Here is a 57,671-nt window from a genome sequence, read left to right as displayed (position 1 = left end):
CGCATCAGCGTGTACCAAATGTTATATCTGGACCGTATTCCGGAACACGCGGTGGTGAGTGAAGCCGTTAATTTGGCTAAGAAATTGGGTCATCAGGGCATCTCCGGTATGGTGAATGGCGTTCTGCGAAACATGATTCGTAATCGTGATGAACTGCACATTCCCGAACATTTGCCTGCAGCTGAACGTATCTCACTGGAGCATTCACACCCGCTGTGGATGGTCGAACGCTGGATCAGCCAATATGGCGAAGAGACAACGGAAGCGATCTGTCGTGCAAATAATGAACCGCCTGCGGTTAGTGTTCGTGTGAACACGACAATGACTACACGTGAGAAACTGATGCAAGAGATGGAGAGCACGGGGGCGATCGTGGAACCTTCCCGGCTTAGTCCGGACGGTATTCTCGTTCGCAGTGGTGGCAACATGGCACTTACGTCCTGGTATCGGGATGGCCTGCTGTCCGTTCAAGATGAAAGTTCCATGCTTGTAGCCGAGGCAGTTCGGCCTGAAGAAGGTCAGACTGTACTGGACTGCTGTGCAGCTCCCGGCGGAAAGACAGCCCATATGGCGGAGAAAATGCAGGACCGTGGACGGATTGTGGCCAATGATGTACATGCTCACAAACGTCAGTTGATCATGGATCAGGCAGATCGTCTGGGACTCAGCTGCATTGATGCTGTGACAGGTGATGCGCTTGATCTGGATGAGCGTTATCCAGAGGCATCATTTGACCGCATTCTGCTGGATGCGCCATGTTCCGGTCTAGGTGTTATTCGCCGCAAGCCGGATGTCAAATGGACCAAAACTGCGGAAGATATCCACGATATCTCCAATCTGCAACGTGAACTGCTGGATCGGGTTGCACCGTTATTAAAGCCGGGTGGTATTCTGGTGTATAGTACGTGTACAATCGAGCCGGCGGAGAACGAGCATAGGGTCGCTGACTTCTTGGATCGGCATCCCGAATACAAGGCGGCTGAAGACTCTGCCTGGTCTGGTATGGAAACAGCCGATTGGAAGGTTGTGAACGGTGGTGTGCAGATCTTGCCACAGTACGCTCACAGTGATGGCTTTTTCATTGCCAGGTTGACAAGGATAGCCGATTAACAGTTTAATAGAGCACTGAAGGATAGCCGCCGAGGGGAACTTCGGCGGATTTCTTTGTGATTAGCCTCGAGGTCAAACATCAGTAAAAAGTGATGATAGGATGCGATGCAGGCACTGAGGTGTTATAATGCATGAAGTACAGGCATCAAGGGTATACATGGATGTAAAGTGGTCTTTGTGATAGAATAGGAAGAATGAAAAGAAAAGAAGGAATAGGTGTTGACAACAAAATGAAACCTTTTATATATGATTATTCCCTGGAGGAGCTGCAACAGTGGGCTGTTGAGAACGGGGAGCCGGCTTTTCGCGGTGGTCAGATCTTCGACTGGATTTATGTGAAACGTGTGAATGATTTCAGTGAAATGACGAACCTGTCCAAAGCGCTGCGTGAAAAGCTGACTGAACAATTTGAATTCGTTACACTTACTGAAATTACGAAGTTTGAATCCAAGGATGGAACGGTGAAATTTCTGTTTGGTCTGCATGATGATCATGCGATCGAAACAGTTATCATGAAGCACAACTATGGTAACAGCATCTGTGTAACAACACAGGTTGGATGCCGGATTGGTTGCACGTTCTGTGCATCCACGCTTGGTGGACTCAAACGTAACCTTACAGCTGGCGAAATTGTCGCTCAGGTTGTGCAAGCCCAGAAAATTTTGGACGAACGCGGTGAGCGGGTCAGCAGCATCGTAATCATGGGTTCAGGTGAGCCTTTTGAGAACTATGAAGCAACAATGACGTTCCTGCGTATTATGATTCACGAAAAAGGGCTGAATATCGGTCAGCGCCATATCACGGTGTCCACAAGTGGAATCGTACCGAACATCTACAAGTTTGCTGATGAAGATACGCAGATTAACCTGGCGATCTCCATCCATGCGCCAAATGATGCATTGCGTTCCAAATTGATGCCGGTAAACCGCCGTTTTCCTTTTGAGGATGTAATGGAGTCGTTGCGTTATTATTTGGCTAAAACGGGTCGCAGAATTACGTTTGAGTACGCACTTATCGGTGGTGTGAATGATCAGCCGGAACATGCGGCAGAACTGGCAGGCGTGCTTAAGAACATGCTGTGCCACGTGAACTTGATTCCGGTCAACCATGTACCTGAGCGCAAGTACGTAAGAACATCCAGAAGCGACATTTTTAATTTTCAGAAGATTCTCTCGGAGCAGGGTGTTAATGTAACCATTCGTCGTGAACAGGGACATGATATTGCTGCCGCTTGCGGTCAGCTTCGTGCAAAGCATATGGAGTTGAGGTGAGAACGTTTTGATCAAAACAGTTCATGTGAGCCATATCGGACGGGTGCGTTCGGTGAATGAAGATTCAGCCTGGATTCGAAATCTCGATACAGGTTATATTCTGGGTATTGTTGCCGATGGTATGGGCGGACATCTTGCAGGAGATACAGCGAGCCGCCTGGCGGTAGAGACGTTGGTGCAGGATCTGGGAACGCTTGAGCCGGGTCTTTCACATGCGTCTTTGTCAGCCGCATTGAGCGATGCTATTTTGCATGCCAACGAAGTGATCTTCCGTACTGCCTCCTCGGATGATAATTATCACAACATGGGGACCACCGTGGTTGCGGCATTATTGAATGATACGGAAGGCGTTATTGGTCACATCGGTGACAGCAGAGCATACAAAATTGCAAACAAACATGTCATCCAGTTGACCGAGGACCATACATTGGTCAATGAATTGTTCAAAAATGGTCAGATCAGCAAAGAAGATGTTTCTCATCATCCGCGTCGCAATGTGCTGACACGTGCACTTGGGACAGACGCTGAAGTGAAGGTCGATCTGGATACCGTCAAGTTGGAAGAAGGCGAAGTTCTTCTCCTGTGCAGTGATGGGCTTAGTAATCTGGTCAGCAATGAGCAGATCATTCAGGTCGCAGGTAATCTGGAACTGGCATTGGAAGATCGGGCTGATCGCTTGCTTCAGCTGGCTTTGCTTGCTGGAGGAGATGACAATATCACGGTGGCATTATTCGAACTGCAAAAGGAAGGTTCCGTGATAACGGAAACGGGGTGTGAGTCATGATTGGGCACCAGCTAGGCGGACGCTATGAAGTGATCGAGCGTGTCGGCGGTGGCGGCATGGCTCTTGTGTATAAGGCCCAGGATCTGTTGCTCAACCGGAACGTTGCCATCAAAGTGTTACGGCAGCAATTTGTGCATGACGAAGAGTTTATTCGCCGTTTCCGCAGAGAAGCACAATCAGCAGCTTCGCTGTCACATCCTAACGTAGTTAGTGTTTATGATGTAGGACAGGAAGATGAAGTTCATTATATTGTCATGGAGTATGTTGAAGGCAAAAACCTGAATGAAATTATTAAAGAACGGGCGCCTCTGCAGGTGGACGAGGCCGTTCGAATCGCCTCCCAGATTGCAGATGCTCTCGATCATGCACATCATAATCAGATCATTCATCGGGATATCAAACCCCATAATATATTGATTGGTCGTAATGGCCGTGTGAAAGTAACGGATTTCGGGATTGCCCGTGCGGTTACGTCCACAACGATTACACAGACCGGCTCGGTGGTCGGTTCCGTACATTACTTCTCCCCTGAGCATGCCAAAGGCATCGTGACTGGCGAGAAGTCGGACTTATATTCTCTTGGTATTGTACTCTATCAAATGCTGACTGGGCAGCTTCCGTTCCTGGGAGAGAGTCCAATTAGCGTTGCTTTGAAGCATTTGCAGGAAGAGTTTGATGAACCGCGCAAATTCAATCCGCTTATCCCGCAAAGCGTGGAGAACGTTATTCTGAAATCCATGCGCAAAAACCCACAGGAGCGTTACCAATCCGCTAAAGAAATGCAGACGGATCTGGAAACCTGCCTGATGCCGGAAAGACGTAATGAATCGAAGATTGATTTTCCGGATGAGGATGATATCGATCAGACCCGTGTTATGCCGGCGATTAAGCCGGAGCCACGTGGAGTTACATCCACAGGTGCTATACCCGTGATGGAGTCTGACGAAGATAACAACAATGGCAAACCAAAAACAAAGAACTGGAAGAAGCCAGCGCTGCTGATCTCGTTGACAGTGCTTATTCTTATCGCCATGGTTGGAGTTGTGTGGTACGTGAAAGGCATGCTTGTTGTGCCTGATGTGAAGGTGCCCAATGTTGTGAGTCAGACCGAAGAAAAGGCACGTCAAATGTTGCAGGACAACGGGCTTGTTGTCAGTGATAATGTCATCCGGGAGTACAAGGAAGGCGTTGATCCGGGTATTGTGTTCGATCAGAGCAGGAATGAAGGCGATATCGTCAAAGAAGGCTCTGAGGTCCAGCTGAGTGTTGGGGCGGAAAAAGCACTGTCGAAGATGACTGATCTCAAAGACCTTTCATATGATGAGGCGGTCAAAAAACTCACGGCTCTGGGCATTAAAGAGGATCAGATTCAGCGTAAGGAAGAGTTCTCGAATGATAAGTCATCGGGTACTGTTCTATCCCAAACTCCTGGGGTAAATGAAGAATACGATCCGACAGAGGTTCAGATTATTTTAATCGTTAGCAAAGGCTCCGAAACGGTAAAAATGCCGGACTTGAAAAACCATACTCGAAGTGAGGCTGAGAGTATGCTCAAATCCGCCGGGCTAATCCTTGCTCAGGTTCAGGAAGAGTCGAGTTACACCGTAGATAAAGGCAAAGTGACACAGCAATGGCCTGTGGAAGCCGGTACAGACGTGAATCCGGGTGATAAAATTACCATTTTCATTAGTACAGGATATCCGCCAGAGGCATTGAACTACGCCTATAACATTAACGTTTCGCCAAAAGAAGAAGGAAAGAGCAGCAAAATTCGAATTACTTTCGAGGATGCTCGTGGCAAAAGTCAGGAATGGGGAACCCGGACAATCAAGTCTGCCCAAATGCTGACGATTCCGCTTATTCTGGCTCCAAACGTCGATGGTGTTGTCTCTGTTTACCGGGATGGACAATTCCTGGATACGTATCTGGTGTCCTACAGTGATGCCAAAAATGGAACGGTAGTTGTGCCTACCATTGAGCCCGAGAAGGGTGCAGAGCCGCCTCCAACAACGGAGGAGCCTGAACAAGGCGGTGGTGGTGATGAAGGCACCGTGGATACACAACAGGAAGGTGAACCGGATACACCTGTTGAGGGTGAAGGGGAAAATGGCGAGGCAGATACTTCTGCGATGAAGAACGGAAATGGTCTCGCCAAGGGAAAAGATAAGAAAAAGGAAGTCGTTAACGCATCAAGCCGTCCATAAGGGCGGCTTATTGCCGACGTTCAAGGTAAATGTACTGTAAATTAAAGGAGGGCGACGGAGCTATGCCAGAAGGTATCATCGTTAAAGCGCTAAGCGGTTACTATTATGTCATGCCACTGGAAGACAGCGGGGTGCCTTCGGTTGAAGGCTCCGCCGTTCAATGCCGGGCCAGAGGCATCTTCAGAAAACGGGGTACCTCACCGCTTGTGGGTGACCGAGTCGGCTATATGCTGACAGAGAACGGGGAAGGAACAGTAGATGAGATTCGAAAACGTGAGACGGAGTTAATTCGTCCACCTGTTGCCAATGTAAGTCTGGCTGTTCTGTTATTTTCCGTTAAGGAACCGGACATGAATCTCAATCTGTTAGACAAATTCCTGGTACATATCGAACAAGCCGGACTGGATGCACTGATTGTGCTCACGAAGCAGGACCTGGCTGATCCAGAAAACGATGCCCGGGATACAGTGGCTGAAGTAAAGGCTTTGTACGAGCAAATTGGATATGAAGTTATCTCTACCAGTTCACGAACTGGTGAAGGTAATGAACTGCTCAAGGAGCGTCTTGCCGGCAAGATTAGCGTATTCTCCGGGCAATCCGGTGTAGGTAAATCTTCGATGCTGAATGCCTTGATGCCAGGTCTGACCCTGGAGACCAGTGCAATCAGCATGCGCCTTGGCCGAGGGAAACACACCACCAGGCACGTGGAGCTCATACCGCTGGATAATGGTGGCTTTGTCGCCGATACGCCGGGATTCAGCCAACTGGACTTTCTGGAGATTGGTGTGGAGGAACTATCCACTTGTTTCCGGGAGTTCGCTCAATATGCGGATCAGTGTAAGTTCCGAGGCTGTACCCATACGCACGAACCAGGTTGCCGGGTGCTTGCAGCCAAGGCGGAGGGAATGATCTCCGAAAGCCGTTATAAGCATTACGAACAATTCCTTACAGAAATGAAAGACAAAAAGCGGAGGTATTAATATGATTAAAATTGCCCCATCTATTTTATCTGCGGATTTTGCCCGTCTCGGCGCGGAAGTGGCGGAAGCCCAAGCTGCTGGCGGAGACTGGATTCATGTTGATGTCATGGACGGTCATTTCGTCCCTAATATTACGCTTGGACCTGCGATTGTAAAAGCGATCGCTCCACATACAAGCTTGCCGCTTGATGTGCATTTGATGATTGAGAACCCAGAACGTTATGTGGAGGAATTTGCGAAAGCTGGCGCGGCTGTTATTACGGTTCATGCCGAAGCTTGTGTACATCTGCACCGGGTTATTCATCTGATCAAGGAACAGGGAGTTAAGGCAGGGGTTGCTCTTAATCCGGGAACTCCCGCGAGTGCTATTCAGGAAGTGCTGGACGATGTGGATATGGTGCTTGTCATGACCGTAAATCCCGGTTTTGGTGGACAGGCTTTCATCTCTGGCACGATGAACAAAATCAAGCAAATTCGTAGCTGGTTGAACGAAAAAGGACGTCATGACGTGCATATTGAAGTGGATGGCGGTATTGCTGCCGACACGGCTCCGCTTGTGGTTGAAGCTGGAGCGGATGTGCTCGTTGCGGGAAGTGCTGTATTTGGACGTGAAGATCGCGCTGCCGCGATTGCCGAAATTCGCAGTAGTTACGGAGGCTGAGCATGAGCCTCAAGGAAACGCTGTGGACAATGGCTGCGAGTCTCGTTACGGGACTGGTGCTTGCTTTGTTTGCGGTTATTCAATCCCCATACAATGCGATTACGTCATTGATCGGGGTTGGTGTTGTCATTATGTACTTCCGCAAATTTGACCGTACAGGACTTCGGGTTACTTTTGTGATATTCAGCATACTGTATTACTTATTGAGTGTATTCATGATCGCTGTCTATCAATATATTCCTGCCCAAACCTAAATGACCTGATAACCAGGCTCGTCATTGTGGAATAGGGACAAAGGGTTCCGCATAAATATGGTTACATGAGCAGGTTTCTCATGTAGCCTTTTTTGTCGTGTTTAAGGCAAGGAAGGCCTGGAGCATAGGATACGGCGGATGCATGAGCATGATGGGGAGGGTGAAGTATGAAATTTTACACATTCAAACTGCCGAAGTTTTTGGGAGGGTTTGTAAAGGCGATTCTTAATACGTTTCAAAAGAACTGACATGATTAAAAGGTTCCATTGGCGAATACCGCCGCTTTGGCTACAGGATCATCTGCAATTCGGACCTGCGAAGCGCCATGCGGCGGCCATTCACATGCTGATGTGTGTATTCATGATTTTTTCTGAATACCAAAAAAGCACCTGCAAGGAACAAGGTGCTTTTTGCTTACCCGATTTATAGTAGCTTTGCGTGATTATACGCGAGTCACTTTACCGGCTTTCAGTGCACGGGTGCTTACGTATACACGTTTTGGTTTACCGTTCACGAGAATGCGGACCTTCTGAACGTTTACGCCCCAAGAACGACGGTTACGGTTGTTAGCGTGGGATACGTGGTTACCGGTGCCCGGTTTCTTACCTGTCACATAACATTTGCGAGACATAGATTACACCTCCTATCCTAAAATAACCAGTTGCCCTAAGGAGACACGAATGTCATTCCAGACGGGCTAAATTGTTCTTCCTGACCGCTGTGGTCAGGTTCCAGTAGCTAATGGCGTTGTTCAAGCCGGCATAGCCGGATTATTTCCATTACTAAACCTGCATAAAACAATACTTGAATATAATATCATATTGAAAAAAGCTTCGTCAACTGATCCAAAAACTTTATTTATTTCTCCTGTCTAATATAGTACAATGTTGAATAGTCCATAATACAGTGGTGAACAGGCTGTTGCCGCGGGGAAGCCGGAGAAAAAACCGGCCTTAAAGGTCGGTGGTCTGCTTTTTTGGCAACGCTGTGAGCTGCGGCATTCCATCATTGGCACCAGTCTCCATGCGGCATTCATGCCGGCTCTTGATACCGGTGCATATCCGTATGCCCCGAATTAGGGGTTACAGAGCAATTGCAGGATATCGGTTGCCCGGCCGCCCAGACCGTTAATCCGGCTGACATTATGTATTATATGCCTGTGCCGGACAAGGTATGGACGAAGAATAACGCGATAAGCGTTTGCGCATGAACAGACCAGATAACATCTTGGTGCAAGATGTTCGTGTATCAAGCTAGGAAGGGGAATTCTCACTTGAGTATACGTTCTTTAAATGGAACAGATTTCACCGCAATGGTACTTGCCGGAGCGGAACAACTTGGACAGCATGCAGAGCACGTCAATTCCCTGAATGTTTTCCCTGTGCCGGATGGCGACACGGGAACGAACATGAATTTGACAATGAGTGCAGGAGTCGCAGAGATTAAACGCAAGAGTTCTGCCTCCATCGGAGAAGCTGCCGGTATTTTATCAAAAGGCCTGCTTATGGGCGCACGGGGGAATTCCGGAGTAATATTATCGCAATTGTTCCGCGGATTCAGTCGTTCAGCTGCTCCTTATGAGGAACTGAATACACTCCAGTTCGCCGCAGCCCTGCAGAACGGTGTGGACGCAGCTTATAAAGCCGTAGTGAAACCCGTTGAAGGGACCATTCTTACCGTAGCCAAGGAAGCGGCGAAACATGCCAGCTACTACGCAAGACGGACGAATGATATAACTGAATTAATGAATGAAGTATTGTTAAAAGCAAAAGAAGCACTGGCAATGACTCCGGAATTGCTGCCTGTATTGAAACAGGTCGGTGTTGTGGATTCAGGCGGTCAGGGGCTTGTATATATTTACGAAGGCTTTATGGACGTTCTGTTGCAAACGGACGGGGCAAGTCGTACATCCTTCCAGAGAGACGTACAACCAACCGTAGCGGCATCTGCATTGAAACCGGCTGCACCGTCAGAAGTGGTTTCTGCGAAGCCTGCACAGCAGGTAATCGTGCCGGAGATGCCAATGTCTGCCCAAGCGCGATTGGAAACGGAAGATATTGAGTTTCTATATGACATGGAGTTCTTTATTAACCGCGAGCTTGGAGAGAACGCAGGTGTTGCATTTGATGATGAAGCATTCCGGAAAGCGTTGTCAGTTAACGGGGACTCCATCATTATAATTGCTGATGATGAAGTAATTAAGGTTCACGTGCATTCCAAGACACCTGGGGATGTATTAAACCTGGCTCTCCGTTATGGAGAAATTACACAAATTCACATTCTGAATATGCGTGAGCAGCATCGTGATCTGCTGACTGCAGGCATGGACATTGCACCTTCGCCTGAGCTGTTCGCAGAGATTCCGCCTGAAGCGGTGCGTAGCGTGGAAAAAGCTGTGCTCCCAGCAGATGAGATGGCACCATATGGTTTTATCGCGGTATCTTCCGGTGACGGAATTGCGGAGATTTTCCAGAGTCTCGGCGTGGATGTTGTTCTGTCTGGTGGACAGACGATGAATCCGAGCACTGAAGATTTTGTGAAAGCGGTGCGTTCGATCGCGGCAGAACAGGTATTTATTTTGCCGAACAACTCCAATATTGTACTTGCTGCGCAGCAGGCTCGGGAGCTGCTTGAAGATGAGCGTCGAATTATTGTGATTCCGAGCAAGACGATCCCTCAGGGCATGGCAGCGGCTTTTGCTTTCCAGGAGGATGAGTCTGCGGAAACCAATCGTGACCATATGCTTGAAGCGATTAGTCGGGTACAGTCCGGTCAAGTGACTCATGCGGTCAGAGATACACAATATGATGAGCTTGATATCAAAGCGGGACACTACATCGGTATCCACAACTCCAAGATCGTAGCAACGGACGAAAGCATGCTGCACGCATGTGAAGGCCTGCTGCAACAGATGATGGTGAGCGGAGATGAAGTGGTGACCATCCTTGAAGGGGACGAGGCTACCCCTGAGATTACCGCTGCGCTTGTAGCATGGCTTGAAGAACAATATCCTGATGCTGAGGTAGAGGTGCATCTTGGAGGACAGCCGGTTTATTATTATTTGTTCTCTGTAGAGTCCTGAAGCACTTAAGCAAAGAGGAGGGGATCTCATGAGCCACAAGGTTGCGATTGTAACCGATAGCACGGCAGATATACCGGAAGAACTGATTCGTAAATACGGGATTCATGTTGTTCCACTACGTGTTTTGTTCGGGGAAGAAGCTTATGCAGACGGCGTTGATCTGACTTCGGAACAGTTCTATGCAAAATTGGAGAAGGTATCTGTGCTGCCTACAACCTCACAGCCTTCTCCTACCGATTTTATGAGTATCTATAACAAACTGTTGGATGAGGACCCGGAACGGCCCATTGTATCGATTCATTTGTCTTCCGGCATGAGTGGTACCTATCAATCGGCACTGCTCGGCAAATCGTTGCTGGAACGCGAGGGTGATATAACGGTACTGGATTCGAAGTCTGCATCCTATGGATATGGTTTATTGGTCGTACAGGCTGCCGAGCTTGCCGAACAAGGAAAATCCGCTGCGGAGATCGCTGTGGCTGTAGCAGCCATGCAGCAGAGCCGCAAGCTGTTCTTTCTCGTAGATACATTGGAGTATTTGCAGAAAGGCGGTCGGATTGGCAAGGCTGCGGCCATTTTGGGGACACTGCTGAATATCAAACCGATCTTGTCCATTGATGAGGAAGGTGTTATTTACGCAGTGGAGAAAGTCAGAGGTCACAAAAAAGCCATGGCACGCATTATTGAGCTGTTTCAGCAGGATCTGGCGGGTCAACGTGTTAATCTCGCGGTAGGTCATACCGCAGACCCCGGATCAGCGATCGCTTGTGCAGAGCAATTACGCGGGCATTTTACACTGAATGAAGTGGTATATACCAATATTGGGGCCGTCGTTGGCAGCCATGTTGGGCCTGGCGTAATTGCCATCTTTATGTGGCCTGTTCCGGAATGAGGGATTAGACATGAAATGGGAAGAAATATCGGTTAAACAAATTAGCGGCGTGAGTGCTCTCAAAGAGGGAGAGCTTCACGCCTTTGGCATCTCTACTGTAAAAGACCTGCTTGAATACTATCCGTTCCGTTACGAGGATTATCGCCTGCGTTCGCTTAGCGAAGTGAAGGATGGGGATAAAATCACTGTACAGGGTAAAGTGATGGGTATCCCGGTTTTGCAGCGTTATGGCAAAAAGTCACGCCTCACCTGTAAGGTGATGACGGAAGAATGGATGATTTCAGCTACCTGGTTCAATCGGCATTTTCTGAAGGAGCAGCTTACGCCCAACCGGGAGATTGTCATTACGGGGAAATGGGAACAGAAACGTATGCAGATGACCGTAACGGATTCGGAATTCCCGGATAAAGGGGAAGGACGATCGGGCACGCTGCAGCCTGTGTATTCGGTAACCGGTAAGCTTACGCAGTCCTGGATGCGCAAAACGATTAATCAGGGGTTAGTCCAATTCGGGGAAATGATCCCCGAAATTCTGCCTCAGTCACTAATGAAGAAATATGGATTCATGCCTCGCAAACAGGCGATTGCCGGGATTCATCGTCCGCAGGATAACCGGGAAGGCCAGCAGGCCAGACAGCGGATGGTGTATGAGGAACTATTTTTGTTTCAACTCAAGATGCAGGCTTATCGAGCATTGAATCGGGATCGCATGGATGGTGTAGTGCACACAACGGATAATACGACGATTCGGGAGTTTGTTCGCAGTTTGCCATTTGAACTGACGGATGCACAGAAGAAAGTAGAGCTTGAAATTCTGCATGATATGCGTTCACCGTATTCGATGAATCGATTGCTGCAGGGAGATGTAGGCTCAGGTAAAACGGTTATCGCGGCGATTGCACTGTATACGACCATTCGTTCCGGTTTTCAGGGGGCTCTGATGGTCCCTACGGAGATTCTGGCAGAACAGCATATGCGATCACTGCAAAAGCTGTTTGAACCTTTTGGCGTAACTTTGGGGCTGTTAACGGGCAGTGTGAATGGACGCAAGCGCAAAGATCTGATTGCATCCTTGCAGATGGGCATGATCGATATCGTCGTGGGTACACACGCTCTGATACAGGAGGATGTATTTTTCCGCGATCTGGGTCTTGTCGTTACGGATGAACAGCATCGCTTCGGTGTGAATCAGCGCAGCATTTTGCGGCGTAAAGGGTACAACCCGGACGTGTTAACGATGACGGCGACACCCATTCCACGAACACTAGCTATTACGGCTTTTGGTGATATTGAAGTATCGACCATCTCGGAACGTCCAAAGGGACGAATTCCAATCTCGACGTACTGGGTCAAGCATGACATGATGGACCGGGTACTTGGATTTATTTCGCGAGAAGTGGACCAGGGACGCCAGGCCTATCTGATCTGTCCGCTCATTGAAGAGTCGGAGAAGCTGGATGTACAGAATGCAATTGACCTGCATATCCAGATGCAGCAGAACTTTCCGAAGTACCGTGTAGGTCTGCTGCATGGACGGATGACGGCTGGCGAGAAGGAAGAGATGATGCGTGACTTTTACAGCAACGATATTCAGCTTCTGGTCTCTACAACGGTTGTGGAGGTCGGGGTCGATGTACCTAACGCAACGCTGATGGTCATTATGGATGCGGACCGCTTCGGTCTGTCGCAACTGCATCAGCTTCGTGGCCGGGTTGGTCGAGGCGCTCATGCATCCTATTGTGTGCTGATTGCTGATCCCAAGACAGAGGTGGGGCAGGAGCGCATGAAGGTCATGACGGAAACCGAAGATGGTTTCGAAGTATCCCGTCGAGACCTGGATCTGCGGGGACCGGGAGATTTCTTTGGCACCAAGCAAAGTGGATTACCCGAGTTCCGTCTTGCCGACATGGTTGCGGATTTTGCCATATTGGAGCAGGCGCGAGATGACGTCTCCAGCCTGATTGCGGATGCGAGCTTCTGGACGTCTGTCGACTACGCTCCTTTACGTGACTTTTTACAGCAGCAGCAAGTATTCCAGGGTGATCTGATCGATTGATTGGGGCTGTGGATGTGTAGTTTTCCACATTTTCCGTGGGAAAATGTCAAGTGTACAGGCCCTCCTGTCATATGAATAAGAAGTGAGTTCATTATTCAGGAGGTGCTGTACGTTTTGGGTTACCAACAATATGGAATCAGTCCGCAGCTGGTGGAGCGGATCAAAACGAAGATGAAAAATCCCGCTGTCAAAGAGCGTATCAAAAAGTTGATAGATGGGGTCACCAAGTCCGATTTGCAGGATAAGGCCAAGGTGAGAAGGCTGGTCAAGTCGTCGTCGGTCATTTTGAATGAGAATTTTTCTGCGGCTCAGGAGGAACAATTCGTTGCTTTTGTTCTCGCGCAGAAGATCGATCCGAACAATACGTTTCATTTGATTAAGTTGTGGGGCATGTTTAGGTAGGGATTCAATGTCTGTTGGGTGGTATAAAATGAAACAGTTTCATTTACACGGGGCACTACGATGACAGAACAACCTTCCGAGCGTTGTTATCCCCGGATTTTTTTGAATTCCCTTTATCAAAGGGTAAAATCCGGGGATAAAGGCGCACGCTTCGCTTCTTCAGGTTTTTTCTGTCCTCTCCGTTACTGTGTAACTGGGAGTTCACTTTATAAAAAACCAAATTACATCGAATGTGTATGAAGTAATTTTAGTGGATGGGGCGGTCCATAAGTCAGGAAGATGACTTATGGACCGCCCTTTTAGTTGTTTGAGTCAAGAAAAAGTGGGATTTAATCTATATTTTCAATACCCCACTCACCTTTTTCGTTTTTAGTAAAGAAGTAGGTAATGCCTTGATTCTCAATACTCCCGTCAGAGGACTTTCTTACAAAGCGCACGCCTACTCTAATTTGTTCTGGATGATCGAGTTTTTCTAAAAGATCCAACTCATAGAACATGAATTGGTCGGCTGTGTTTTTGTAATAAAAGCCTTCTCTAATGGATTCCAAAGACTTGTTATTCAAATTCTGTTTAAACTTTTCTTCGTTGTTCTCTACAACTGATTCGAGATTGTTACTTAACATGGAGATAATCTTTTCGTCAAAGAAGCTGCTTTTATATTTGTCGAAATTAATATTGACGCCTTTCTTAAATTCGGCCGCTGTGATGTCTTTAATTGCTTCAATCTCTGTTGGCCCAATCAGACTTTCAATGTTTGTTGATGTAATGTTGGTTGAAGGGGCTTCGCTTGTTGTATTGCTAGGTTTTTCGCTATTGGAAAGGGTGTTATTGTCGTCTGATTTTCCGCATGCAGAAAGAAGTAAGGCTCCAATTAAACATAGAGATAAAATACCACAAGAGAGATTTTTCATTAAAGAAGTTCCTCCTTGGAATACGAGTTAAACGAAGCATGTTGATTATAAGGCAGTTCTAATAGGAGAGAACTCTTGATAAGTTCATTATAATTTCGCAAGTATAGCTAAACAGAAAATTAGTCTCATCACTCTTTATTCTTAACAAAAAAAGGGCTCGTAGCTATTAATGATGCAATAAATACTAAAATTAAAATGGTATTAGACGGTACTGTTTCGTATATGTAGTTTTCAACAACTAGTACGAGGATCGAAATACTTAAAATCACTCTCAGCACATGAGCAGACGAGCGCTTGGGGTTTTTGGTACGTTTCGAGATAAAGTAAATGATGTACCACAAACCACTAAAAAGCAGGAGTGAGCCTATCAGTAGCATTACAAACATTTAAATACACCTTTCTTAAATAAATTACGTTGAACCAATTAGCATAATGTTCCAAATAATTATAACACAGTGGATTTCTGGAAGTGGAGTTTAATGTGTAGGAAAGTGAAGCTTTGTTGGTAGGGAAGAGAATGGTTTGGAGCAAAATGAATTCCGTATTGTCTGTTCAATAGGTTAGGGACTTTCGGCTACTTCCTTGTGCATCTCAATTTCACAGGATTGACTTTGCTTTCCTTCTGGGGGAGCGGTAAACTGTTGCATACGAGCATACATGGATTTCAAAGTGAGGAAAACGCTGCTGCGATAATGGGCGTTTATTTTTGACGGATATGGAGGAAGTAAGTTGACGGAGATGTTTACGATGCTGCTGGGGTTGTTTGAACGGGCGGCACTGCTGATTATATTTTTATTCTTTCTATCGAGGATACCGCGGTTTAGACAGATCTTGCAAAAGGGAAAATTGAGATGGCAGGAGTACATTGCGGTTACGTTGTTATTCTGTGCATTTGCTATCTTCGGTACTTATACCGGTATTAATGTGGAAGGCTCGCTGGTGAATGTGCGTATTATTGCGATCATGTCTGGTGGCATTCTGTTTGGAGCGCCTGTGGGCATCATTACGGGAATTGTCTCCGGGGTGCATCGGTACTTGATCGATATGAATGGAGTTACGGCGATCCCGTGCCTGATCACGAGTATCCTTGCAGGTCTGGTCTCCGGGTATATACATAAGTATACGCCTAAGTCGAAGCGCTGGATGATCGGTATTGCGGCCGGAATGATCTGTGAGGCGCTTACGATGCTGCTTATCCTGCTATATTCCTATCCCGATCCACTGGGGGCCGACATTGTCTCGAAGATTGCGCTGCCGATGATATTGGGTGAGGTGAATATTGGACTGATCGTGTTGCTGGTGCAGAGTGTAGAAGGGGAAAAGGAAATGATTGCAGCTCGTCAGGCGAAGCTGGCGCTGGAGATTGCCAACAAGACCTTGCCATACTTCCGTTCCATTGATGAAGACTCTCTGCGGAAGATCTGCCGTATTATTCAGGAGGATATTCAGGCTGATGCGGTTGCGATTACGGATACCCGAAATGTACTGGCTTATGTGGGATTTGGTGAGGAACGATATCACATCGGGAATGAAATTATTAGTGAGATGACGAAGAAGACGATCTCCAGCGGCGAGATTACGATCAGCAATGATGTAATTGACGAAAAGACGCCGGATATCCACTCTCTCCTCATCATCCCGCTCAAAGAGCGGGGCGAAGTGACGGGTGCCCTGAAAATCTATTACCGTAAAGCGTACAAGATTACGTATCCGTTGCAAACGATGGCTGTGGGCCTGTCCCAGATTATTTCAACTCAGATGGAAGTATCTCGTGTGGAGGAGATCAAGGCTGCGGCCAATAAGGCGGAGCTGCGTGCATTGCAGACCACGATTCATCCTCATTTTCTATTCAACGCGCTAAACGCCATTGCTTCATCCATTCGTACCAAGCCGGATCGGGCGCGTGAGCTGATTGTGAATCTGTCTGGATATATGCGCTATAACCTGGAGCTGTCGGATGAGCTTATTGATATTCACAAGGAGTTGGAGCAGGTCCGTAATTATGTGGAAATCGAGAAGGCGCGCTTCGGTAGCAGGCTTAACGTCATCTATGATATTGATGAGGTGGCTGTGCATATTCCAAGTCTGGTCATCCAGCCGCTTGTGGAAAATGCCATTATCCACGGTATTCTCAAGGTGAAAGGACCCGGGACGGTACGGATTCGGGTACAGGACTATCCTGACTTTGTGCGAATTGGGGTCAGTGACACAGGAGCAGGCATTGGAGCCGACATTATTGAGCGTGTATACCATGACCGGATGCCTGCCAACCAGATCGGGTTGTACAACGTGCATCGTCGGGTGAAGCTCATTTATGGACAAGGGTTAACGATTACACGGCTGGAGCAAGGAACCGATATTTTATTTGATGTACCCAAAGGAGATGTAGTGACAAAGGTGATGAACGGTTAATGAGAGCTCTTATTGTTGAAGATGAAATTCCGGCAAGTGAGGAACTGAATTACTTGATACAGGAACATAGCCAAATTGAAGTGGTAGAATGTCTGGAAGATGGACTGGATGTGCTGAAGTTTTTGCAGGAGCAGGAAGTCGATGTTATTTTTCTGGATATAAATATCCCTTCGCTGGATGGCATGATGCTGGCACATCATATTGGGAAGTTTGCGAGCAAGCCATATATCGTATTCACAACGGCGTACAAGGAACATGCCGCTGAAGCGTTTGAGCTGGAGGCGTTTGACTATATTCTGAAGCCCTATGATGAGAAACGAATTGCCACGATGCTGAATAAACTCGAAACGGCATTCAGACGGGATCATGAGCAGGAGAAACGTGAACATGGCAGCGATGATGGACAGGTTCACAATACGGCTCAAGCAAACGATGAATGGTCTGCATCAAATATGCAGGCGCGGGAATCCAATGCCCAGACGGGACGACGCATCAATCTGCTGCGCAATGACAATATTATTGTGACAGATACCGCCGATATTTATTATGCGGAAGCACAAGAGAAAGTAACGAAGGTGTATACCAAAAACGGTGAGTTTACGATGCCGGTCAGCATTTCGGATTTTCACGGTCGATTGCCACAGGAAACCTTTTTCCGCTGCCATCGTTCTTACGTGGTGAATTTGTCTCAAATTCGTGAAATTGTGCCCTGGTTTAACAATACGTACCTGCTTCGTTTACGTGATCTGGAGGCTGAAGTGCCCGTTAGCCGGGGCAAAGTCAAAGAATTCAGGCAGCTCATGCGCATCTAGAGGCATTTCATTCCGCATCTGATGCAACTCATGCTCAAATCGGTGTAATGAATCCCCTTTCATGTATGATTAGCTTGTGAACGCATTCATATATATGACATCGGCAAAGGGGAGATCAAGATGAAAGCAGCTATTTCATCCGCACCTAATTCAGCATCTACATCTATGAAAATGAACCGCTGGCTTATTGTACTCGGAACAATTATTGTACAAATGGGTCTCGGAACCATCTACACCTGGAGTTTATTTAACCAACCGCTGTCTGATCGTTTCGGATGGGACGTCAGCTCGGTCGCGATAACTTTTTCGATTACCAGCTTTGCTTTGGCATTTGCCACACTATTTGCAGGCCGACTACAAGAACGGTGGGGGCTTCGTCGCCTGATTCGGGTAGCCGGTGTGGTGCTTGGTCTGGGACTCGTGCTCAGTTCTCAAGTGAGTTCGTTGACACTGCTCTACATTCTGGCCGGATTTGTGGTTGGATTCGCGGATGGTACGGCGTATATTACTTCCCTGTCCAACCTGATCAAGTGGTTCCCTGAGCGAAAAGGTCTGATCTCAGGTATTTCGGTCGGGGCCTTTGGTACAGGCAGTCTGTTGTTCAAATACGTGAACTCGGCATTAATCAGTGCTGTTGGTCCTGCTCAAGCCTTTATGTACTGGGGCATTATTGTGTTGGTATTGATTGTGGGCGGCTCGTTCCTGATCCGTGAAGCGGTTGTTCGCGAACAGGCTCCAGCAAGCAGCACCGAAGGTGCGAAGCAACAAGAAACACGTCATGATTATACGGTCAAAGAAATGCTGCGCACGAAAGAAGCTTACATGCTGTTCGTTATTTTCTTCACGGCATGTATGAGTGGACTGTATCTAATCGGTATTGTGAAAGATATTGGTGTGCAACTGGCAGGACTTAACGTGGCTACGGCTGCGAATGCGGTGGCGATGGTTGCCATCTTTAATACCGCTGGACGTATCATTCTGGGCGCGCTGTCGGATAAAGTAGGACGGATGAAAGTTATTGCCGGAGCTCTGCTGGTTACGGCTGTTGCCGTAATGACGCTGAGTCTGGTACCGCTGAGCTTTGGCATCTTCTTCGCCTGTGTGGCCGCTATCGCGTTCTGCTTTGGTGGGAATATCACGGTCTTCCCGGCGATTGTGGCAGATTACTTTGGACTGAAAAATCAGAGCAAAAACTACGGCGTGATCTATCAGGGATTTGGATTTGGTGCCCTGGCTGGATCGTTTATCAGCGCCCTGCTGGGTGGATTCCATCTTACCTTTATTGTGATCGCTGTACTGTGTGCCGTCTCGCTCTTGCTGGCGTTGATTATTACGCCTCCGGGTCAAGGACGTCGTACACGCCAACGTGAACAGCAGATGAATCTTAACCCTTCATCCCGGGCAAGCTGATCGTAGTGGGGATTAGTTCTATTTTATAAAAAGCAAGCTGGCGGTCTCTACGGAGGCCGCTTTTTTGGTATCGGCTCAACCTGAGAGGAATGAGATTTCTGTACATGAAGCAGTTGTGTGCAATGCATACTTTGCTTCTGGTATACTCTAGGTGAAATAAAAAGAGTAAGTCCTTATTAGCCATTGGAGGAGGTATGTACGTCATGAATTTCTTGAAATATGCACCATCTGATTTTGCTGATTATTATGCTCTTGTGTCCAATATTGAAGTCATGCAACAGATTACTGAACGTGCTCTGCCTGAGCATGAAGCTACGGCGGAATTTGAATCCATGCTGAATTATAATCTCGGCAACAATTGTGGCTATTATCGGATATCTGGTGAAGATGGGGTAGGAATGGCCTACGCCAAACTGATCCCGGATGAATCCGATCCGTCCCGAGCGGAAGTGGGTTACATGATTCTGCCGGAGCATTGGGGGAGAGGACACGGAACTTCCATCGCAGCTCGGCTGATTATTCAGGCACAGGCTGCGGGAATTGCTGTACTCTATGCGGTTATCGATCCGTCCAATGCGGCATCCCGTCGAATATTGCTCAGACAGAACTTTGTATCCACATGGGTTGGGGACTATCATGGGTTACCCGGTGAGATTCTGGAGCTGAATCTTCAGGTGAAGCGATAAGGGATCAGGCTCGCGGGTAATACATACTATACCGGGCATTTTGCATCACTTCGATTGGAACTTATCGTTCGGATGCGTGCGAAATGCTCATACAGAGATTTGGAGGAGATGGAGATGAGCAATGCTGCAATGGAGCGTCTGAACCAGTTGTTACCGGAATGGCTGGAGACCAGCCGTCTGCACACTGGACAGGGGAAAGTCGCTTCTTATATTCCCGAGTTGTTCAAGGCCTCACAGGACGAACTGGGTATACATATCATGAACGCCGAAGGCAATCAGGTGTCAGCCGGAGATTGTGGTGTCCCGTTTACGATGCAAAGTATCTCCAAGGTATTTACACTCATTCTGGCCCTGATGGATCATGGGGAGGAAGCGGTCTTTTTTAATGTAGGAAAAGAACCTACCGGGGATGATTATGATTCCATGATCAAGCTCGAACTGGTCGAACCGGGCATTCCGTTTAATCCATTGATCAATGCGGGCGCGATTACGGTATCGTCCCTGATTGCCGGAGATTGTAAAGAGGAGAAGTCACGGCGCATTTTGGAATTTTTCCGCAAGCTGGCGAATAATGATCGGCTGGACTATAACGAGGCGGTATATCGGTCTGAATCGGAAACAGGCCATCTGAACCGCTCGCTTGGTTATTTTCTGAAGCACAATGGTGTACTTAAGGATGACGTCGAAGATGTGCTTGCCGTCTATTTCCGTCATTGCTCCATCGAGGTGACTTGTGCGGACCTGGCCCGTATGGCACTGGTGCTTGCTTATGACGGGACAGATCCCATCACCGGGAATGAGCTTATTCCTCGTCGTTATGTACAGATCGCCAAAACGTTCATGACTACCTGCGGCATGTATAATGCATCAGGCGAATTTGCGATTCAGGTCGGGCTGCCTGCCAAGAGTGGAGTGTCGGGTGGAATTCTGACCCTGGTTCCAGGCCAGTTTGGCATCGGTCTTGTAGGTCCGGCTCTGAATCGGAAAGGAAACAGCATTGCAGGCGTACATCTGCTTGAGCGTCTTTCCAAGGAATTTGACTGGAGTTTGTTCTAACGAAGTCATCCCCTTACCCTCCTGAGTAGCCGATGAATCACCAATTCGTCCTTTTGCTTCTTTGGAACGAATTGGTCCGGTATGAATGTGGCTTGTCGGCTGCTTCAGTCTGGTTCAGAACTGTAGGAAAACGGTCCTGCATAGCAAAGGCCATGCTTCATCTATTCCGGTATACCCGCAATGCCAGCCCGCATCATTCATTCGCCAGTACCACATCCGTAATGAGATTCATCTGAATGTCCCGGGTCCCACTCTCCATCAGCAGCTTAAGGGTACGGGCAGGGGAGTCTAGTCGAAGCACCTGTCCGGTAAAGCGGATATCGTCATGTTCATGGAACAGGGTGATGGTGACTGCATCCCCAAGCACCATCGAGTTACTGAGCAAACGGGACATTTCTTCTGCTGCCTGGGCATCCAGGGATGGACGGGTACGGGGAGCGAGCTGCTCCTGATGAATGATATAGGCTTCCCGGTGTTCGGGAAGCATCATGCGCGACGACTCAAAAATCCCGTTTTGCTGCAATTTTTTACTCATTTATAGTGACCTCCAATTTTATGAGAACGGTCCTGTGCCTGCGCGGACGAGCAGAGCGAGGAGGCCCGCATGATCGCGGTTTCTCCGAACTTGCGCTTGATGTCATCCGTGGCACGTTCCAGTTCTCTTTTGCGTTCACGGTCATCGAACCAGGACAGCTGTACTTCGGAATCGGGCACGAGTCCGGTCAATGACACGCTGATGCGGCGAATGGGTAATCCGTCCCAATGGCGCAGAAACAGAGCTGCTGCCGCATCGTATACTTCATCAGTGATGTTGGTAGGTTCATTCACCTTCATCTGGCGGGAGAAGCCGGTTGGACGATCGTAATCCTGCCCCCGACATCCTACAGAGACGACATTACCCATGAGCGATTTGTCCCGGGAACGCCGGCTGACCAGCTCTGCCAGTTCGAGCAGCACGACTTTGATGTCTTCCCACGATTCATAGTCCCGAGGCAATGTCATCTGGTGTCCAATGCCCTGCTGCTGGTGAGCATATGTCCCGGGTTTTACCGGAGAATCATCGATTCCGCGGGCAATACGCCACAGTACCTCACCATTTACACCCCAACGCTCTCTCAATCGGGACAATGGAGTCTGCGCTAGATCCCCAATCGTATGAATCCCCATCTTATAGAGATGCTGCCCCATCCGGGAACCGACCATAAACATGTCTCGAACAGGTTTATTCCACAACGTTTTCTGCATGTCCTTGCGGGGCAGTGTATAGATGCCTCCTGGGACTTTTTTGGCATACAGATCACAGGCCATCTTGCTGACAACCTTGGTGTCGCTGATGCCGACTCGGATATAGACGCCAGTCTCTTCCATGACCCTGTCCTGAATGCTACGGGCAATCGTTTCAGGACTGCCGAACAGGTCCAAACTTCCGGTGACATCCAGAAACTGTTCGTCAATGCTATACGGTTCAACCAGATCTGTATAGGACTGAAGGATACGGGTAATGTGTAGGGAAACACGAATATATTCGGCCATCCGGGGACGAATGACGACAACATCGGGGCATTTGGCAAGAGCCTCACCCAGCCGTTCTGCTGTAGTAATTCCATAGGACTTGGCGAGTGGGCAGGCTGCCAGAATAATGCCTGAACGGCGTGCAGGATCTCCCGCAACAACAAGCGGACGGTCTGTGTATTCGGGGTGTGCAGACTTCTCCACACTGGCATAAAATGACTGGCAATCGGCCAGCATAATGACACGTCCGTCTTTGCGGGGCATAGTACTTCTCTCCTTTTATTCATGATTCGGCTGCTTCTGTACAGCGATGGGGTTCATTCAGCCAACGTTATTTTACAGTTTATTTACAGTATGGAACAAGTGTTCCTGTTTTATAAGCATATCCGACAATGTCAGATGCGGCAACCGGAATTATTTTGCAATTTGGACACAATTATTGAACGGACCTAATAGAGTCAAAATTTAGGAAATAAGATGTATTTTTTTACATTTCATGTAAGGAATCCGTGACTTCCGGGTGATGACCGAGTGTTCATTCGGCTTTATGTAAAAGTTATATAAATGGGCACAGTCCTATAGGGGGGGACTGATGTCCTTTTTTCATTTTCTGCACTTTTCAGAAAACCTTGATAGGGCGCGGGTTTTCAAGGATACGTTATCGGACTATAGTATCAATTTTGTAATCTTTATGGTTAATACTGTAAAAATGTCCGCAACTTTAAAATATCATTAGCGTTTAATGGGGTAAGCGTTCAAGCGGAAACAGATCTCGCAATCCGCGTTGCATATAACAATAACGGGTAGAGATGTGCAGGCTGGAAGAACCTCAAACGGACGGTTAAAGTGGCATATATTCGTGTCCATCGAACATAAGAGCAAGAAGGACTCCTGGATGCTAGTTGATGGCGCATTTTACGAATTATGGGCAGAATGTTGCAGTTCATGTTTGCTTCCATCAGCCTAGTTACAAATGCAGAGGCTTAGAGCTATAGTGAGAACTACACCGCTGACATCTCTACCCAAAGCGGACATCCGATGCGGGATTTCCCGCAGACCTTCATGTTGTTTAAGATCCGCAGGTGAAGCAGGATGCATACTAGAGAGGTGAGCAATCAAGAGCCATGAGCAGACGAAGACGAAGACGCTGGTTGCTAACGATGCTGACAGGAGCGGCCGTAGTGACGGGCGGAATATTTGCCGGCTGGCATTATATGCAACCCCAACTCGTTACGTACACAGCGGATAATGGCACGGAGATGAAATTCAAGACCGATGGAGACCGGTTCATGGAATATGGACCTGATGGCACATGGCGGGAGATGTTCGTGAAAGGTGTGAACCTGGGCGCCACATCACCAGGACATTACCCGGGTGAATTTCCGTTGACCGAAGAGGATTACTTGAAGTGGTTCCAGCAGATTGAGGATCTGGGGGCCAATGTCATCCGGGTGTACACGGTACATGAGCCGATTTTTTACACCGCATTGGTTGAGTATAACCGTGGCCGGGAGCAACCGTTATATTTTATACAGGGCATATGGTCGCCGGAAGAAGAGTTGATCGAGAAGCAGGATGCCTATGCTGACCATATTGAGCAGACGTTCAAGCAGGAGATTGAAAAGGCGGTATCGGCTGTATATGGGGATGCGGACATTCCCGATAAACCGGGAGAGTCAAGCGGCAAATACAAGACGAATGCCGGGAAGTACCTGATGGCATGGCATGTGGGTACGGAGTGGGACCCTTCGATGGTGAACAACACGAATGAGAGCCATCCCGATGTGCCGCAGTACAAAGGCGTTCATTTTTCCGGGACGCAGGATGCATCACCGTTCGAGAATTGGCTGGCAGAGCTGCTGGACTATACCGCCGTGTTGGAGAAGAAATACGGGTGGGAGCATCCAATGACCTTCACCAACTGGGTAACAACCGATGTGTTGGATCATCCGGGCGAGCCGCTGTTCGAAGAGGATTTGGTCAGTGTGGATGCGCGTCATATTCAACCGGAAGGGTGGCAGGGCGGATATTTTGCAGCGTACCATGTGTATCCTTATTACCCGGACTTGTTCCATACGGACCAGACACTCCAGACGATCAAGGATGAGAACGGCGAGTACAACACGTACAAAAGTTATCTGCGCAAGCTCAAAGCCGAGTTTTCCGATATGCCTGTAATGATTACAGAGTATGGTGTACCGTCTTCGCTTGGGATCTCCCATTTGGGTATGGGAGGTCGGGATCAGGGCGGACATAACGAGGCCGAGCAGGGCGAGATCGACGCATCGCTGACCCAGGATATTTATGATGAAGGGTATGCGGGAGCGATTTTGTTCATGTGGCAGGATGAGTGGTTCAAGAAAACCTGGAACACGATGCCGTTGGAAATTCCAGCTGATCGGCGGTCCTATTGGCTGAATGTGCTGACAAATGAGAAGATGTTCGGTCTGCTCGCCATGGACCCCGGTAAGCAGGAACAGCTAACCATCGACGGGAAACTGGATGACTGGAATGCGCTGAAGAAGGAAGAGGTCACCGTCTGGCAAGGCAAGGTGGATGGCATCAAGGAAATGAAGATGACCCATGATGAAGCCTACCTGTACATTGGCATGACGCTGGATCAACCTTTTGACCCGGACCAGACCTTGCTGCGCATCGGCACGGATACGCTGGATGGTGGCAATCAGCCGGGCACGAGACTTCCAAATCGAACGCTCAGTGATGGGCTCGAAACGGTGATTACACTGGGGCAGGATGATGAATCACAAGTGGAGATCGCCAAAGACTATGACTTTAACCAGCGCCTCTATGGCAAGGAAGGTTACGGGATGCTGCCCGAGGAGCAAGAGAATGCGGCAGATCCATTCCATCCATGGAATCTGGCTGTCAGCCTGCGGATGACCCCACCGGATACCCGGTCCGCCCAACCGTTCATGAATGAGAAGGTCGGTACATTGAAGCGGGGAACGACAGCTCCAGATAAGTCCGATACCGATTCGTTAACCGCCTGGCAATATAACGGTAATCAGGTCGAGATGCGTATTCCATGGATGCTGCTTGGATTCGGTGACCCAAGTTCACTGCAAGCGATCAAGTATGGAGCGCTGAAAGGTGGACGGGAATTCGAAACTGTCGCAGTCAAAGGTGTCACCCTGGTTCCGTGGCTAATGGATCGTTCTACTGGAAATATCTCTTGGCCTGGTGGTGAACAGAAGACACTGGATGTGAAGACATTGCCTATGTACAGCTGGCAGCCCTGGGAGCAGGTACAGTACAGTGAACGACTGAAACTGAGCTACGAGGAAATGAAGAAACGGTATGAACAAATTCCAAGTTTTCAGACCGAATAAATGAGTATAAAGGAGGACCTTTTCACATGTTTCCGAATTTGGCTTTGGCTTATCTATTTCTATACATCTGTACGGCGCTCGTCGCTGTGGGTGTAATCCTGCTGTTTGCCATGAAAATGTCCCACAACGGCAAACGGCGCAAGATTGAGTTTTATAAGTTAAAGCAGCGTGATTACTTTACGTATCTGCAGACGGCACTGACCGAGGACAGTCCCCTGAGATTGCCACCTGGGAAGCTGGCCCCACTTGAGCGTCGGGTTATCCAGAGCAAGCTTATTGAATGGATTGATCAGTTCAAGGGGGAGTATCGCAACAAATTGATTGTACTCTGCCGTGAAGCCGGATTTGTAGAGCATGATCTGAAGGAACTGAGTCGTATTCGTTACGGACGCCAGATTGATGCGGCTTATCGATTAGGCGGCATGCGTTGTCCAGAGGCCGTTCCAGGCTTGATGGAATTGCTTAAGGATGAGAAGCCTGGCCCGATGGCGATCATGATTGGTCGTTCGATCGCAAGATGCACCACCCGTCAGGGTGAACTGAAAGACATGCTCGCGCTGCTGTTAACCAAAGGAAAATCGATTCATCATCTGGCAGCAGATATTTTGCTCGAAACCAGTCTGGATACAAGCAGAATTCTGATTGAATTGCTGGAAGATCGCAATCCTGACTTTGTCAAAGTGGGATTGGTTGCGATGTGGGGACAGGCTGTGCCAGAAGTGATGCCTGCACTCGACAGACTCGTTGGCGCAGAACACCAGGGTGTACGGGCAGAAGCGGTGAAGCTGTATCTTAGCGCAAGTCCGGCACTTCAGGACGAGACCATTCTGAAGCTCATGCAGGATTCGGACCCGGAGGTGCGTGCCGAAGTGGTGCAGGCGCTCGGTTCGAAACATGCGGCAGGCAGCATTCCACTGCTGCGCAAAGCGCTGCGTGATGAAGATTGGGGAGTACGCTATAACAGTGCGGAGAGCCTGGGCAAGCTGGGTGAACCGGGATTTGAAGCCTTGTGTCAGTCCGCTGTGGAGGGTACAGGTGCTGAACGGGAAATTGCAATGCAGCAAATTGAGAGTACGATGCAGCACTCAGGAACAGACCACAAAGCCGTTGACCAGATGATTGCACATAACAAAAAAAGGCTGCTGTATGATCGGTACTTCGGTCCCGTACGTGGGAACCGGACAACAAGCAAGAAACGTACAGGTGTGGCTGCGGTAGGAGGGGATTACACTGCTTAGAGATCTACTATTAATCTACGGCATGGTCGCAATCTATTATGTCGTCGCCGTAAATACGCTTTACTTTTCCATTTTGGCCTTATCATTCCGTAACATTTGGACGATCTTCAGGCGATCGCATTATTCCAAATACAATACGTTGTCAGGCTCGGAGTTGGTACCATCGGTTTCCTTGCTGGTGCCCGCATATAACGAGGAACTGACGATTATTGAAAATGTGAACTGCCTGATGACGTTGAATTATCCAACGTATGAAGTCATCGTGGTGAATGATGGTTCGAGCGATACCACCTTAAAGGTGTTGCTGAAAGAATATCGTCTGAAGCTGGTACCCAACACGAAGATTCGTGGCAAGATTTCCTGTCAGAAAATTCGCGGGATCTACCACAATCCGGAATTCCCCGACCTGTATGTCATTGACAAGGAAAACGGTGGGAAGGCCGATTCCCTTAATGCCGGAATCAACCTGTCTCATTATCCGTTGATTTCTTCCATTGATGCCGACTCTTTGCTGGAGAAAGATGCCCTGATTCGTATGGCTCGCATGTATATGGAGAATCCGGAAGAGACGGTTGCTATTGGTGGGGATGTACGGATAGCCAACGGCTGCAAAATCGAGAATGGGGCAGTGCAGGACGTTTCACTGCCTCGCAAGATTTGGCCTATGTTCCAGTCCATCGAGTATCTTAAAGCCTTTCTCGGCGGACGGATCGGTTGGAGTCATATGAATGGTCTGATCATCGTTTCGGGTGCCTTCGGCATGTTCCGCAAGGATGCGGTTATTGCGGTTGGGGGATACCGGGACGGTTATCCAGGTGAAGACATGAACATTATTATCAAGCTTCACCGTTATATGCTGGAAAATAAATTGAAATACCGTGTAGCCTTCTGTCCTGAAGCTGTGTGCTGGACACAGGCGCCGGATTCCTACCGGATCTTGTCCAGTCAGCGCAAGCGCTGGGGACGTGGAAATCTGAAGAACATGCTCGAGAACCGCGGCATGTTGTTCAACCCGAAATATAAAGTCATGGGCATGCTGACCATGCCGTACAACATCCTTTTTGAAGCGCTGAACCCGTATTTCCGAATTACCGGACTTCTCGCTCTCACGGGATATGTACTGATGGATATGACCCAGTGGCCGATACTTGTGCTCTTTGGATCGCTCAACATTGTGAGTGGTTATCTGCTCAGTGTGGGAGCCCTTGTGCTCGAGGAAATTGCATTTAAGCGGTATAACAAGCTGTCCGATCTGGTCAAAATGCTGTTCTACTCCGCTCTGAAATTCGTCGGCTATCATCAGCTCGGCGTGCTGTGGAGATTGCAGGGGCATATCCAGTTCATGCAAAACAACAACTCATGGGGTACCATGACACGCCAGAGCTGGTCCGAGGAAGAGAAGACAAGCGAGGCGGCCTAAGCACAGCGTAATCAAAGTAATACAGCAGAAACAATATAGATAACCGAGGGAGAAGGGTGGAAAAGAACATGCCAAATACGGCGACATTGCAGCGTGAGGCTGCCGTTAATGTGTACCGCAGTGTAGAACAGGGATTGAAAGAAACGGGTGCCGAAACATGCGGCTTAATGTTCATCCATTGTGCAGGGCAGTCTCAGCCGGAGCAGCAGGTCAGGACACATCTGGAGCAGACCAGCGAGTCTGCCTTCCAGGTCTGGGAGGATGGAGCCACACAGGCAATTGCTGTCCTGCTGCCAGGGTTGACACTGGATGAGGTTCATTATGAGGGGCTTCGCATCAAGCATGAATTGCAGGAGACGGTACCTGGTGCCGATCCACAAATCACGCTGGCAAGTTTCCCGGCAGGTGAGCGTCCTTCAAAGGCAACCATTCAACATATGGCTGAGTCCGCCAAGCTGGTAGACCCGTCGGAAATTCATATCTACACGCTGGACCAGACGGCAGACGAGCCGGAACGAATTTTGATTGTGGATAACGATCCGACGGTACGCGAGTTTCTGCAATTGCGTCTGAAGATGCAGGGGTACGAAACCTATGAAGCGGTGGATGGACTGGCTGCACTGGAACTGATTGAGAAAATTACACCTGACCTGGTGCTGACCGAATTGAATCTGTATGGCATTGATGGCCTGCCGTTCATTCAACATATCCAGAACCTGGATGTGGCACAACCGCCCAAAATCGTCGTATTGACGGAACAGCGTGTGGAACAGACAATCAGCCAATGCTTCCGCAGCGGGGTCGATGATTATATGACCAAACCGTTCTCACCTGTGGAGCTGGATGCCCGAATCAGGCGTTGTCTGCATTAAACGCAACCACATAGCAAAGCCAAGAGAAACAGATAGACTTCATTAATTTTTATCAGCCAAACAAGTACATTTACAGACAAACATCTATCAAATGGATTCGTCAATCAACCAAACAAATACACTGTTGGAGGGAATATCATGGAGAATCAACAATTCCACACATTACTGAATGCTATTGAAAATAAAGAAGCGGTGCTCGGCGTGGTCGGGCTCGGTTACGTAGGATTACCACTTGCGGTGGAAATGGTCAATCAGGGTTTCACGGTAATCGGGATTGATCTGGATGCATCCAAAGTGGAGAGCATTTATCAGGGAGATTCCTATATTCACGATATTTCGTCCGAGGAATTGAAAAAAGTGATGCAAAGCGGCCGCTTCCAGCCTACAACGGATTACAGTATGCTGCGCGTGATCGACGCGTTGAGCATCTGCGTACCTACACCGCTCAGTGAAAATCAGGACCCGGATACGTCTTATATCGAGACGGTTGTGGATCAGATTAAACTGCACATGAAACCAGGCATGCTGATTACGCTGGAGAGCACCACTTATCCGGGTACAACCGAAGAACTGATCCAGGATGAGTTGGACAAGATCGGACATGAAGCAGGCAAAGACTACTTCCTGTGCTTCTCGCCTGAACGTGTGGACCCTTCCAACGGACGATTCACTACTTTTAATACACCAAAAGTAATCGGGGGAACAACTGAAGCTTGCCTCAAACTGGGAACAGCGTTGTATAGCAAATACGTTGAAACAGTTGTACCTGTATCTTCGCCAAAAGTGGCTGAAATGTCCAAACTGCTGGAAAATACGTTCCGCAGCGTAAACATTGCCTTTGTTAATGAAATGGCAATGATGTGTGACCGTATGGGCATCGATATCTGGGAAGTTATCGACGCAGCTGCGACGAAGCCGTTTGGCTTCATGCCTTTCTATCCGGGCCCTGGCATCGGTGGTCACTGCATCCCGCTTGATCCGATGTACCTGTCCTGGAAGGCTAAAGGATTCCGTTTCTACAGCAAGTTCATTGAGCTGGCGCAATCTACCAATGACAATATGCCATATTATGTACTGAACAAAACATCAACCATTCTGAACGAGTACGCGAAATCGGTACGTAAATCCAACATTCTGTTGCTTGGTATGTCGTACAAGCCAAATATTGCCGATTTACGTGAATCTCCAGGACTGGAAATCTATGAACAGTTCAAGGAAGGTGGAGCCAATGTCAGCTATTATGATCCACATGCTGAATCATTCCTGGACAAGCATGGCGAGACGGTATATAGCGAAGTGTTCAACTTGGAACAGTTCAAGAAGTACGACTGCATCGTGCTGATCACCAACCACAGCGATTTGCCTTACTTTGATATTGCCGAGATGGGTGTGCCGATTCTGGATACACGTAATGCGTTCAAAACGTATAAACATCCGCATATTTACAAGATTGGTCATTCGGTACAGCACCCTGTGCTTGAGCCAAGTGAAGCGTTGCTCGTCTGAGGAATATAACGAACAAGTGGGGCAAACTGTCGGTGAAGGCAAAATGGGCCATCTTGGCCCTGCTGTTCTGCCTGCTTCTTCTGCCCTGGCTACTCAAATGGTTTTCACATGAGGAACACAAAGCGACCTGGCTGTGGGACGCTTCCATTATTGCAGAGCAGACGCCTGAGATTATTTCCTTCTCCAAAGCACAGGGCGTGGATACCATTTTCCTGCAAATTCAGGATGAGGTACCCGATGCGACATACCGCAAATTCATCGCGGCTGCGCGGCAGGCTGAGATCGAAGTACATGCCCTTAACGGTCATGCAGACTGGGCCTATACGGAGAAGCGGGAAGAGGGACTTGCGTTTATTGAAAAAGTACGAGCATATAATACAGCTTCGGCCAAAAATGAACGCTTTGAGGGAATTCAGCTGGATGTTGAGCCTTATCAGCTAAAACGCTGGGAGAACGAGCAGAATAGCGTTATTGCGGAGTGGAGCGACAACATGAAGGCGTGGACCAAAGCTGGTGATGATGCCGGACTCTACATGAGCGCCGCGATCCCTTTCTGGCTGGATGCACGCGAGTCGGCAGAAGGCGGAGGAACATTCAGCCGCTGGGTGATTGATCATTTTGATGCGGTAGCCATTATGGCCTATCGGGATAGTGGTCAGCAGATGTATGATCTGTCCAAGGAAGAGCTGGACGAAGCGGATGAGCTTGGCAAGAAGGTATGGGTTGGAGCCGAACTGGCCGATACGCTTGAGGGCGATCATCTAACCTTTTTCAGCAAATCCATTACTAACATGGACGAAGAAATGAAGAAGGTGTTTGATCTCGGCGCTTCTCATTCCTCTTTTGCAGGTGTCGCGGTGCATCATTATGAAGCATGGTATGCAAAGGAAAACGGAATTCCGCTGGCTCGAAAGAGCGAGGAGAAGAAGTAGCGGGTGTATGTAGTTTATAGAAAGATCGTTGTAAGTTGTAAGCAGGAAAAGGCAAGTCTCCGGTCAAGGAGACTTGCCTTTTTTGCTATTCATAGCGTGCAGCTTGGCGATAAATCAGCTTTTATTGTTCTCGGCCGTTCGATATCGGTTGGGTGGCAGACCCACCTGCTTTTTGAACGCTTTGGAGAAGGAGAACAGGTCGGGGTAACCCACGGAATGCGCTACTTCAGTTAACGTTAACGGGGTCTGAACGAGCAGCCGTTTGGCCTGATTCATTTTGAGACGTTGAATGTACTGAACAGGAGACAGGCCGTAGGCTTTGCGGAATTGTTTGGCAAAGTGGGTCCGATCCACGCCTGCGTGTGAAGATACACCTTCCACAGTAATGCCGCCAGCAAAGTGAATATCCATATACTCCTTGCCCTTTTGCAGCCATGGTGTGGCAGAGTCTGGTTGAAGCACTCGGGTAGCGGGGGATTTGGCAATCCGGTCAAACAATCCGAGAAAACGGGTAAGTCGTCCCAGGTCGCTTGCGCCTCCCTGAGGTTTGCGAACCTCTTCCATAAAAGCACGCATGCCACTTGCCGTCTCCGGCGTGAGTACACCTGAACGATGCGGCGCGTCCGGGGTAAGCCCGATTCGTGCCAGAAGTTCAGCTGCATGTTTTCCATCAAAGGCAATGAAAATTTTGTGCAAAGACTCCTTCGGGTCGGACCAGTACTCATGGGTAACCTGTGGATACAGGCAGAAAGCATCACGGGCACGCAGGGAGTAACGATGACCGTTCTGTATGAAAGTTCCCTCGCCCTCCAGAACAAAAATTAAATAATGAAAGGGCGTAGTTCGAGGGCCGATATGATAGTTGCTCTTGGCTATATTACGGCCAATTCGAATCGGCCATGCTCCACCGGATTTCTCGAATTCAGACGGAGTGAAAAAAATAATATCCAAAAACTCGTGGTGGTCCTCCTTCATGCTCTCGATCATCAGGAACACCTCTTTAATATAAGTATAGTGTGTAATCTCTGAAAGTTTTCTTATAACCTATTATACAGGTGGGTTTTGTTAATATTCAAGATCGAGAAGACCTATTCCTGTGAATTCACCACAAAATGACAAAATAAAATGGCCGCGAAATGACATTGATCACAGACAAATCAATTGTTATGATGTCCATACCTATTAAACCAAGTTAATTAATCGGCATTTGGAAGTGTTCATACTTATAAATTCAACTTTAAGAATTACACGGCAACGTAGGGGACAGAAAAGACCTGAAGAAGCGAAGCGTGCGCCTTTGTCACCGGATTTTCCCTTGAAAAGGGAATTAAAAGAAATCTGGGGACAAGAGTGATCGAAAGGTTTTTTGTAACCGAAGTGCTTGAGTGGAACTATTCATTAGATCAATTTATGACCAGAAGGGAATGATTTGCGTGAGCGAACAGGAAGAGATGAAGTTTGGTTGGTTTTTGCCTACAGCAGGAGACGGAAAATATGTAGGGGTTGCCCCGGAGCGGGAACCGAGCCTGGATTATTTGATTCAAGTGGCGCAGACAGCGGAGACGGCAGGTTTTGAATTTGTATTGATTCCGACAGGGGGAGCTTGTCTGGATGCGTGGGTTGTGGGTTCGGCTGTCATGAGTCACACGAAAACACTGCGTCCACTTGTAGCCATTCGTCCAGGTCTGGTCACCCCTGTATTGGCGGCACGTATGGGAGCTGCACTAGATCAACTGTCTGGCGGTCGTGCCATGATCAATGTGGTGACAGGCAGTTCGGTTCGGGATTTGGAGGAACTGGGAGATCCACTGGCTCATGCCCATGATGAACGTTATGAACGGGCGAGCGAGTACATGGAAGTGATGAAACGCTCATGGACCCAATCGACCGTGCTTAATCTGACCGAGTTTGCCGGAAGCGGTGCTCAGTCGAATCAGGAAGCATCCGAAGACAATTCGGAGTTTAACGGTAAGTATTACAATTTCAAAGGTCCGGTAGGTATGCCTGAAACGGTGCAAAATCCGTATCCGCCGTTCTACTTGGGTGGCAGTTCACCGATTGCAAAACGGGTAGCTGTTGAACACGCAGATACATTCCTCATGTGGGGAGAGCCGCATGACTGGATTCAGGAGCAGATCGAAGAAATTGAAGTCATTCGCGAACAGATCAAAGAGGAAACGGGACAAGATCGCCAGTTGCGTTACGGCATGCGGGCACAGGTACTCATTCGGGATACGGAAGAAGAAGCATGGTCGGCGGCTTGGGAGATTATTAGCAAAGTACCACCTGAAGCAATCGAGAAAGCCAAGGCAATCTTTGCGGAGACGGATGCGACCAACCAACGCAGACAGAATGAGCTGCGGGAATTATCCGAGAAGCAGCAGTTCGTCGTAGGTCCCAACCTGTGGACAGGTTTGTCTGTTGTACGTTCCGGCGGAGCGATTCTCATTGTCGGTACAGCGGAACAGGTTGCAGAACGATTGATGGAATATGGTGATCTGGGCGTGACCACATTTATATTGTCGGGATATCCTCATTTGGAAGAAGCCGAAATTTTCGGCCGGACCGTGATGCCCATTATTCGTGAGAAGTGGAAAACAAGACAGAAGAAGCATTCAGTTACTACCAACTAAATAAGTTCAACTAATCTTTTTATACGAAAACGGAGAGGACAGAAATAACGTGAAGAAGCGAAGCGTTCGCCTTTATCCCCGGATTTATCCTTTTAAAAAAGGAATCAAATAAATCTGGGGATAACAGCGATCGGAAGGTTATTCTGTCATCGGAGTGGTCAGTATAAACAATCTTTAGTTGACCTTATAGAACATTAATCATCCTTCAGGAGGTCTTCTTTCATGAGAAAAAAACAAAAATATATTCTGCCCCTTGTCAGTATGCTGGTGATGTCCATCCTGCTGTCTGCCTGCGGCGGAGAGGATAACGCGGCATCAGGAGGGGACGATTCCTCTGGTTCGGGCAAAGTAACAATCAGCTTCATGCACTGGCGTGGAGAGGATGTGGAAGCACTGAACAAGACGATTGATGCGTTTGAAAAGGAAAATCCGAACATCCATGTGGAAATGCAGACTCTTCCTTCGGACCAATATCAATCCACTGTACAATCCAAAATCAGTGATGGTTCGGTAGGGGATGTATTTGCTTCCTTCCCTGGTGCACAGTTCGAAGCCTTCGCCAAAGCCGGATTGTTTACGGATCTGACTGGATCGTCGTTTCTGTCGGCCTACAATCCAAAGCTGATTGAAGCAGGCCAGCACGATGGCACGCAATATGCAATTCCGTATCAACTCGTATACAACGATCCAATCTACAATGTGAAGCTATTTGAAAAATACGGACTGACCCCGCCGACGGATTGGGAAGGCTTCCTGGCGCTTTGCCAGACACTGAAAGACAACGGCATTATTCCGATTGCATTTGCTGGAGCGGACATTGGTCCGGGCCAATTCATGAATACGATGGTGATGAACAATGCACCGAGTGGCGACATTTTTACCAAAGTGGAAGCCGGAGAGGCCAAACTGACGGATGAGTTTTGGGTGAAAACATTAACTCAGATCAAAGAACTGAACGACAAAGGATACTTCCAGCAGGACGCACTGGGAACGAAAGACCCGGCAGCGGGAGCACTCTTTATCCAGGAGAAAGCAGCCATGCTGGCAAGCGGATCGTATCAGCTGGCACAGAACAAGCTTCAAAATCCGAATCTGGAGCAGAAGCTGCTCGCACCGATTACCGTAAGTGCAGATCAAGCGAAGTATGAAGGTGTTCATACCACGACATTTATGCTTGCGGTGAACAGCAAGTCCAAACATCCGGAAGAAGCGAAGAAGTTCATCGAATTCCTGAGCAATCCGGAAGTGGCTGGCGAATATGCCAACCAGACGGGACAGAATGTAACGGTGAATGATGTGAAGTACGATACACCTGAACTTCAGGTTGCCGGAGATTGGGCGAGCAAAAAGACCGTGTTCCAGCCACGGTTCACCATCCTGAACGGAGATAATCAGAAGGCCGTAACCAACTCTATTCAGGCTGTACTGAGCGGCACTTCTCCTGAAGAGGCAGCGCAGCAGGCACAGGCGATCATTGATCAGCATATCGGGAAATAAACGATGAAAAATCGTATTCAGCTATCCCTGTTTTTGTTACCCGGGTTGCTGCTGTACGTTGCACTGTTCGTATTTCCTACATTGACGGGGCTGTTCTACTCCTTTACGGATTGGGACGGGGTATCCCCGTCGTATGCATTTGTAGGGCTGGATAATTACAAGGACAGTCTCAGCAGCATCGTATTTCGCAAAGCCTTTGGCAACAACGTTGAGTTCATGTTGACGGTTGTTATTGCGCAAACCTTTATTTCACTTGTTCTGGCGCTGCTCCTGGTACGTAACACAAAGACGCGCATCGCGCTCCGGGCGCTGTATTTTCTGCCTGCGATTCTGTCCTCTGTATCGGTGGGTTTGATCTGGGCATTTATGTACGATCCTTCCATTGGACTCATTAACTATGGTTTGAACGAGGCAGGTATGGGGAGCATTGCCCACAACTGGATTGGTGATCCGAAGATCGCCATCTACTCGATTGCCGCGGTACAGGTCTGGGCACATGCCGGGCAGATGATGATCGTGTTTATCGCAGGTCTGCAAGGCATCCCAGCGGAGCTGTATGAAGCAGCACGTATGGATGGCGGCAGCAAATGGCAGGTATTCCGTACCGTGACCTGGCCGCTACTTGCACCTTCGGCAACGATTGTCGTGGCCTATACCACGATTCAATCCTTCAAGGCTTTTGATCTCATTTTCACAATGACGGACGGAGGCCCGAACTACGCAACTGAAATTTTGACGACATATATCTATCACACCGCCTTTGGCAGCTACTCATTTGGCCTCGCTTCTGCGGGTTCAATGATCTTCCTGGTTCTGCTCGCTTTGCTGGCGTTATTGCAGTTCAAGGCGCTGCGTGCCGACCGGGTAAGCTATTGATATTGTTGCTGGAGCAATTATCCTGCACAAGAGGCAGAAGGGAGTTCACATGTTTCTAAAGTGGTTCAACCGCCTGATTTTATTGGTGTACGCGCTGCTTATTATCGTGCCGTTGTACTTTGTATTTGTATCATCGTTCAAAACGAGCAGCAACTTCTTCATCAGTCCATTTAGCTGGCCGGACCCGTTTACGTGGGACAATCTCACTGGCATGTTCCGCAATCAGCCGATGTGGCAGTATTTCGGGAACAGTCTGGTCGTAACGCTGGGTACGGTTGCGATTGAGTTATTGCTCAGCAGCATGATTGCGTATGCCATTGTTCGCTGGGGCGGCAGTGTGGGCAAAATTGTGTTTGCCTTGTTCGTGGCAGGTCTGATCGTTCCTTCCCAAGTGAGCATGCTGCCGATCTATTCCCTGACACGTACGCTTGGATGGTCGGACAGTCTGACAGGACTCATTGTAGTATCAGCGGCGATGTTAATGCCGGTCTCCGTATTTATGCTTACGGGCTTTATGCGTATGCTGAATGCGGAAATACTGGAAGCGGGCAGTATGGATGGGGCAAGCGAGTGGAGGCTCTATACACGAATCGCTTTGCCGCTGGCTGCACCTTCGCTGGCAGCTACAGCCACGTTCCTGCTCGTGATGGTCTGGAATGACTTGCTCATTCCGATGCTAATGCTCAGCAGTAAGTCCAAGCTAACGTTACCACTTGCACTCATGCAGTTCCGCGGAGAATACGTGACGAACTATCCGATGATGCTCACCGGTGTGCTGGTAACAGCCATTCCGATGATCGTGCTGTTCATTCTGCTCCAGCGTTATTTTGTTGCAGGTCTGACAGCAGGTTCACTCAAGGGGTAAGGTATGGGAAGAAGATCAACGGATATGCGTATTTTACATTGATTTCTGAATCATTCTGCATAATAATGGTTTAGTGTCAGAATGACTACATAGAGATCAAGGGAGCTATAAGACATGAGCAAACTGGAAGTATTGCGGAATCCCAAGCAACGCAAGCTGCTGTTCAGTGCCGGCATGAGCTGGCTGTTTGATGCAATGGAAGTCGGCATGATTTCCTTCATCGTGGCTGCACTCGCCAAGGAATGGAGTCTCAGTCCCGGACAAGTCGGGGTGCTTACGAGTATCAACTCCATCGGTATGGCGCTAGGTGCATTGCTTGCGGGGGCACTTGCGGACCGTTTCGGCCGAAAGGCTATTTTGATGTGGACCCTGCTGGTATTTACGATTGCTAGTGGCCTGTCAGCATTAGCGACCGGATTCGCTGTATTGTGTGTACTACGTCTAATTGCAGGTATCGGCCTCGGCGGGGAGCTGCCCGTTGCATCTACGTTGGTATCGGAGTCGATGCCTACGGCAGAACGTGGACGTGCAGTTGTACTGCTGGAGAGTTTCTGGGCAGGTGGCTGGATTGTATCAGCACTCATTGCCAACTTTGTTATCCCGGAATATGGCTGGAGAATTGCTTTTGCCATTGGTGCCGTTCCAGCGTTCTATGCGCTGTATCTGCGCCGTGCCATTCAGGACCCGCCTCGTTACAAGAACAATACCAAGATTAAGAAAATCACGTTCCGCGAGAAGGTGGCGACTGTCTGGTCGGTACCGCATCGCCGCACAACGTTGATGCTCTGGATCTTGTGGTTTACCGTCATTTTCTCCTATTATGGCATGTTCCTGTGGCTGCCTTCGGTTGTTATGGCAAAAGGCTTTACGTTGGTCAAAAGCTTCCAGTACGTGCTGATCATGACGATCGCACAGCTGCCAGGTTACTTCACAGCGGCGTACTTCATTGAGCGGTTTGGCCGCAAATTTGTACTTGTCGTTTATCTTACATTGACAGCAGTAAGTGCGATTGCTTTTGGACTGGCAACAACGGAAGCGACGATTCTGACCGCAGGTATCTGTCTTTCCTTCTTCAATCTGGGAGCTTGGGGCGGTCTGTACGCGTATAGTCCGGAATTGTACCCCACTTCCGTTCGTTCAACAGGTGTGGGTCTTGCCACATCGGTAGGCCGGATTGGGGGCGTGCTTGCTCCATTAATGGTTGGTATGTTGGTTCAGCGTGAGGTTGCAATCAGCCTGATTTTCACGATTTTCTTCGTGACCATCCTCATTGGTGCAGCGGCTGTGCTGTTCCTGGGCCGGGAAACTAAGGGTCTGGAACTGGCTGAATAAATGTCAATAAATACAACGCAACTTTTGTGCGGGTCTGCCTGCCTACGCCTATAACGGGCTGGATAAGCGGCAGAAGGTTGATACAAGAAGAGGCATGACCATGGCGTGACCATGGGCTCATGCCTCTTTTTGCTGTGTGTGGAGTGGATTTTCGCCTGCGCCATCGGTCCGATAGACGTTACTTTTTCTATATCCTATAATGACACTCGGGATGTCCAACCGTGAGGATTCAGGGGGAAGAAGTGGGATCTGGATTCAGAAAAGTGGAGGTTAATCTAATCATGAAGAACAGTAATGAAATGGATCAGACGTGTGAAATGATTGAAAAGAATATGATGAATGAGAAGAATAAAATGAATGAAAAGCAAATGATGAGTGGACAGAATAGCGTGTGCGAACGGATACGTGTGATTGAGAATGTCGGGATGAATGTGATGTACAGCTATAATGGCAACGATAGGATGAGTGAGATAAACGGGAGATATGATGTGATTGATCTTACTCCTATTAGAGAGATGAACGAAATGAACCAGATGAAGATGACGAGCTATATCTACAGCCTTGATGAAGAGTTTAGATTAGATAGCGGGGATGAGAGGCTTGATCTGCATGATTTGCACACAAGCACTGACCACATGGAACCTATTAACGTCAGCCGAAAAGTCACCCATCGCAGGGGAAGAAAGGCTGGCAAAAGAGCAGGACGAGTCAGTGTGCTTCTTGGTGCCTTCGCGATGGCTCTGGGACTGACAATGGCAGCTCCGTCTGCTGGAGCACAGAAATTGGAGCAGGGCGTTCGCGGTGAACATGTTCTTCAATTGCAGGAGCAACTAAGCGAACTGGGGTATTTTAAAGCTGGATTGACCGGATATTACGGTTCTATTACCAAAGGGGCTGTCCGTAAGTTTCAGCAGGCTCAAGGGTTGAGTGCGGATGGAATTGCAGGCCCGGCAACACTGAACAGACTGAACAAGAAGGCAGCAGCCCAAGGTAATACGCTGCGCCAGCTCGCGAAGCTGATCCATGGGGAAGCACGCGGAGAATCCTTTGAAGGACAGGTTGCTGTTGGCGCGGTCGTATTGAACCGAGTGCATTCAAATGCATTCCCGTCATCAATTCCAAAAGTGATTTTCCAAAAAGGGCAGTTCACGGCCATAGACGATGGACAGTTTAATACAAAGCCAACCCAGACTTCCTATCAGGCAGCTCGTAAAGCTTTGAATGGCACTGATCCAACACACGGAGCGCTCTATTATTATAATCCGAAGATTGCAACTTCGTTGTGGAGCAAGAGCAGACCAACGTTGCTGACGATTGGGCAGCATGATTTTACAAGGTGATTAGATTAAGAGTTATAAGTAATAATTAAAATAATGGTGAACCCCGGTTGTGCGCTGCTGAATGCAGACGTGCTGCCGGGGTTCTGTTGGTTCTTAGGGAGTTACGGGGATTTTCTCCTTGCCTTTAAGTCGCTCTCTAATTGACAATGATTATCGTTATCGAATATAGTCAAAGTGAATTATAAAGGGATTTCTTACTGAATATTAGGTTCAGTATGTGGTCAAACGGGGGAGAAAAATAGTGAACTGGGAAGAGTATATTCAAATGTGGGACAATTCATCGATTCAGCTGGTGGATATTCGCCAAATTGTAATAAGTAGCGGGGGGAAGCAGCAGTACCATCTCCCAGTCAGTGGTTTTATATATATCGTGCAAGGACAAGGCTCCATTTCATTAGATGAAGATATACATATATTTAAACGGTTTTATCTACTACATGCAGGAAAAGGAAGCAGAATCAGGATCGAGGCCGGGCAAGATGAGGTCACGTACTATTACATTTTATATAGAGGTAGTATGTCACCCAAAGCTAGCAAAGAAATTCAGAACAACTATGACATGAACAACCCTTTTCAGCTACCGTATGCCTACCAGCCTCTTGCTCCGCTTAATCTATATCGCCATGTGGATTCAATGTATGAGGAATGGAGCCGAAGACAGGTATTTGAACGTTTTCATGTGAAAATCTTTTTTTACCAGTTCGTATATACACTAGTCCAGCAACTGAAGCTTCAAGGAGTTACTTCAAAGGAAAAGGATATGGTAGAAGAGATCATCCAGTACATTCACGAACATTTTAATGAATCTATTTCTCTTGAGTCCTTGGCTGAACAATGGAATTATAGCATTCAATATTTATCGAAACAGTTTAAACTTCGTACGGGCAGAAGTCCTATCGAATACGTGATTCAGGCGCGGATGGCTAAAGCAAAAGAATTAATGATTCGGACAGATGCCACTGCACAGGAGATTGCTTCAAGTGTAGGTTATAGTGATGTTTTTTATTTTACACGTCTGTTCAAGAAGCAGGTCGGGATGACGCCAGGGCAATATAAAAAGAAAATGAAGGAGAGCTTAGGTGATTCAGATAGTCCATGGGAAGGGTTCGTATCCTCTATGGGCAAACATTCTTCTACTTGTTATGTTATTGATGATAATCATTATCAATACAAAACAGAAGGGGATAGACAGATGTATAGAGGAACAAGATCGAAGATGGTATTAACACTCATGTTATGTTTTACATTGATGCTTGCAGCATGCACGAATGGGAACTCCAGTCAAAATAATACCCAGGGATCAGCAGGTGGAAATTCAAAACAGAGTGCAGAGTCTACTCAAAATATGCCTACCAATGAGGCCAAAGAAGATACGAGCATGCGGAAAGTATCAACGGTCATGGGTGAAGTTAGTGTTCCAGCACATCCCAAACGTGTTGTTGTTGACTGGGATTTAGGGCCAGTCTTGGCTGTAGGGGTCACGCCTGTTGGAGCGTCCAGTACACAAATGAACTTTGCCAAGTTTCTAAAACCTTATTTACCTGACACGGTTCAAGATATTGGTTTGGAGGGGAGCATCTCTTTAGAGAAGGTATTGGATTTGACTCCAGATATCATCATTACATGGAATACCGCGGCCTACGAAAGTTACTCCAAAATTGCACCGACCGTTGTATTTGAGACAAGCAAGTACTCTACGATTCAGGAAGAAATCACAGCCATGGGCGATATCCTGGGTCGACAAGAAGAAGCTAAAAAGTGGAATGAAGATTTTGAAAAACGTACGGAAGCTGCCCGCAATAAAATCAGAAATGTAATTCCTGAAGATGCAACGATCTCCATTGTGGATTATATAACTGTAGACAAATTTTTGATGGTGATTGGCAATGCAGGCGAGCGTGGAGGAAGAGCTACATACGATATTTTGGGACTAAATCCAACTCCTAAAGTAAAAAGTGAAATCATCGACAAAAAAGAGGACCGTATTGAAGTGTCATGGGAGACTGTAAACGATTATGTAGGCGACTACGTCATTGTGCTTAGTGTTGAAGGCAAAGAGCCACCCAAGCTCCCAGTGACGTGGACATCCTTAGATGCGGTCAAAAATCATCATGTAATTGAGATTGAAATGGAAAAATATTTTGCGGCGGATTCATTCTCATCCCTTTTACAGGCTGAAGATATTGCCGACAAGATTACGAAAATGGCTGCGGCTGCTAAATGATTAAATGCTCCAATTGGATCTAAGCTTTCAATGCCTAACTGAAACAACGCACACCGATTGAACATCAATACCTATCGTAGCTTAACTATTTTAGTTAGAGGGTAGCATCAAAGTCGCCTACATGGCGGCTTTTTTTGTGACAGTAGGACAGTCACCTACAGAGAAGAGCAAGGGACAACTCACTCCTGATCCATAATATCCAGATGAAATGATGATCACTTTCTTGATATGGATAACCGGGTAATGGACGTCTCACACTCACCATTTTCTTCTCTACTTTACCTAATGGTAGTTCAAGTACTGGAAATCATTGAAACCGAATACGAATTTACAAAGTATATATAAAGGAGGATATAATTAGTTGCTATTTATAAATTTGTACTCGGTTACATCCATAGAGGGGAGGACGAATATGCCATTTATTGGGGGGATCATTTTAATCTTTATCCTAGCATTTATTCTATGGTCATTAATGTTCCCGCTATTCAATAAAATAGGTGGTAGACTGCTGAAGAAATACAATAAATTCAAACAAGAGGAGAATGGTGATGGAAAATTCAAAGACGTTTAAAGTAGGGGCTATTGCGGTTGCAGTAGTTATTATTGTGGGAGTGTTACTGGTGACCTTCTTTTTAACACGAATTCCTAATGGATATGTTGGGGTCGTTTATTCACCCAATGGAGGCGTAAAAGATAGTACACTAAGTCAAGGGTGGAAACTCGTTGGAGCGTTTGATAAAGTAACCAAATATCCGATCCGAATTCAAACGGTTGAATACAGAGATATTCAGATTGCAACTTCTGATGGGAAAAACATCACAATTGATTTTGCTTACAACTACCAAGTAGAACCAAGTAAAGTATCTTCTATATTTAATACATTTGGACCAATTAGCATTCAAGAAATTGAGGATACATATCTCAAAACACGTTTCCGTGACGCAGCTCGTAAAGGTATTTCCAAGTTTACAGTAATTGATGTTTATGGTGAGAAGTCATCCGAAGCAGGAGTGGATGTCCAACAACGTTTTTCTGACGACGTTAAAGAGTTAGGCTTTATTGTATCTAACGTTACCGTAGGTGTTCCTCAACCTGACGCTAAGACTCAGGAAGCAATCGATAAGCGTGTCGAAGCTTCTCAAGAACTGGAACGTAAAACGACTGAACTTGAGATCGCCAAAAAAGAAGCAGATCGTAAGCGCGTGGAAGCACAAGGTAATGCAGACAAACTATTGATCGAAGCAGAAGGTCAAGCTAAAGCAAATAAAGAGCTTCAACAATCATTATCGAGTCAACTCGTTGAATATGAAACCATCAAGAAATGGGATGGAGCCCTTCCATATGTAAGTGGGTCAAATACGCCAATGATTCAATTGCCGACTACAAAAACAGAGCAAAATAGCGGCACGGGGAGCGTAACACCCTAATTAGCGGTTTGAAATGCACGTTTTGCTTTTTCAACAATTTAATGTGTTGAATTCCAATGAACAAGCCGGTCCAATCGTGGGCTGACTTGTTCATTTTTGAGTCTTTTCAAAGGTACCATGATGGATTTATTTAAGCCTTGACATTGGATTCACCTAGCCAATCCTGTACAATGAATAACGACAATAACAACGGTAGATTAAGGATGGATCAGCACGATGAGAATTATTATATCACCAGCTAAAAAGATGAAGATCGATACCGATCTTATGGCTATGGCACAGATGCCGCATTTTATAAACGAATCAGAACAGCTACTCAGTTTGCTTCAAAAGTTAACCTATGATGAACTCAAAGCAATGTGGAAGTGTAACGATGCAATCGCCGAACAGAACGTGGAGCGGATCCGGAATATGAATATAAAAGCAAATCTTACCCCAGCCATCTACGCCTATGAGGGAATCCAGTATCAGTATATGGCTCCGGGTGTTTTTCAAAATAAGGAACTGGAGTATGTGGAGCAGCATTTACGCATATTATCCGGTTTTTATGGCATGTTACGGCCTTTGGATGGGGTTACCCCTTATCGGTTGGAGATGCAGGGCAAGCTGCAAGGTCCGGGGTTCAAATCCCTTTATCAATTCTGGGGTAGCAAATTGGCGGATCAGCTTCAATCGGAAAGCGACTGTATTCTGAATCTGGCTTCCAAAGAGTATAGCAAAAACATCACGCCTTTCCTGAATGAGGAAACCCGGATGATCACTTGTGTGTTCGGACAAATGGTCGATGGGAAGCTTGTTGAAAAGGCAACCCGGGCCAAAATGGCCAGAGGTGAGATGGTACGATATATGACAGAGCGTAAGATTACAGATGTGGAGGGTATAAAGGGATTTGATCGGTTAGAGTTTGTTTTTTCAGAAGAGAAGTCGGACGAGAGTAATTATGTATTTATATATTCAGAGGAGAAATAGCTAGTTTTACAGCGATGGATTTGATGTACATCTTGCAGTTGTCAGATGAGTAACTCTACGTAACAAAAAATCTGGATAAATTGTTAATTTCGCCCTTGTAGTCACTAAAAGCGATTATAATTAAAATTATGTTCAAGTCGATTACCTATCCTAATTTAATAGGATAATCATACGCAAAAAGGCATAGTGATGAATCGCCTATGCTATAAGGGTTATAGACTTTTCGAATACACACTTATGTGTAAGAGGAGGCGAATGATATGACGATAATGCCTGTTATGGTAATGATCTTTGTATTTGTACCTACCATTCTACTCATGGTAAGCATGCCTTATTTAACAAGAGAGACGATTAGTTTTGGGGTCACCGTCAGCGCTGCACAATTCCACAGTGAGCCTCTGCGCCAGATGCGGAAGTCATATGCTAGGATTAGTGCTACCTTACATACCATCCTATTCATTGTTTGCATCATCTGCCTAATATACGTTGAACATTCCAAGCAACAAAGTTGGATCATTGTCACTTATTCACTCGCCATGGTCGTAATCTCCCTAGTCATAAACATTAGCTATCATTTCAAAATGAAAAGTTTACTACCTATGCTGCCTATTGCTCCGGAACCATCGATCATGGCAGTGGACACTGAATTTCGGGAAAGAAACATTGGCTTGTCTAGTAATTGGTTCCTCATTCATTTTTTAATTATTGGTGTTAGTATTCTAACTGTGCTACGCAACTACGATCTTATTCCTGATCAGATTCCGATCCATTTCAACAGCAGCTGGAACGTAGACCGCTATGCAGCTAAATCTTATAGTTCTGTGTTTATGCCTACGATAATGCAAGTGTTCATAACACTTTTGTTCATATTTGAGAATTGGAGTATTCGCAGAGTGAAGCATCAGGTTCAACCCACTGATCCTAACCGTTCCATCAGACAAGACGTAACATTCCACCGTACTTGGTCATATTTTATGATTACAGCAAGCTTCTTAATAGTTATCCTGTTTTCCGTTGTGCAACTAAACATGATATCTCTACTTAACATCAATTTCGCTATCCCCATTATCCTAATTATAATAGCTTTTATCATCCTATACGCCTTCGCCTTATCGTTCTGGGCTGGTCAGGGCGGAAGCCGCTTGGAGCGGTCTGACGATTCCTCCAATGTCAGACCTGTCCATGATGATGATAAATGGCTATTAGGTATGATTTATTTCAATCGCAAAGATCCAAACCTAATGGTCGAGAAAAGGTTCGGAGTCGGCTGGGGATTAAATTTCGGTCACCCAGTAAGCTGGCTGACTTGTCTCGGAATTATTGTACTGTTAGTTGTGGTGCGGTAACAAGGCTTGGAGGTTAATACTCAGCGGTGTATTCTAGCTTTCAAAAAATAAATATTTTCGCTTCAAAATTAGACGCCATTCACATTAGACAAGAGCAGTTGAGAGGTGGGAAAACGAAAATCCACTTCCTTGATTAACAATTAAAAGGAGAATCGGCATTAGATAACATAATATTCAAGCAGCGGTTCCTTAGGGAAAATGGTCTGCTGGATGGATTTCGAAGATGATATTTCGGCAGACACATCCGACTAGATAGAGGATGATCCACTTTATTAATATAGCGGTTGGGATGTCCCACTTGTCACGTTCGCAGTTATACTAGCGGATTTTCCGCTAAATGCCCATCACACCTCATCCCCTGAGTTACAATATCCCTGAGGTGACCGTACCATGAAGGATAACATGTCAAACCTGATCGAGGATTTGTTTCACGGAAACCTGCGGTTGGACGAGTCGATTCATCCTGAGCATCCCGAGTATCAGGAGATCAATCGCCGCATATCGGACCTGATGCAGAACTATAAGACACAGCATACGGAGAACGAATATGATGCATTGGAAGAATTGGTAGACTTAATCGGGCAATCGACGTCCATGTACGTGGAAGCAGCATTTGAGCAAGGTTTCCGCACAGGCGGTAGGCTGATGATCGAGGTTTTGTGCAGAGCATGAGCGCAAACGATTAACCCAACCTATACGCGAGCAGGGCAGATGTAACCTTTCAAAACCAGCCCTAAAATATTGAAAAACATAAGCAACTAGCATTAACTGTTGGTTGCCCGATCATTCAAACCCCAAAATCCCCTTCTCCATTACCACCGATCAGGCTGGCATGGAAAGGGGCTTTTGTGTTTAATCCCGCACTTATTACCTACACCTGTCTAACTACAACCTACCGCGCACCAATATTCGTACCTGAAGGCGTACCCGACCCAATCAGATCACTCCCGTTCGCAAGCTTCAGGAAATTACCCAAGACAGGCGTTCCATCCGCGCTGCGTGTCACCGAAGGCACAAGGGAGACAAAGTCGGCTGCGATGGCGAGTAGGCCTTTGTCGTTGACGCTCTTTTTGTTTTTCCACCAGACGTTGGTGCTGCTGACGTCGGTTCCACTGGTTTTGTCGCTGGCGCCGCCTTCGAAGGACAGGTTGTTGGTGAAGATATGTGTGCCTAAATCAAAGGCAAAGTTGCTTTGACCATTTTGCCAGGACGTATTATTTTTCATCTGAATGGAACCGGGATTACTGTTATAGGTGAAGCCGTGCTTTTTATTTTGAAAAGCAATGCTGTTCTCCACAATGTGATTCACCGCGATTTTCTCGCCGCCCAGCTTGAAGCCGTTACCGTCACTATTGGTGGTGGATGTACCATCCGAAGTCTGCCCGTTGTGATGGGAGAGGCTGTTGCGGATCGTCACGACGCCAATGGCGCCTGTATCTGTTTTGCTGTACAGATCCCAGCCATCGTCTACATTATAGGCAGCGATACAACCATCGAACAGGTTGCCCGGGCCTACCGTCAATTTGGCGGCAAAACCGTCTGCATCTTCTCCGTCATCCGGATCATAGTTATCATGGGAATAGGAGCGGATAATCTCGTTATAGGCAGGCCACTCGCTGTTTGCCGCAGTAGAGGCATAACGTCCGAGCTGGATACCGGTATCCCGGTTATGATGAGCTTCGATCTGTTCCAGACGGTTGTAACTGCCCCCGATAAAGATACCGTTGTCGCCCGCACCCTTCACTTCAAGCCCTTTGACGAGCCAGTAGTCTCCGAACATTTGTAGCCCGCGATTGGTGGAAGCGAAGGCTTGGGCGGAGAAATCAAAGACAGGCTTTTCCGATCCGTACGCCACCAGATTTTTGCGTTGTCCCGATGTACCACTATTGCCTCGTTCAATCGTAACCGTTTCCGAGAAGCTGTAGGTGCCACCGCGCAGATATATCGTTTTGCCAGGTGCGATCTGGGTCAACGCGTTAGCCAGTGACGTAGGACTCGCGAGGGTTCCGGGATTGCTAGCCGAGCCCCCAGGAGCGACATATAGATCACCTGCAGCGAGTGCGGTGCTGGAGGTAGCCACAGAATCAGAGGGATTTTGCAGTCCGCTATAGATCAATTCCGCCGCACCAGCCGATCCACCGCCGAGCAATAATAGAGGGAACGCGGCACTTAGGCAGATGTGAGTCATTTTCGATTTCAGCGAACGTTGAGATGATGCATGAACAGAAGTGATTGGGAATAATTTCATTAAGCAAACCTCCTTAGTAATTGGGAAATGAAGTCCTAGAGGACACAGGTTCATGGTAAATGTTGTAAACGTTATCATCAATAATCATTTGATCAGATGGACTCAACCTGCTGACAAGCCTCGTATAACTGGTCGGAAATGGAAATTCATATGAGTAACGCATAATCTTGCGCTCAGTTCATGTCCCTCATTTAACAGGGGATCATCTGAAATGAACTTAGAAAGAGCCCCTTTTCTTAGCAAACGGCATGATCCATACCTCCAATCATCCGAAATCAACCTTATAAATATTTAAAATAGAAGGGGCCCACATGATCAGCTCACAGTCTGCACAGGTTGAAACGCCAAATACCCTCGATAGCAGCTGCTTAAGCAGTCTTTGCTACCGAGGGTTAATTAACGAACCTATACGTTTCTATATAACATGTCCTTTACCTTAAAATACGCCTTAACTAAACCAGCCAGTGCTTAATATGGATCTGCTTCATGACTGCGCTTGGCGGCCTGTTCCACTGTGGGCTCATGCTTGGGCTGAACCGTGGCACTGTCATCCGTTGAGACGGCGGATAATCCTTCCGCTACCCGGCGTCCATAATCGGCATCCGCTTGTGTGAAATGGGAGATCATGCGCTCGCGGATATCCGGTTTGCATGTGGCTAAAGCATCTACCAGATTGCTGATCAGCTCATCTCGCTCCCAATCTTCAAACGAACGGTAGGTATCACCAGCTTGTCCGAAGTCATTGGTACGCTCAATTTTTTCACGAACAAGACGACCCTCAATAAGAGGTTCATGCTCCTTACCGCGTGGAGTTGCTTCCTTTAACCCACCCAACGAGGAAGGTTCATAATTGACATGTGGATTCTGACCTGGTGCACGATCGACCTGATATTGCATCTGCCCGCCGCTCTGATTGGTGGCAACCCGATTTTTGGGTGCATTAACTGGCAGTTGCAGATAGTTGGCACCGACCCGGTGACGCTGGGTATCCGAGTAGGAGAAGGTGCGTCCTTGCAGCAGTTTGTCATCCGAGAAATCCAATCCATCCACCAGTACACCTGTGCCAAACGCTGCTTGTTCCACTTCATTAAAGTAGTCTTCGGGATTGCGGTTTAGCGTCATTTTCCCAACCGGCAAAAATGGAAACTGCTCTGGCGGCCACAGCTTGGTTGGGTCCAGCGGATCAAAATCCAGTTCTGGATGCTCGCCGTCCTCCATAACCTGAACGCACAATTCCCATTCCGGGTAATCTCCTTGTTCAATGGCGTGATACAGGTCGAGTGTAGCGTGGTTAAAGTTCTGCCCCTGAATATCGCTAGCGTCTTTTTGGAGCAGGTTGCGTATGCCTTGATTGAGCGGTTCCCAGTGATATTTAATGAGCACGCCTGTGCCTTCCTGGTTCACCCATTTGTATGTATTGACGCCCGACCCCTGCATTTGTCGATAGTTGGCCGGAATTCCCCAAGGGGAGAAGAGAAACGTAATCATATGGGTAGCTTCAGGACTTAGCGATACAAAATCGAAAAACCGCTCCATATCCTGTGCATTGGTTAACGGGTCTGGCTTGAAGGCGTGTACCATATCCGGGAATTTAAGCGGGTCACGAATGAAAAAGATTTTCAGATTGTTACCCACCAGATCCCAGTTGCCATCTTCGGTATAGAATTTTACAGCAAATCCGCGCGGGTCCCGCAGGGTCTCCGGTGAATGTCCGCCATGTATAACGGTAGAGAAGCGAACGAACACGGGCGTTTGTTTGCCTTTTTCCTGAAACAGACGTGCACGTGTGTACTTCGATACCGGTTCATCACCGGCCGTTCCATACGCTTCAAATACGCCATGAGCACCAGCGCCGCGGGCATGAACCACCCGTTCTGGAATACGTTCACGGTCGAAGTGAGTAATCTTTTCGAGAAAATGATAGTTCTCCAGCGTAGTCGGTCCGCGGCTGCCAACGGTTCGTACATTCTGATTGTCCGTGATGGGATGGCCTTGCCGATCCGTTAATGTCTCAGGTGCCTTGTCTGAGGAATGCTCAGGTTGTGAAGACTGATGATTCATGGAGCACCGCCTTTCCTTATGATGGATTCGAATATATATTTTCCCTGCAAGCCGGTTCTATACATCGTTTTCATTAAAAAAAGCTTGTCACCCACCTCATGGCGTGGGATAATTAACTTTTGCCCAGCGGCCTTTTTGGAACGGAAAATGAAATTTGGACCGCTTGTCTAAGAATGGAGGCTGACCTAGGATTGTCTACACAACGTTATCCTTTTGCATATGATCCGGCAGAGCCCTTTGTATCCCGTTTAGGGGAATGGGTTGCCGATGTTTTTTACGATATTTTGCCTGAGTCCGGCTTCGAGGTACGGGATGAACAGATTTTTATGGCGTACCAGCTAGAACGGGCCTATGGAGATAAAAAGACCATTATGGCTGAGGCTGGTGTGGGAACAGGCAAGACATTAGTCTATCTGCTCTACGCGGTCTGTTATGCTCGTTATACGGGTAAACCGGCGGTAATCGCCTGTGCCGATGAGTCATTGATTGAACAACTGGTGAAGCCGGGCGGAGATATTGCGAAGCTGGCTGCACATCTGGACTTGGAAGTGGACGCACGTCTGGGCAAGTCACCTGACCAATACGTCTGTCTGAACAAATTAAGTGCGGTGCGATTTGCCGATGAGGATGCACCTGTCATTGAAGAAGTGCATGAGAGCCTTCCGGATTTTGTGAATACGCCGGGTACGCTTCAGGCATTCCATCCGTATGGTGACCGAAAACAGTATCCACATCTGAATGATCGTCAGTGGAACAAAATTAACTGGGACCCGTTCCAAGATTGCTTCGTTTGTCCCAAACGTCAACGCTGTGGTCTGACGCTATCACGTGACCACTACCGCCGTTCCAAGGACATCATCATCTGTTCCCATGATTACTATATGGAGCATGTGTGGACCTATGATGCGCGCAAACGCGAGGGACAATTGCCACTGCTGCCAGATCACAGCTCGGTTGTATTTGATGAAGGACATTTGCTGGAAGAAGCAGCCCTGAACGCACTGAGCTACAAGCTGAAACACCGTATCTTTGAGGAACTCGTGACTCGCCTGCTTGAAGGAGAGATTCGTGAATCCCTCGCGGAGCGTGTGGATGAAGCGATTGAGAGCAGTGAGCGACTGTTTGCGTTGCTGGATACGTATACGGTGGCAATTCCGGGATCGGAACGGAAAGAAGTTCGGGTAGAGCCGCCATTGCTGCGTGAGATTGAACGTCTCACTAGTGTGCTGGATGCGATCGGCGAAGAATTGGTATTTGAAAGTGGATTGTTCTCGCTGGATGGGTACCAGATGCGTGTCGTGGAAGAACATCTTGATATGATTCAGTCTGCGCTTGCTTTGTTCCGCAAGGAAGATGGGTACATCTGCTGGGCGGAAGAGAGTGAAGACGAGACGACCTTATCAATCATGCCGCGTACGGTGAAGGAAATGCTGAACGAGCGTGTGTTCAACACAGGCATTCCAATCGTGTTCTCCTCTGCAACGCTATCTGTGGATAGTTCATTCCGTTATGTGGCGGACAGCCTGGGGATTGAAGACTTTGTATCCTTCTCGGTCGCTTCGCCATATGATTACGCGGACAAAATGCGGATGAAGATTACGAATGAGGCCCTCCCAGGCCACCCGGAGAACGAAAATCGCATGCGGGATGCTGTGTCTTTACTTCAGGAGAGTGGGGGCCGTGCACTAATCCTGTTCCGTACGATGGAGGAATTGCGTGCATTCAAGCAGGACATCGTTCATGTACCTGAAGCAAAAGGTTTGCGCTTTATGTATGAGGGCGACCGGGAGATCAGTGATCTGATTGCGGCGTTCCAGCAGGATGAGGAAAGTGTGCTGTGCTCCGTTAATCTGTGGGAAGGGCTGGACGTTCCGGGTCCGTCATTATCCAACGTGATGATCTGGTCGCTTCCGTATCCACCACAGGACCCTGTATTTAATGCAAAACGTACAGCCTCAGCGGCACCTTATGAAGAGATCGATCTTCCATACATGCTGCTGCGTGTGAAGCAAGGTCTGGGACGTTTGATTCGGACCAGCAGTGATTCGGGTACCGCCGCGATTCTCGATGAATCGTTATACAGCAAAAAGGAAGCCAAAGACCGCATTGCGGCTCTGCTTCCCGAAGGTGTAGAATGGACAACCCTGACTCACTAGTTCACATTCATATTTAGAATATTTAACTTAACTGGCTCCCTTTCCAGAAGTAAGTACTTGTACGCTGCGGCTTCAACGTCCGGCTGTGATCAAGCGCTCATTTTGGAGGGGAGCCTTTGACTTGTGCAAGAGTTTTCTTTGTTAAAAAATACCCATGCTCAAATACCGTTCCCCGGTATCGGGCGCAATGCAGAGCACCCGGTGTCCCGGCCCCAGTTCCTTCGCGATGCGAAGGGAGGCCCACACCGAAGCGCCAGAGGAAGGGCCGAGCAGCAGCCCTTCCCGGGCAGCAAGCTGCCGCATCGTATCCAGTGCATCCTCATCGGACACCTGGATAATGGCATCCCACACGTCGGTATTCAGAATGTCCGGAATGAATCCCGGACTTGTACCGACGAGCTTGTGGGGTCCGGGCTCGCCACCGGACAGCACAGGTGAACCTTTCGGCTCTACCGCATAGATACGAATGTCCGGCAGCTGCTTGCGCAGTTCTTCTCCCGTTCCGGTGATCGTACCACCTGTTCCCGCCGTGGCAATGAAGGCGTCCAGCTTGCCTTCCATCTGTTGCATAATTTCGGGAGCCGTGGTGATCCGGTGGATGTCCGGGTTCGCCTGATTCTCAAATTGCTGGGGAATGAAGCTTCCCGGAATGTCGGCCTGAAGTTCTTTGGCCTTGCGAATCGCGCCAGGCATCCGTTCCGCAGCAGGTGTAAGTACGACATCTGCGCCATAGGCTTTCAGAATGTTGATGCGTTCCTTGGACATGTTGTCCGGCATGATCAGAATGGCCTTATATCCCTTGGCAGCAGCATTCATTGCAAGACCGATGCCGGTATTACCGCTGGTTGGTTCGATAATGGTTGCGCCGGGAAGCAGCAGTCCTGCCCGTTCAGCCTGAACGATCAGGTTATAGGCGGCACGGTCTTTGACACTACCGCTGGGATTGAAATATTCCAGCTTGACGTATACGTCAGCGGAATCGCTGCTTGTAAGTCTGTTCAGTCTAACGGCAGGTGTCTGGCCGATCAGCTCAGTAACATCTGCGGCAATGCCTGTATGTGCGGGTGTTTGATTATTAATTAAATGCGAATTCAAGTCCATGAAGTACAGCTCCTTGATTGATAAGACGTTGAAAGCAATTCCAATGAACAAGTCTGTCCGCCGTTAATGGCTGGCAGGCTTGTTTGCTTATAGGAATCAATTTTCATTACAAGTCTGAACAGAATGTACAGACATGTCTATTCCATCTTAATGAACGCAACCTTCCGGGGTCAACCTCTTTCGCTTAGGCAGAAGGATGGGGAGTCTGAGGAGTAAGTGGACTAAGAAATGTGAATTCAAACTATGACGGGTACATTAAGCAGATGAATCAGCTATAACGGCTGGGTCAGATCCATATCCAGATGCCGACTAAGCTCTTTTTTGACTTCATTCCGCGCGAACGTCCACAGCATATAGAAACGCTGCAAATATCCTCTGCACAGATACTGGGTTTCGATTCCATCAACTTGCCGTTTCTCCTCCAGAACCTTGACACCACGAGTTCTCATCTGTTTGCGAAGCGTCAGCATTTCCTTAAGTACATCATTCTGAATGCGGGTTAGAGACAGAATGTAGACCTCTGGCATTTTGAGCTGCAACGTATCCAGTGTACGAATATCCCGTTCAAGCACATCCAGCAGCAGGGTGCGTACAACCATGCTTTTAATCAATCGGTGGTCTTCATCCGCAGGGGATGGGGCGGAAGGGGATGATGACATACTTTCACTTCCTTAACCTTGAATTCGGACATGTTCTTATTTACAGAACGTATGTTCTTATATTATAATCAATATATGCAATGATGATACACAATACAACCGAGAAATATTGGAAGTAGCCCATATGTGATTCATGCTGAGGTTGTAGGCGGTGAAATAGGGACAGGCCTTCTCCAAAATAAGGTATAATATTTGGGTTTTGCAGGAAACCTAAGGGCATAAAGAAAACGACTTAATGCATCAGAGGAAGAGATGAAGAGCTTTTGGTTGGTACTAGCGAAGGTTAGTAAGAGTTGTCAAAGTGTTGCAACAAAAAAGCCCCTGCCTTGGGTGGCGGGGCCAGATGATCTGCCGAACCAGACGGCAGAGTTGTATATGAGCATAAAGCGGTTAAGCCAGATACTGAGGCTTCTCGTAAAGAGCCTCTTTTTCCAGAATCACTTTGTAAGGTCTTTCTTTACCCTTCAGGGAAGGGCCAATCGTAGTTAGCGGTACGGCCGGTTTGTGGAAACGATCTTCTTCTTTGGGTTCCGGAACCGGTCGTGATGATTCGGGCGCAGAACTGAGGCGTACCTTTTTCTCGCTGCCCCAGCGCTTGCTTATTTTTTTCGTTTCCGGTTTCATTCCGGTTCGCCTCCTAACAAATCGTTGATGGCGTTGAACAGATGACGGTTCTCCAAATCCATCTGCTGAAATATCGCCTCATCCGCTTCAATATGTCCAATAATATGGACCGTGATTACATACCTCTTGGCTACAGGATAGCATAGCAGATACTCTTTCTCAAGGTAGTCGTCGTAGAGATTGATCTTGATTTTGTTCTCCCGGTAAGAATCAATAACCAGAATTCGCTTCGGATCATCAGGCTGTTTGTCGTCGTTGGCGGACAAGTTATATTTTCTCCCCGGTTCCCCAACATTACCACATAATTGTTCAATATGACCACTGTCATCTGTACGGTATATGGCAGTCCCACGCACGGCAAATGGAGGAAGGGATACAAATGCACTGCGAAGTGCATCGCTCATTCGCTCCAACATAACCGAATCTGCTTTGCGGGTACGCAGTAACTCCCTGAAGAATCGCAGCAGCTTGAGCAACTGTAACCGGGCTTCGCCCTCAGACCTCTTGTGTTTCTCAATGATTTTTTCCACTTCGGGATCGCTCCATCGTCCCTGTTCTTCAATGCTGTCTGCGATTTTGGAACAGGCCACCGAGACGGCTGGCGCCCATTTCCCGTCTGAACGAATTTCATAAACCAGAGGATTTAAACCCAGCAGGTCTGTAGGCATGCGTAAACCTTCGATCTTGGAAGCGTCTTTGATGTCCGTAATATCTTCAGGGAGAATGAAAAAAATACGCTTTCGTCCTAGCCGACCCATAAACAAACCCATTTCCAGCATTGTATTATCACGGACAGAGGCATAGTACTTCCCGCGAATTTTCGATATATCATCCGGATGAAAAATAAAAATGGCAAAGTCAGTCGTACGAACTTCTGTTTCCAGATCGTCCATGGTATAACTGCTTGGATTAAAAACTCCGGAGTACCAAGGGGTAACTTCGGCCGAGAAACGCAAGTTTTCGTGTACTGCGGCTGCAATCGGCTTCGCTTCCAGCGAGCAGCCAATAAAGACTCTTGGCTTTAACGTTTTCATCAATCCGCCTCGCTTAAACGGTAGTGGGAATCAATTGTTATATTATACCATAAACAGCAGAGTAAGTCTGGAAACGTTTAGCTGGACCCAAGATAAGCCGATTACATTTGCTATAGTGTATGTGCAAGAGGCAAATGATTCCTTTAAAATCCGTGGAAAAATAAAAAAATGGACCCAAATTGTCACAGTTGGGTGACTGGACAGTTATATTTGGAAGCTTCAGTCATAGAATGAAGGAGCAGGTAGCACCATTAGTTAGAGAAGCTTGTCCTGGTGTGGCTGGTTGGCGGCTCAAGCAGGCCAGAGTGTGCTTTTTGCGCATATTTGAAGGGTCTGCTGTTTCGACCCAATCACATCGGTGTTATATAATAGAAGAACAAGCAAGTTAGCTTAGATTTTTAAACTGAATTGAACATTACACATGTCTATATAAGGTGAACTAAATTTTTACACGAGAACGTAGAGTGCAGAACCCGTCTGGAGAAGCGAAGCGCTCGCCTTTATCCCCGGATTTTCTCCTTTGGAAAAGGGAATCAAAAAATCCGGGGATAACAGCGATCGAAAGAGGGTATTGCAATCGAAGTGGTTAAGTGTAAAGTTTATATGGTCTTATGCAAGGTGTAATATTTATCAGTTTAATTGGCATAGCTAACCACCAACAGACAGAAAGGATCAGGATACCATGAGTTCCCGAAGGATAATTTCCCCAAGGACGATCTGGAAACGTTACGATCTCTCTTACACTTAGCGCCCCTTGTAGAGTACACCACCGTAAAGAAAAAAACGGCTGACTCTGCGAAAGAGGGGATTGGAATGAATAATATTCGAAGGACAAATACGATGATTTCTTCCAGGCTTGCCTTTTGCAGGGTACGGTCGGTGCAAACCAACCTTTACAAACTGCGAGGGAACCTGAATGAAGAGAACATCGTTAACCTTACAACAAGTTAAGACAGAGGCGGGAAAGTTCGCCATTATGCTGCTCGGAACATTTATCTTGGCATTTGCCTACTATCACATTAATTTTCAGAATCATTTATCGGAGGGCGGATTTGTCGGTCTGGCCCTGCTTGGAAAGTACGCGACAGGCTTATCACCTGCAATCGGCATGCTACTGCTGGATATTCCAGTCATGATTCTGGCCTGGTTCCTCAAGGGCTGGAAGTTCATGATTCAGGCGCTGCTGGGTGTGGCCGCATTCTCATTGTTCTATGACGGGTTTGAGCGGTACTCTACCTTGGTCATTCCGTTTCACGGTAATCTGTGGATTCCGGCAGTCCTGTCCGGTGTTATTACCGGCGTGGGAGCTGGCATGGTACTACGATTCGGAGGAGCGACAGGTGGAGATGACATTCTGGCGGTGCTCATTAGCCGTTGGAAGGGCTGGAAGCTGGGAACGGTTTTCTTTGTCAGCGATGCGTTTGTGCTCGGATTGTCGCTTTTCTTTCTACCGGTAAAAGAAACTT

General features: G+C 47.6%; 48 protein-coding genes (2 of these 48 cut by a window edge). 37 read left to right on the top strand and 11 right to left on the bottom strand.

The features are described 5' to 3' along the window. The 8 genes from rsmB to spoVM form a co-directional block, all read left to right on the top strand. Positions 1 to 1,110 carry the 3' portion of a 16S rRNA (cytosine(967)-C(5))-methyltransferase RsmB gene (rsmB, locus tag AC3ITG_RS21985; RefSeq protein ID WP_489251357.1) on the top strand. It extends 411 nt beyond the left edge of the window, so only the last 1,110 of its 1,521 coding nucleotides appear in the window; its start codon lies off the left edge, out of view; the stop codon is at positions 1,108 to 1,110. Between the two features lie 230 nt (positions 1,111 to 1,340). Continuing rightward, the gene (gene rlmN, locus AC3ITG_RS21980; RefSeq protein ID WP_301244211.1) at positions 1,341 to 2,381 is read left to right on the top strand and encodes a dual-specificity RNA methyltransferase RlmN; all 1,041 of its coding nucleotides are present in this window, start codon (positions 1,341 to 1,343) and stop codon (positions 2,379 to 2,381) included. A 7-nt stretch (positions 2,382 to 2,388) separates the two neighbouring features. Further along, positions 2,389 to 3,165 carry a Stp1/IreP family PP2C-type Ser/Thr phosphatase gene (locus AC3ITG_RS21975; RefSeq protein WP_489251356.1) on the top strand — a complete coding sequence of 259 codons (777 nt, stop codon included), beginning with the start codon at positions 2,389 to 2,391 and terminating at the stop codon, positions 3,163 to 3,165. Further along, on the top strand, positions 3,162 to 5,369 hold the full coding sequence (gene pknB / locus AC3ITG_RS21970; protein ID WP_489251355.1) for a Stk1 family PASTA domain-containing Ser/Thr kinase: 2,208 nt from the start codon (positions 3,162 to 3,164) through the stop codon (positions 5,367 to 5,369). The genes AC3ITG_RS21975 and pknB overlap by 4 nt, the downstream gene beginning before the upstream one ends. 62 nt (positions 5,370 to 5,431) lie before the next feature. Further along, entirely contained in the window at positions 5,432 to 6,349 is a 918-nt protein-coding gene (gene rsgA / locus AC3ITG_RS21965) for a ribosome small subunit-dependent GTPase A (RefSeq protein WP_053784309.1), read from the top strand. A gap of 1 nt (position 6,350) precedes the next feature. Next, on the top strand, positions 6,351 to 7,010 hold the full coding sequence (rpe, locus tag AC3ITG_RS21960) for a ribulose-phosphate 3-epimerase (RefSeq protein ID WP_053784310.1): 660 nt from the start codon (positions 6,351 to 6,353) through the stop codon (positions 7,008 to 7,010). A 2-nt stretch (positions 7,011 to 7,012) separates the two neighbouring features. Beyond that, complete coding sequence (locus tag AC3ITG_RS21955) at positions 7,013 to 7,264, top strand: hypothetical protein (RefSeq protein WP_489251354.1); 252 nt, start codon at positions 7,013 to 7,015, stop codon at positions 7,262 to 7,264. Between the two features lie 167 nt (positions 7,265 to 7,431). Next, complete coding sequence (gene spoVM, locus AC3ITG_RS21950) at positions 7,432 to 7,512, top strand: stage V sporulation protein SpoVM (protein WP_019424875.1); 81 nt, start codon at positions 7,432 to 7,434, stop codon at positions 7,510 to 7,512. Positions 7,513 to 7,706: 194 nt separating this feature from the next. Here the strand turns inward: spoVM and rpmB are convergent, their stop codons facing one another. Further along, the gene (rpmB, locus tag AC3ITG_RS21945; protein ID WP_024631107.1) at positions 7,707 to 7,895 is read right to left on the bottom strand and encodes a 50S ribosomal protein L28; all 189 of its coding nucleotides are present in this window, start codon (positions 7,893 to 7,895) and stop codon (positions 7,707 to 7,709) included. Positions 7,896 to 8,537: 642 nt separating this feature from the next. Here rpmB and AC3ITG_RS21940 point away from each other — a divergent pair. From AC3ITG_RS21940 to AC3ITG_RS21925, 4 genes are all read left to right on the top strand, one after another. After that, a complete protein-coding gene (locus AC3ITG_RS21940; protein WP_489251353.1) occupies positions 8,538 to 10,346 on the top strand; it encodes a DAK2 domain-containing protein in 1,809 nt (602 codons plus the stop codon). A gap of 28 nt (positions 10,347 to 10,374) precedes the next feature. Next, on the top strand, positions 10,375 to 11,238 hold the full coding sequence (locus AC3ITG_RS21935; protein ID WP_489251352.1) for a DegV family protein: 864 nt from the start codon (positions 10,375 to 10,377) through the stop codon (positions 11,236 to 11,238). 10 nt (positions 11,239 to 11,248) lie between these two features. After that, positions 11,249 to 13,294, top strand: coding sequence for an ATP-dependent DNA helicase RecG (gene recG / locus AC3ITG_RS21930; protein ID WP_489251351.1), 2,046 nt, complete (start codon positions 11,249 to 11,251; stop codon positions 13,292 to 13,294). A 114-nt stretch (positions 13,295 to 13,408) separates the two neighbouring features. Continuing rightward, entirely contained in the window at positions 13,409 to 13,696 is a 288-nt protein-coding gene (locus tag AC3ITG_RS21925) for a stage VI sporulation protein F (RefSeq protein ID WP_413372519.1), read from the top strand. A gap of 329 nt (positions 13,697 to 14,025) precedes the next feature. Here the strand turns inward: AC3ITG_RS21925 and AC3ITG_RS21920 are convergent, their stop codons facing one another. Beyond that, positions 14,026 to 14,607, bottom strand: a complete 582-nt coding sequence (locus AC3ITG_RS21920) for a hypothetical protein (protein ID WP_489251350.1) — start codon at positions 14,605 to 14,607, stop codon at positions 14,026 to 14,028. A gap of 747 nt (positions 14,608 to 15,354) precedes the next feature. Between AC3ITG_RS21920 and AC3ITG_RS21915 the strand changes: the two genes are divergently transcribed. The 5 genes from AC3ITG_RS21915 to glsA all read left to right on the top strand — a co-directional run bounded on the left by AC3ITG_RS21915 (position 15,355) and on the right by glsA (position 20,983). Then, on the top strand, positions 15,355 to 17,019 hold the full coding sequence (locus AC3ITG_RS21915; protein ID WP_489254512.1) for a LytS/YhcK type 5TM receptor domain-containing protein: 1,665 nt from the start codon (positions 15,355 to 15,357) through the stop codon (positions 17,017 to 17,019). After that, the gene (locus AC3ITG_RS21910; RefSeq protein ID WP_489251349.1) at positions 17,019 to 17,831 is read left to right on the top strand and encodes a LytR/AlgR family response regulator transcription factor; all 813 of its coding nucleotides are present in this window, start codon (positions 17,019 to 17,021) and stop codon (positions 17,829 to 17,831) included. Before AC3ITG_RS21915 ends, AC3ITG_RS21910 begins: the two co-directional genes overlap by 1 nt. A 120-nt stretch (positions 17,832 to 17,951) precedes the next feature. Next, a complete protein-coding gene (locus tag AC3ITG_RS21905; protein WP_489251348.1) occupies positions 17,952 to 19,241 on the top strand; it encodes an L-lactate MFS transporter in 1,290 nt (429 codons plus the stop codon). Positions 19,242 to 19,444: 203 nt separating this feature from the next. After that, positions 19,445 to 19,927, top strand: coding sequence for a GNAT family N-acetyltransferase (locus tag AC3ITG_RS21900; protein WP_489251347.1), 483 nt, complete (start codon positions 19,445 to 19,447; stop codon positions 19,925 to 19,927). A 114-nt stretch (positions 19,928 to 20,041) separates the two neighbouring features. Further along, positions 20,042 to 20,983 carry a glutaminase A gene (gene glsA / locus AC3ITG_RS21895; protein ID WP_489251346.1) on the top strand — a complete coding sequence of 314 codons (942 nt, stop codon included), beginning with the start codon at positions 20,042 to 20,044 and terminating at the stop codon, positions 20,981 to 20,983. Positions 20,984 to 21,176: 193 nt separating this feature from the next. Here the strand turns inward: glsA and AC3ITG_RS21890 are convergent, their stop codons facing one another. Both AC3ITG_RS21890 and AC3ITG_RS21885 read right to left on the bottom strand, forming a co-directional pair. Continuing rightward, positions 21,177 to 21,518, bottom strand: coding sequence for a YolD-like family protein (locus tag AC3ITG_RS21890; RefSeq protein ID WP_024631096.1), 342 nt, complete (start codon positions 21,516 to 21,518; stop codon positions 21,177 to 21,179). After that, entirely contained in the window at positions 21,515 to 22,759 is a 1,245-nt protein-coding gene (locus tag AC3ITG_RS21885) for a DNA polymerase IV (protein ID WP_489251345.1), read from the bottom strand. Before AC3ITG_RS21885 ends, AC3ITG_RS21890 begins: the two co-directional genes overlap by 4 nt. 860 nt (positions 22,760 to 23,619) lie before the next feature. On the opposite strand from AC3ITG_RS21885, the gene AC3ITG_RS21880 reads away from it, so the two are divergent. From AC3ITG_RS21880 to AC3ITG_RS21855, 6 genes are all read left to right on the top strand, one after another. Further along, a complete protein-coding gene (locus AC3ITG_RS21880) occupies positions 23,620 to 25,845 on the top strand; it encodes a hypothetical protein (RefSeq protein ID WP_489251344.1) in 2,226 nt (741 codons plus the stop codon). 26 nt (positions 25,846 to 25,871) lie between these two features. Next, entirely contained in the window at positions 25,872 to 27,083 is a 1,212-nt protein-coding gene (locus AC3ITG_RS21875; RefSeq protein ID WP_489251343.1) for a HEAT repeat domain-containing protein, read from the top strand. A gap of 22 nt (positions 27,084 to 27,105) precedes the next feature. Next, on the top strand, positions 27,106 to 28,503 hold the full coding sequence (locus AC3ITG_RS21870) for a glycosyltransferase family 2 protein (protein WP_413372502.1): 1,398 nt from the start codon (positions 27,106 to 27,108) through the stop codon (positions 28,501 to 28,503). Between the two features lie 68 nt (positions 28,504 to 28,571). Continuing rightward, positions 28,572 to 29,375, top strand: coding sequence for a response regulator (locus AC3ITG_RS21865; RefSeq protein ID WP_413372500.1), 804 nt, complete (start codon positions 28,572 to 28,574; stop codon positions 29,373 to 29,375). Positions 29,376 to 29,513: 138 nt separating this feature from the next. Next, positions 29,514 to 30,881 carry a nucleotide sugar dehydrogenase gene (locus tag AC3ITG_RS21860; RefSeq protein ID WP_413372498.1) on the top strand — a complete coding sequence of 456 codons (1,368 nt, stop codon included), beginning with the start codon at positions 29,514 to 29,516 and terminating at the stop codon, positions 30,879 to 30,881. A 32-nt stretch (positions 30,882 to 30,913) separates the two neighbouring features. Beyond that, on the top strand, positions 30,914 to 31,813 hold the full coding sequence (locus tag AC3ITG_RS21855; RefSeq protein WP_489251342.1) for a hypothetical protein: 900 nt from the start codon (positions 30,914 to 30,916) through the stop codon (positions 31,811 to 31,813). 114 nt (positions 31,814 to 31,927) lie between these two features. Here AC3ITG_RS21855 and AC3ITG_RS21850 read toward each other — a convergent pair whose 3' ends face one another. Next, positions 31,928 to 32,800 carry a helix-turn-helix transcriptional regulator gene (locus AC3ITG_RS21850; protein ID WP_489251341.1) on the bottom strand — a complete coding sequence of 291 codons (873 nt, stop codon included), beginning with the start codon at positions 32,798 to 32,800 and terminating at the stop codon, positions 31,928 to 31,930. Between the two features lie 464 nt (positions 32,801 to 33,264). Here AC3ITG_RS21850 and AC3ITG_RS21845 point away from each other — a divergent pair, with 464 nt between their 5' ends. The 12 genes from AC3ITG_RS21845 to AC3ITG_RS21790 all read left to right on the top strand — a co-directional run bounded on the left by AC3ITG_RS21845 (position 33,265) and on the right by AC3ITG_RS21790 (position 46,994). Next, on the top strand, positions 33,265 to 34,446 hold the full coding sequence (locus AC3ITG_RS21845; RefSeq protein ID WP_489254511.1) for an LLM class flavin-dependent oxidoreductase: 1,182 nt from the start codon (positions 33,265 to 33,267) through the stop codon (positions 34,444 to 34,446). 222 nt (positions 34,447 to 34,668) lie between these two features. Next, positions 34,669 to 35,943: an ABC transporter substrate-binding protein gene (locus tag AC3ITG_RS21840; protein WP_489251340.1), complete on the top strand. Its 1,275-nt coding sequence runs from the start codon at positions 34,669 to 34,671 to the stop codon at positions 35,941 to 35,943. Positions 35,944 to 35,946: 3 nt separating this feature from the next. Next, the gene (locus AC3ITG_RS21835) at positions 35,947 to 36,819 is read left to right on the top strand and encodes a carbohydrate ABC transporter permease (protein WP_489251339.1); all 873 of its coding nucleotides are present in this window, start codon (positions 35,947 to 35,949) and stop codon (positions 36,817 to 36,819) included. A gap of 49 nt (positions 36,820 to 36,868) precedes the next feature. Then, positions 36,869 to 37,684: a carbohydrate ABC transporter permease gene (locus tag AC3ITG_RS21830; protein WP_109998601.1), complete on the top strand. Its 816-nt coding sequence runs from the start codon at positions 36,869 to 36,871 to the stop codon at positions 37,682 to 37,684. A 114-nt stretch (positions 37,685 to 37,798) separates the two neighbouring features. Next, complete coding sequence (locus tag AC3ITG_RS21825; RefSeq protein WP_405153214.1) at positions 37,799 to 39,016, top strand: MFS transporter; 1,218 nt, start codon at positions 37,799 to 37,801, stop codon at positions 39,014 to 39,016. A 752-nt stretch (positions 39,017 to 39,768) separates the two neighbouring features. After that, on the top strand, positions 39,769 to 40,356 hold the full coding sequence (locus AC3ITG_RS21820) for a cell wall hydrolase (RefSeq protein ID WP_163755387.1): 588 nt from the start codon (positions 39,769 to 39,771) through the stop codon (positions 40,354 to 40,356). A gap of 241 nt (positions 40,357 to 40,597) precedes the next feature. Further along, on the top strand, positions 40,598 to 42,580 hold the full coding sequence (locus AC3ITG_RS21815) for an AraC family transcriptional regulator (protein ID WP_489251338.1): 1,983 nt from the start codon (positions 40,598 to 40,600) through the stop codon (positions 42,578 to 42,580). Positions 42,581 to 42,992: 412 nt separating this feature from the next. After that, positions 42,993 to 43,151 (top strand): DUF8570 family protein, encoded by a 159-nt coding sequence (locus AC3ITG_RS21810; RefSeq protein WP_449007225.1) that lies wholly within the window; start codon positions 42,993 to 42,995, stop codon positions 43,149 to 43,151. Beyond that, a complete protein-coding gene (locus AC3ITG_RS21805) occupies positions 43,129 to 44,007 on the top strand; it encodes a prohibitin family protein (protein WP_310853672.1) in 879 nt (292 codons plus the stop codon). Before AC3ITG_RS21810 ends, AC3ITG_RS21805 begins: the two co-directional genes overlap by 23 nt. 216 nt (positions 44,008 to 44,223) lie before the next feature. Next, on the top strand, positions 44,224 to 44,976 hold the full coding sequence (gene yaaA, locus AC3ITG_RS21800) for a peroxide stress protein YaaA (protein WP_489251337.1): 753 nt from the start codon (positions 44,224 to 44,226) through the stop codon (positions 44,974 to 44,976). A 260-nt stretch (positions 44,977 to 45,236) separates the two neighbouring features. Then, a complete protein-coding gene (locus AC3ITG_RS21795) occupies positions 45,237 to 46,322 on the top strand; it encodes a DUF1648 domain-containing protein (RefSeq protein ID WP_489251336.1) in 1,086 nt (361 codons plus the stop codon). Positions 46,323 to 46,712: 390 nt separating this feature from the next. Beyond that, positions 46,713 to 46,994 carry a DUF6809 family protein gene (locus tag AC3ITG_RS21790; RefSeq protein WP_090810723.1) on the top strand — a complete coding sequence of 94 codons (282 nt, stop codon included), beginning with the start codon at positions 46,713 to 46,715 and terminating at the stop codon, positions 46,992 to 46,994. 220 nt (positions 46,995 to 47,214) lie between these two features. Here AC3ITG_RS21790 and AC3ITG_RS21785 read toward each other — a convergent pair whose 3' ends face one another. Both AC3ITG_RS21785 and AC3ITG_RS21780 read right to left on the bottom strand, forming a co-directional pair. Further along, positions 47,215 to 48,570: a right-handed parallel beta-helix repeat-containing protein gene (locus tag AC3ITG_RS21785; protein WP_489251335.1), complete on the bottom strand. Its 1,356-nt coding sequence runs from the start codon at positions 48,568 to 48,570 to the stop codon at positions 47,215 to 47,217. A 468-nt stretch (positions 48,571 to 49,038) separates the two neighbouring features. Beyond that, complete coding sequence (locus AC3ITG_RS21780) at positions 49,039 to 50,631, bottom strand: catalase (RefSeq protein WP_489251334.1); 1,593 nt, start codon at positions 50,629 to 50,631, stop codon at positions 49,039 to 49,041. A gap of 173 nt (positions 50,632 to 50,804) precedes the next feature. Here AC3ITG_RS21780 and AC3ITG_RS21775 point away from each other — a divergent pair, with 173 nt between their 5' ends. After that, positions 50,805 to 52,787 carry an ATP-dependent DNA helicase gene (locus tag AC3ITG_RS21775; RefSeq protein WP_489254510.1) on the top strand — a complete coding sequence of 661 codons (1,983 nt, stop codon included), beginning with the start codon at positions 50,805 to 50,807 and terminating at the stop codon, positions 52,785 to 52,787. 141 nt (positions 52,788 to 52,928) lie between these two features. On the opposite strand, the gene cysK is transcribed toward AC3ITG_RS21775, so the two are convergent. The 4 genes from cysK to AC3ITG_RS21755 form a co-directional block, all read right to left on the bottom strand. Then, positions 52,929 to 53,888, bottom strand: coding sequence for a cysteine synthase A (gene cysK / locus AC3ITG_RS21770; protein WP_489251333.1), 960 nt, complete (start codon positions 53,886 to 53,888; stop codon positions 52,929 to 52,931). Positions 53,889 to 54,160: 272 nt separating this feature from the next. Then, entirely contained in the window at positions 54,161 to 54,547 is a 387-nt protein-coding gene (locus AC3ITG_RS21765; protein WP_064636668.1) for a YhjD family protein, read from the bottom strand. Positions 54,548 to 54,937: 390 nt separating this feature from the next. Beyond that, entirely contained in the window at positions 54,938 to 55,171 is a 234-nt protein-coding gene (locus AC3ITG_RS21760) for a hypothetical protein (RefSeq protein ID WP_064636670.1), read from the bottom strand. Beyond that, entirely contained in the window at positions 55,168 to 56,205 is a 1,038-nt protein-coding gene (locus AC3ITG_RS21755) for a nucleotide-binding protein (RefSeq protein WP_163755096.1), read from the bottom strand. The genes AC3ITG_RS21760 and AC3ITG_RS21755 overlap by 4 nt, the downstream gene beginning before the upstream one ends. Positions 56,206 to 57,121: 916 nt before the next feature. Here AC3ITG_RS21755 and AC3ITG_RS21750 point away from each other — a divergent pair. Beyond that, positions 57,122 to 57,671, top strand: the 5' portion of a protein-coding gene (locus AC3ITG_RS21750) for a YitT family protein (RefSeq protein ID WP_163755094.1). The gene runs 173 nt beyond the window's last position; only the first 550 of its 723 coding nucleotides appear in the window; the start codon lies at positions 57,122 to 57,124; the stop codon falls past the right edge of the window.

It is taken from the genome of Paenibacillus sp. GL_099_B (assembly GCF_057835695.1).
This window is presented reverse-complemented; position numbering and strand designations above follow the sequence as displayed.

Excerpts from the sequence above, each read along its gene's own strand:
- rlmN (WP_301244211.1), top strand. The coding sequence starts at position 1,341 with ATGAAACCTTTTATATATGATTATTCCCTGGAGGAGCTGCAACAGTGG.
- pknB (WP_489251355.1), top strand. The coding sequence starts at position 3,162 with ATGATTGGGCACCAGCTAGGCGGACGCTATGAAGTGATCGAGCGTGTC.
- rsgA (WP_053784309.1), top strand. The coding sequence starts at position 5,432 with ATGCCAGAAGGTATCATCGTTAAAGCGCTAAGCGGTTACTATTATGTC.
- rpe (WP_053784310.1), top strand. The coding sequence starts at position 6,351 with ATGATTAAAATTGCCCCATCTATTTTATCTGCGGATTTTGCCCGTCTC.
- AC3ITG_RS21955 (WP_489251354.1), top strand. The coding sequence starts at position 7,013 with ATGAGCCTCAAGGAAACGCTGTGGACAATGGCTGCGAGTCTCGTTACG.
- spoVM (WP_019424875.1), top strand. The coding sequence starts at position 7,432 with ATGAAATTTTACACATTCAAACTGCCGAAGTTTTTGGGAGGGTTTGTA.
- rpmB (WP_024631107.1), bottom strand. The coding sequence starts at position 7,895 with ATGTCTCGCAAATGTTATGTGACAGGTAAGAAACCGGGCACCGGTAAC.
- AC3ITG_RS21935 (WP_489251352.1), top strand. The coding sequence starts at position 10,375 with ATGAGCCACAAGGTTGCGATTGTAACCGATAGCACGGCAGATATACCG.
- recG (WP_489251351.1), top strand. The coding sequence starts at position 11,249 with ATGAAATGGGAAGAAATATCGGTTAAACAAATTAGCGGCGTGAGTGCT.
- AC3ITG_RS21920 (WP_489251350.1), bottom strand. The coding sequence starts at position 14,607 with ATGAAAAATCTCTCTTGTGGTATTTTATCTCTATGTTTAATTGGAGCC.
- AC3ITG_RS21915 (WP_489254512.1), top strand. The coding sequence starts at position 15,355 with ATGCTGCTGGGGTTGTTTGAACGGGCGGCACTGCTGATTATATTTTTA.
- AC3ITG_RS21910 (WP_489251349.1), top strand. The coding sequence starts at position 17,019 with ATGAGAGCTCTTATTGTTGAAGATGAAATTCCGGCAAGTGAGGAACTG.
- AC3ITG_RS21905 (WP_489251348.1), top strand. The coding sequence starts at position 17,952 with ATGAAAGCAGCTATTTCATCCGCACCTAATTCAGCATCTACATCTATG.
- AC3ITG_RS21900 (WP_489251347.1), top strand. The coding sequence starts at position 19,445 with ATGAATTTCTTGAAATATGCACCATCTGATTTTGCTGATTATTATGCT.
- glsA (WP_489251346.1), top strand. The coding sequence starts at position 20,042 with ATGAGCAATGCTGCAATGGAGCGTCTGAACCAGTTGTTACCGGAATGG.
- AC3ITG_RS21890 (WP_024631096.1), bottom strand. The coding sequence starts at position 21,518 with ATGAGTAAAAAATTGCAGCAAAACGGGATTTTTGAGTCGTCGCGCATG.
- AC3ITG_RS21885 (WP_489251345.1), bottom strand. The coding sequence starts at position 22,759 with ATGCCCCGCAAAGACGGACGTGTCATTATGCTGGCCGATTGCCAGTCA.
- AC3ITG_RS21880 (WP_489251344.1), top strand. The coding sequence starts at position 23,620 with ATGAGCAGACGAAGACGAAGACGCTGGTTGCTAACGATGCTGACAGGA.
- AC3ITG_RS21875 (WP_489251343.1), top strand. The coding sequence starts at position 25,872 with ATGTTTCCGAATTTGGCTTTGGCTTATCTATTTCTATACATCTGTACG.
- AC3ITG_RS21870 (WP_413372502.1), top strand. The coding sequence starts at position 27,106 with ATGGTCGCAATCTATTATGTCGTCGCCGTAAATACGCTTTACTTTTCC.
- AC3ITG_RS21865 (WP_413372500.1), top strand. The coding sequence starts at position 28,572 with ATGCCAAATACGGCGACATTGCAGCGTGAGGCTGCCGTTAATGTGTAC.
- AC3ITG_RS21860 (WP_413372498.1), top strand. The coding sequence starts at position 29,514 with ATGGAGAATCAACAATTCCACACATTACTGAATGCTATTGAAAATAAA.
- AC3ITG_RS21850 (WP_489251341.1), bottom strand. The coding sequence starts at position 32,800 with ATGATCGAGAGCATGAAGGAGGACCACCACGAGTTTTTGGATATTATT.
- AC3ITG_RS21845 (WP_489254511.1), top strand. The coding sequence starts at position 33,265 with ATGAAGTTTGGTTGGTTTTTGCCTACAGCAGGAGACGGAAAATATGTA.
- AC3ITG_RS21840 (WP_489251340.1), top strand. The coding sequence starts at position 34,669 with ATGAGAAAAAAACAAAAATATATTCTGCCCCTTGTCAGTATGCTGGTG.
- AC3ITG_RS21835 (WP_489251339.1), top strand. The coding sequence starts at position 35,947 with ATGAAAAATCGTATTCAGCTATCCCTGTTTTTGTTACCCGGGTTGCTG.
- AC3ITG_RS21830 (WP_109998601.1), top strand. The coding sequence starts at position 36,869 with ATGTTTCTAAAGTGGTTCAACCGCCTGATTTTATTGGTGTACGCGCTG.
- AC3ITG_RS21825 (WP_405153214.1), top strand. The coding sequence starts at position 37,799 with ATGAGCAAACTGGAAGTATTGCGGAATCCCAAGCAACGCAAGCTGCTG.
- AC3ITG_RS21820 (WP_163755387.1), top strand. The coding sequence starts at position 39,769 with ATGGCAGCTCCGTCTGCTGGAGCACAGAAATTGGAGCAGGGCGTTCGC.
- AC3ITG_RS21810 (WP_449007225.1), top strand. The coding sequence starts at position 42,993 with ATGCCATTTATTGGGGGGATCATTTTAATCTTTATCCTAGCATTTATT.
- AC3ITG_RS21805 (WP_310853672.1), top strand. The coding sequence starts at position 43,129 with ATGGAAAATTCAAAGACGTTTAAAGTAGGGGCTATTGCGGTTGCAGTA.
- yaaA (WP_489251337.1), top strand. The coding sequence starts at position 44,224 with ATGAGAATTATTATATCACCAGCTAAAAAGATGAAGATCGATACCGAT.
- AC3ITG_RS21795 (WP_489251336.1), top strand. The coding sequence starts at position 45,237 with ATGACGATAATGCCTGTTATGGTAATGATCTTTGTATTTGTACCTACC.
- AC3ITG_RS21790 (WP_090810723.1), top strand. The coding sequence starts at position 46,713 with ATGAAGGATAACATGTCAAACCTGATCGAGGATTTGTTTCACGGAAAC.
- AC3ITG_RS21785 (WP_489251335.1), bottom strand. The coding sequence starts at position 48,570 with ATGAAATTATTCCCAATCACTTCTGTTCATGCATCATCTCAACGTTCG.
- AC3ITG_RS21780 (WP_489251334.1), bottom strand. The coding sequence starts at position 50,631 with ATGAATCATCAGTCTTCACAACCTGAGCATTCCTCAGACAAGGCACCT.
- AC3ITG_RS21775 (WP_489254510.1), top strand. The coding sequence starts at position 50,805 with ATGGAGGCTGACCTAGGATTGTCTACACAACGTTATCCTTTTGCATAT.
- cysK (WP_489251333.1), bottom strand. The coding sequence starts at position 53,888 with ATGGACTTGAATTCGCATTTAATTAATAATCAAACACCCGCACATACA.
- AC3ITG_RS21765 (WP_064636668.1), bottom strand. The coding sequence starts at position 54,547 with ATGTCATCATCCCCTTCCGCCCCATCCCCTGCGGATGAAGACCACCGA.
- AC3ITG_RS21760 (WP_064636670.1), bottom strand. The coding sequence starts at position 55,171 with ATGAAACCGGAAACGAAAAAAATAAGCAAGCGCTGGGGCAGCGAGAAA.
- AC3ITG_RS21755 (WP_163755096.1), bottom strand. The coding sequence starts at position 56,205 with ATGAAAACGTTAAAGCCAAGAGTCTTTATTGGCTGCTCGCTGGAAGCG.